This is a genomic window from Paracoccus versutus, from assembly GCF_000763885.1.
Taxonomy (GTDB): domain Bacteria; phylum Pseudomonadota; class Alphaproteobacteria; order Rhodobacterales; family Rhodobacteraceae; genus Paracoccus; species Paracoccus versutus.
The window spans coordinates 1-55,453 of record NZ_JRKO01000012.1; the positions used below are offsets into that span (position 1 = coordinate 1).

Annotated in this window: 54 protein-coding genes (1 of these 54 cut by a window edge); 19 read left to right on the forward strand and 35 right to left on the reverse strand. The window is 69.2% G+C overall.

Features of this window, described 5'->3' with window-relative positions:
* Positions 1-121 precede the first annotated feature (121 nt).
* Genes exbB through IT40_RS06725 form a run of 3 tightly spaced genes read left to right on the forward strand, consistent with a single transcriptional unit; the run spans position 122 to position 2,313 of the window.
* Positions 122-931: a tonB-system energizer ExbB gene (exbB, locus tag IT40_RS06715; RefSeq protein WP_244273998.1), complete on the forward strand. Its 810-nt coding sequence runs from the start codon at positions 122-124 to the stop codon at positions 929-931.
* Between the two features lie 3 nt (positions 932-934).
* Positions 935-1,480, forward strand: a complete 546-nt coding sequence (gene exbD / locus IT40_RS06720) for a TonB system transport protein ExbD (RefSeq protein WP_036752167.1) — start codon at positions 935-937, stop codon at positions 1,478-1,480.
* Positions 1,477-2,313 (forward strand): energy transducer TonB family protein, encoded by an 837-nt coding sequence (locus tag IT40_RS06725; RefSeq protein WP_036752170.1) that lies wholly within the window; start codon positions 1,477-1,479, stop codon positions 2,311-2,313. The genes exbD and IT40_RS06725 overlap by 4 nt, the downstream gene beginning before the upstream one ends.
* On the opposite strand, the gene IT40_RS06730 is transcribed toward IT40_RS06725, so the two are convergent.
* Entirely contained in the window at positions 2,294-3,277 is a 984-nt protein-coding gene (locus IT40_RS06730) for a hydrogen peroxide-inducible genes activator (protein WP_036752173.1), read from the reverse strand. The genes IT40_RS06725 and IT40_RS06730 overlap by 20 nt on opposite strands.
* A 69-nt stretch (positions 3,278-3,346) precedes the next feature.
* Positions 3,347-4,624 carry a hemolysin family protein gene (locus IT40_RS06735; RefSeq protein ID WP_036752176.1) on the reverse strand — a complete coding sequence of 426 codons (1,278 nt, stop codon included), beginning with the start codon at positions 4,622-4,624 and terminating at the stop codon, positions 3,347-3,349.
* Positions 4,625-4,926: 302 nt separating this feature from the next.
* Between IT40_RS06735 and IT40_RS06740 the strand changes: the two genes are divergently transcribed.
* Entirely contained in the window at positions 4,927-6,081 is a 1,155-nt protein-coding gene (locus IT40_RS06740; protein ID WP_036752178.1) for a DUF3734 domain-containing protein, read from the forward strand.
* A 36-nt stretch (positions 6,082-6,117) separates the two neighbouring features.
* On the opposite strand, the gene IT40_RS06745 is transcribed toward IT40_RS06740, so the two are convergent.
* The 11 genes from IT40_RS06745 to hutI form a co-directional block, all read right to left on the reverse strand.
* Positions 6,118-7,221: an NADH:flavin oxidoreductase/NADH oxidase gene (locus tag IT40_RS06745; RefSeq protein WP_036752181.1), complete on the reverse strand. Its 1,104-nt coding sequence runs from the start codon at positions 7,219-7,221 to the stop codon at positions 6,118-6,120.
* 158 nt (positions 7,222-7,379) lie between these two features.
* Positions 7,380-8,150: an amino acid ABC transporter ATP-binding protein gene (locus IT40_RS06750; protein ID WP_036752185.1), complete on the reverse strand. Its 771-nt coding sequence runs from the start codon at positions 8,148-8,150 to the stop codon at positions 7,380-7,382.
* A gap of 4 nt (positions 8,151-8,154) precedes the next feature.
* Positions 8,155-8,817 (reverse strand): amino acid ABC transporter permease, encoded by a 663-nt coding sequence (locus IT40_RS06755; RefSeq protein ID WP_036752188.1) that lies wholly within the window; start codon positions 8,815-8,817, stop codon positions 8,155-8,157.
* Complete coding sequence (locus IT40_RS06760) at positions 8,817-9,464, reverse strand: amino acid ABC transporter permease (RefSeq protein WP_036752191.1); 648 nt, start codon at positions 9,462-9,464, stop codon at positions 8,817-8,819. The genes IT40_RS06755 and IT40_RS06760 overlap by 1 nt, the downstream gene beginning before the upstream one ends.
* Positions 9,465-9,523: 59 nt before the next feature.
* The gene (locus tag IT40_RS06765; RefSeq protein WP_036752194.1) at positions 9,524-10,342 is read right to left on the reverse strand and encodes a transporter substrate-binding domain-containing protein; all 819 of its coding nucleotides are present in this window, start codon (positions 10,340-10,342) and stop codon (positions 9,524-9,526) included.
* A 63-nt stretch (positions 10,343-10,405) separates the two neighbouring features.
* Positions 10,406-12,070 carry a urocanate hydratase gene (hutU, locus tag IT40_RS06770; RefSeq protein WP_036752197.1) on the reverse strand — a complete coding sequence of 555 codons (1,665 nt, stop codon included), beginning with the start codon at positions 12,068-12,070 and terminating at the stop codon, positions 10,406-10,408.
* A gap of 12 nt (positions 12,071-12,082) precedes the next feature.
* Positions 12,083-13,237 carry an acyl-CoA dehydrogenase family protein gene (locus tag IT40_RS06775; protein ID WP_036752200.1) on the reverse strand — a complete coding sequence of 385 codons (1,155 nt, stop codon included), beginning with the start codon at positions 13,235-13,237 and terminating at the stop codon, positions 12,083-12,085.
* The gene (locus IT40_RS06780; protein ID WP_036752203.1) at positions 13,234-14,382 is read right to left on the reverse strand and encodes a CaiB/BaiF CoA transferase family protein; all 1,149 of its coding nucleotides are present in this window, start codon (positions 14,380-14,382) and stop codon (positions 13,234-13,236) included. The genes IT40_RS06775 and IT40_RS06780 overlap by 4 nt, the downstream gene beginning before the upstream one ends.
* Positions 14,379-15,170 (reverse strand): N-formylglutamate deformylase, encoded by a 792-nt coding sequence (gene hutG / locus IT40_RS06785; RefSeq protein WP_036752206.1) that lies wholly within the window; start codon positions 15,168-15,170, stop codon positions 14,379-14,381. The genes IT40_RS06780 and hutG overlap by 4 nt, the downstream gene beginning before the upstream one ends.
* Entirely contained in the window at positions 15,167-16,708 is a 1,542-nt protein-coding gene (gene hutH / locus IT40_RS06790) for a histidine ammonia-lyase (RefSeq protein ID WP_036752209.1), read from the reverse strand. Before hutH ends, hutG begins: the two co-directional genes overlap by 4 nt.
* Positions 16,701-17,903, reverse strand: a complete 1,203-nt coding sequence (gene hutI / locus IT40_RS06795) for an imidazolonepropionase (RefSeq protein ID WP_036752212.1) — start codon at positions 17,901-17,903, stop codon at positions 16,701-16,703. Before hutI ends, hutH begins: the two co-directional genes overlap by 8 nt.
* 96 nt (positions 17,904-17,999) lie before the next feature.
* Between hutI and IT40_RS06800 the strand changes: the two genes are divergently transcribed.
* The 4 genes from IT40_RS06800 (at position 18,000) to IT40_RS06815 (ending at position 21,938) form a co-directional block, all read left to right on the forward strand.
* Positions 18,000-19,361 (forward strand): formimidoylglutamate deiminase, encoded by a 1,362-nt coding sequence (locus tag IT40_RS06800; protein WP_036752215.1) that lies wholly within the window; start codon positions 18,000-18,002, stop codon positions 19,359-19,361.
* Positions 19,358-20,059, forward strand: coding sequence for a GntR family transcriptional regulator (locus IT40_RS06805; RefSeq protein ID WP_036752217.1), 702 nt, complete (start codon positions 19,358-19,360; stop codon positions 20,057-20,059). Before IT40_RS06800 ends, IT40_RS06805 begins: the two co-directional genes overlap by 4 nt.
* 68 nt (positions 20,060-20,127) lie before the next feature.
* A complete protein-coding gene (locus IT40_RS06810) occupies positions 20,128-20,916 on the forward strand; it encodes an inositol monophosphatase family protein (RefSeq protein WP_036752221.1) in 789 nt (262 codons plus the stop codon).
* 62 nt (positions 20,917-20,978) lie between these two features.
* On the forward strand, positions 20,979-21,938 hold the full coding sequence (locus tag IT40_RS06815; RefSeq protein ID WP_084196884.1) for a DMT family transporter: 960 nt from the start codon (positions 20,979-20,981) through the stop codon (positions 21,936-21,938).
* On the opposite strand, the gene IT40_RS06820 is transcribed toward IT40_RS06815, so the two are convergent.
* A complete protein-coding gene (locus IT40_RS06820; RefSeq protein WP_243700151.1) occupies positions 21,892-24,045 on the reverse strand; it encodes a lytic transglycosylase domain-containing protein in 2,154 nt (717 codons plus the stop codon). The genes IT40_RS06815 and IT40_RS06820 overlap by 47 nt on opposite strands.
* 103 nt (positions 24,046-24,148) lie before the next feature.
* On the opposite strand from IT40_RS06820, the gene dapA reads away from it, so the two are divergent.
* The gene (dapA, locus tag IT40_RS06825) at positions 24,149-25,024 is read left to right on the forward strand and encodes a 4-hydroxy-tetrahydrodipicolinate synthase (RefSeq protein ID WP_036752225.1); all 876 of its coding nucleotides are present in this window, start codon (positions 24,149-24,151) and stop codon (positions 25,022-25,024) included.
* A gap of 229 nt (positions 25,025-25,253) precedes the next feature.
* Here dapA and IT40_RS06830 read toward each other — a convergent pair whose 3' ends face one another.
* Genes IT40_RS06830 through IT40_RS06855 form a run of 6 tightly spaced genes read right to left on the reverse strand, consistent with a single transcriptional unit; the run spans position 25,254 to position 31,195 of the window.
* Entirely contained in the window at positions 25,254-25,637 is a 384-nt protein-coding gene (locus tag IT40_RS06830) for a Na+/H+ antiporter subunit G (protein ID WP_036752398.1), read from the reverse strand.
* A gap of 9 nt (positions 25,638-25,646) precedes the next feature.
* Positions 25,647-25,916 (reverse strand): K+/H+ antiporter subunit F, encoded by a 270-nt coding sequence (locus tag IT40_RS06835; RefSeq protein WP_036752227.1) that lies wholly within the window; start codon positions 25,914-25,916, stop codon positions 25,647-25,649.
* Positions 25,913-26,404 (reverse strand): Na+/H+ antiporter subunit E, encoded by a 492-nt coding sequence (locus IT40_RS06840; RefSeq protein WP_036752230.1) that lies wholly within the window; start codon positions 26,402-26,404, stop codon positions 25,913-25,915. The genes IT40_RS06835 and IT40_RS06840 overlap by 4 nt, the downstream gene beginning before the upstream one ends.
* On the reverse strand, positions 26,401-27,975 hold the full coding sequence (locus IT40_RS06845) for a monovalent cation/H+ antiporter subunit D (protein WP_036752232.1): 1,575 nt from the start codon (positions 27,973-27,975) through the stop codon (positions 26,401-26,403). Before IT40_RS06845 ends, IT40_RS06840 begins: the two co-directional genes overlap by 4 nt.
* Positions 27,972-28,355 carry a Na+/H+ antiporter subunit C gene (locus tag IT40_RS06850; RefSeq protein ID WP_036752235.1) on the reverse strand — a complete coding sequence of 128 codons (384 nt, stop codon included), beginning with the start codon at positions 28,353-28,355 and terminating at the stop codon, positions 27,972-27,974. Before IT40_RS06850 ends, IT40_RS06845 begins: the two co-directional genes overlap by 4 nt.
* On the reverse strand, positions 28,355-31,195 hold the full coding sequence (locus IT40_RS06855) for a monovalent cation/H+ antiporter subunit A (RefSeq protein WP_036752238.1): 2,841 nt from the start codon (positions 31,193-31,195) through the stop codon (positions 28,355-28,357). Before IT40_RS06855 ends, IT40_RS06850 begins: the two co-directional genes overlap by 1 nt.
* A gap of 125 nt (positions 31,196-31,320) precedes the next feature.
* Between IT40_RS06855 and ruvC the strand changes: the two genes are divergently transcribed.
* Genes ruvC through IT40_RS06880 form a run of 5 tightly spaced genes read left to right on the forward strand, consistent with a single transcriptional unit; the run spans position 31,321 to position 34,794 of the window.
* Positions 31,321-31,815 (forward strand): crossover junction endodeoxyribonuclease RuvC, encoded by a 495-nt coding sequence (gene ruvC / locus IT40_RS06860; RefSeq protein WP_036752241.1) that lies wholly within the window; start codon positions 31,321-31,323, stop codon positions 31,813-31,815.
* A 10-nt stretch (positions 31,816-31,825) separates the two neighbouring features.
* Positions 31,826-32,491: a Holliday junction branch migration protein RuvA gene (ruvA, locus tag IT40_RS06865; RefSeq protein WP_036752244.1), complete on the forward strand. Its 666-nt coding sequence runs from the start codon at positions 31,826-31,828 to the stop codon at positions 32,489-32,491.
* A 5-nt stretch (positions 32,492-32,496) separates the two neighbouring features.
* Positions 32,497-33,369 (forward strand): zinc metalloprotease HtpX, encoded by an 873-nt coding sequence (gene htpX, locus IT40_RS06870; protein WP_036752247.1) that lies wholly within the window; start codon positions 32,497-32,499, stop codon positions 33,367-33,369.
* The gene (gene ruvB, locus IT40_RS06875; RefSeq protein WP_036752249.1) at positions 33,366-34,391 is read left to right on the forward strand and encodes a Holliday junction branch migration DNA helicase RuvB; all 1,026 of its coding nucleotides are present in this window, start codon (positions 33,366-33,368) and stop codon (positions 34,389-34,391) included. Before htpX ends, ruvB begins: the two co-directional genes overlap by 4 nt.
* Entirely contained in the window at positions 34,384-34,794 is a 411-nt protein-coding gene (locus IT40_RS06880; protein ID WP_036752252.1) for a PaaI family thioesterase, read from the forward strand. The genes ruvB and IT40_RS06880 overlap by 8 nt, the downstream gene beginning before the upstream one ends.
* Positions 34,795-35,280: 486 nt before the next feature.
* Here the strand turns inward: IT40_RS06880 and IT40_RS06885 are convergent, their stop codons facing one another.
* From IT40_RS06885 to tolQ, 9 genes are all read right to left on the reverse strand, one after another.
* Complete coding sequence (locus IT40_RS06885; protein WP_036752255.1) at positions 35,281-35,598, reverse strand: chorismate mutase; 318 nt, start codon at positions 35,596-35,598, stop codon at positions 35,281-35,283.
* A 335-nt stretch (positions 35,599-35,933) separates the two neighbouring features.
* Entirely contained in the window at positions 35,934-37,832 is a 1,899-nt protein-coding gene (gene ftsH, locus IT40_RS06890) for an ATP-dependent zinc metalloprotease FtsH (RefSeq protein ID WP_036752405.1), read from the reverse strand.
* A gap of 60 nt (positions 37,833-37,892) precedes the next feature.
* On the reverse strand, positions 37,893-39,122 hold the full coding sequence (gene tilS, locus IT40_RS06895; RefSeq protein ID WP_036752258.1) for a tRNA lysidine(34) synthetase TilS: 1,230 nt from the start codon (positions 39,120-39,122) through the stop codon (positions 37,893-37,895).
* Positions 39,112-40,032: a tetratricopeptide repeat protein gene (locus tag IT40_RS06900; protein ID WP_036752261.1), complete on the reverse strand. Its 921-nt coding sequence runs from the start codon at positions 40,030-40,032 to the stop codon at positions 39,112-39,114. The genes tilS and IT40_RS06900 overlap by 11 nt, the downstream gene beginning before the upstream one ends.
* Positions 40,032-40,541 (reverse strand): peptidoglycan-associated lipoprotein Pal, encoded by a 510-nt coding sequence (pal, locus tag IT40_RS06905; RefSeq protein WP_036752264.1) that lies wholly within the window; start codon positions 40,539-40,541, stop codon positions 40,032-40,034. The genes IT40_RS06900 and pal overlap by 1 nt, the downstream gene beginning before the upstream one ends.
* 22 nt (positions 40,542-40,563) lie before the next feature.
* The gene (gene tolB, locus IT40_RS06910; protein ID WP_370362679.1) at positions 40,564-41,874 is read right to left on the reverse strand and encodes a Tol-Pal system beta propeller repeat protein TolB; all 1,311 of its coding nucleotides are present in this window, start codon (positions 41,872-41,874) and stop codon (positions 40,564-40,566) included.
* Positions 41,875-41,962: 88 nt separating this feature from the next.
* Positions 41,963-43,519, reverse strand: a complete 1,557-nt coding sequence (gene tolA / locus IT40_RS06915; protein ID WP_036752269.1) for a cell envelope integrity protein TolA — start codon at positions 43,517-43,519, stop codon at positions 41,963-41,965.
* 3 nt (positions 43,520-43,522) lie between these two features.
* Entirely contained in the window at positions 43,523-43,987 is a 465-nt protein-coding gene (locus IT40_RS06920; protein ID WP_036752272.1) for an ExbD/TolR family protein, read from the reverse strand.
* A gap of 1 nt (position 43,988) precedes the next feature.
* Positions 43,989-44,684 carry a protein TolQ gene (gene tolQ, locus IT40_RS06925; RefSeq protein WP_036752275.1) on the reverse strand — a complete coding sequence of 232 codons (696 nt, stop codon included), beginning with the start codon at positions 44,682-44,684 and terminating at the stop codon, positions 43,989-43,991.
* A gap of 510 nt (positions 44,685-45,194) precedes the next feature.
* On the opposite strand from tolQ, the gene IT40_RS06930 reads away from it, so the two are divergent.
* Both IT40_RS06930 and glmS read left to right on the forward strand, forming a co-directional pair.
* Positions 45,195-45,632 carry a YbgC/FadM family acyl-CoA thioesterase gene (locus IT40_RS06930; RefSeq protein WP_036752279.1) on the forward strand — a complete coding sequence of 146 codons (438 nt, stop codon included), beginning with the start codon at positions 45,195-45,197 and terminating at the stop codon, positions 45,630-45,632.
* A gap of 191 nt (positions 45,633-45,823) precedes the next feature.
* On the forward strand, positions 45,824-46,267 hold the full coding sequence (gene glmS, locus IT40_RS06935) for a methylaspartate mutase subunit S (protein ID WP_275600391.1): 444 nt from the start codon (positions 45,824-45,826) through the stop codon (positions 46,265-46,267).
* A 24-nt stretch (positions 46,268-46,291) separates the two neighbouring features.
* Here glmS and IT40_RS06940 read toward each other — a convergent pair whose 3' ends face one another.
* The 4 genes from IT40_RS06940 to uvrA form a co-directional block, all read right to left on the reverse strand.
* Positions 46,292-46,765: a LysR substrate-binding domain-containing protein gene (locus tag IT40_RS06940; protein ID WP_052095770.1), complete on the reverse strand. Its 474-nt coding sequence runs from the start codon at positions 46,763-46,765 to the stop codon at positions 46,292-46,294.
* 211 nt (positions 46,766-46,976) lie between these two features.
* Entirely contained in the window at positions 46,977-47,561 is a 585-nt protein-coding gene (locus tag IT40_RS06945; RefSeq protein WP_084196886.1) for a hypothetical protein, read from the reverse strand.
* A gap of 99 nt (positions 47,562-47,660) precedes the next feature.
* Entirely contained in the window at positions 47,661-48,821 is a 1,161-nt protein-coding gene (locus IT40_RS06950; RefSeq protein ID WP_243700149.1) for a Hint domain-containing protein, read from the reverse strand.
* 387 nt (positions 48,822-49,208) lie between these two features.
* Positions 49,209-52,067 (reverse strand): excinuclease ABC subunit UvrA, encoded by a 2,859-nt coding sequence (uvrA, locus tag IT40_RS06955; RefSeq protein ID WP_036752281.1) that lies wholly within the window; start codon positions 52,065-52,067, stop codon positions 49,209-49,211.
* A gap of 159 nt (positions 52,068-52,226) precedes the next feature.
* Between uvrA and IT40_RS06960 the strand changes: the two genes are divergently transcribed.
* Positions 52,227-52,580, forward strand: a complete 354-nt coding sequence (locus tag IT40_RS06960) for a GFA family protein (protein WP_036752283.1) — start codon at positions 52,227-52,229, stop codon at positions 52,578-52,580.
* Here IT40_RS06960 and moaA read toward each other — a convergent pair.
* Entirely contained in the window at positions 52,577-53,623 is a 1,047-nt protein-coding gene (gene moaA / locus IT40_RS06965) for a GTP 3',8-cyclase MoaA (protein WP_052095771.1), read from the reverse strand. The genes IT40_RS06960 and moaA overlap by 4 nt on opposite strands.
* Before the next feature lie 124 nt (positions 53,624-53,747).
* Between moaA and IT40_RS06970 the strand changes: the two genes are divergently transcribed.
* Entirely contained in the window at positions 53,748-54,257 is a 510-nt protein-coding gene (locus IT40_RS06970; RefSeq protein ID WP_036752421.1) for a hypothetical protein, read from the forward strand.
* On the opposite strand, the gene IT40_RS06975 is transcribed toward IT40_RS06970, so the two are convergent.
* Positions 54,245-54,964: a DNA alkylation repair protein gene (locus IT40_RS06975; RefSeq protein WP_036752287.1), complete on the reverse strand. Its 720-nt coding sequence runs from the start codon at positions 54,962-54,964 to the stop codon at positions 54,245-54,247. The genes IT40_RS06970 and IT40_RS06975 overlap by 13 nt on opposite strands.
* A 280-nt stretch (positions 54,965-55,244) precedes the next feature.
* Here IT40_RS06975 and IT40_RS06980 point away from each other — a divergent pair, with 280 nt between their 5' ends.
* A protein-coding gene (locus IT40_RS06980) for an NAD-dependent succinate-semialdehyde dehydrogenase (protein ID WP_036752289.1) crosses the window boundary here: on the forward strand, positions 55,245-55,453 show its 5' portion. The gene runs 1,264 nt beyond the window's last position; the window shows 209 of its 1,473 coding nt (coding positions 1-209); the start codon lies at positions 55,245-55,247; its stop codon lies off the right edge, out of view.

A 55,453-nucleotide genomic window follows, 5' to 3' on the forward strand; every position in this document is an offset into this window, starting at 1 on the left:
GCGCACCAGCTTGCCGGATTCCTTCAACTCGCCGGTCTCGCCGGCCTCCATCCTTTCCCGCAGCCGGGTCAGCTCCGCCCCATAGGACCCGAACAGCCCATCCGCCACCTCCAGCCCGCTCGTGTCCGCCCCCTCCGCGCCCGAAGCGGCCGAACCCGCCGGCTCCAGCATCCTGCCGCAGGCGGTGCAGGACGCGCTGTCGCCGATGCTGAACCCGCCGGAACGCGACCCGAACCTGCCGCACGACCTGTCGCCGATGGGCATGTTCGTTGCCGCCGACTGGGTGGTGAAGGCGGTGATGATCGGCCTGGCCTTCGCCTCGGTCGTGACCTGGACGGTGCTGGTCGCCAAGGTGCTGGAACTGCTGGGGGCCATGCAGCGCGCCCAATCCGGCATCCGCCGGGTCGAAGCGGCGGCGAACCTGCCCTCGGCGCTGGCTTCGGCCGGCAACCGCCGCGACCCGGTCTCGCGCATGATCCGCGCCGCGGCCGCCGAATACGACCGCTCGGCCCCGGCGCTGGACCAGGCCGGCGACTCGGGCGTCAAGGAGCGCGTCGATTCGCATCTGGACCGGATCGAGGCCATCGCCGGCCGCCGCATGAGCCGGGGCACCGGCGTTCTGGCCACCATCGGCTCGACCGCGCCCTTCGTCGGCCTGTTCGGCACCGTCTGGGGCATCATGAACAGCTTCATCGGCATCTCGCAGGCGCAGACCACCAACCTTGCCGTCGTGGCGCCGGGCATCGCCGAGGCGCTGCTGGCCACCGCCATCGGCCTGGTCGCGGCCATCCCGGCCGTGGTCATCTACAACGTCTTCGCCCGCGCCATCACCGGCTACCGCCTGCGGCTCGCCAATGCCGCGGCCGGGGTCAAGCGCCTGGTCAGCCGCGACCTCGACTTCCGCGGCACCGTCTCGCGCACGGAGGTCTGAGCCATGGCCGGCGGCATCCGCGAAACCCAAGGCGACGATCTGGTCGAGAACCACGAGATCAACGTCACGCCCTTCATCGACGTGATGCTGGTGCTGCTGATCATCTTCATGGTGGCGGCGCCGCTGGCGACGGTGGATGTGAACGTGGACCTGCCGGTCTCGAACGCGACCCCGGCGCAGCGCCCCGACCAGCCGGTCTATATCACCGTCAAGCCCGACCTGACGCTTGCCCTGGGCAACGAGGACGTGCCGGCCGGCGGGCTGGCCACGGCGCTGGCCGCCGCGACCCAGAACAACCGCGAGGAGCGCATCTTCCTGCGCGCCGACAGGGAGGTGTCCTATGGCGACCTGATGGGCGTCATGAACACCCTGCGCGAAACCGGCTATCTCAAGATCGCTCTGGTCGGGCTTGAAACCACCGGCGGGGGGGTGGCGCCCGCCGCCCAGCCCGCCGATGCCGAGCTTGATGCCCCCGCGGCAGCACCCGCCGCAGCGCCGGCCCAGCAAACCGCCTCGACCCCGTCAAGCGGAGGAGCCCCCACGCCATGAGTTGGAAGCCTTCCCCGGCCCTGCGCGACAGCGCGCTATGGGGCACCGCCGCAGCGGTGGCCCTGGCCGCGCATATGGGCGGCGCGCTGTGGATCCTGCAACGCGCCGAAGCCGCCGCGCCCCCCGGCCTGCCCGACCCGGTCTATGTCGAGCTGGCACCGATGCCCGAGGCGGCCGCCCCGCCGGACGAGGCCGAGACCCCGGAAATGACCGAGGCCGAACCGGAACCCGAGCCCGAACCGGAGCCGGAGCCCGAACCGGAACTCGCCATGCCGCCGCTTCAGGAACTGGAACCGCTGGCGGACATGAACTCGCTGTTCCCGCCGCCGCCCGATGCGGTGGTGCTGCAGAAATCCGAACGCCCGCCCGAGCGTCCCGACCCCGAGCCGGAGCCCGAGCGGAAGGTCGTCGAAAAGCAGCCCGAGCCCAAGAAGCGCGAGAAAAAGGAAAAGGCCCCGGAGGAGCAGCCGGCCCGCCAGGCCACGACCAGGGTCCGGGCGCCGCAATCCGACCGCACCGCCGCACCCCAGGCGCAGGCCGGCACGCCCAGCCCGCGGCAGGTGGCCAGCTGGCAGTCCAAGGTGCAGGCCGCGGTGGCGCGCCACATGCAGCGCACCCGCTTCAACGGGCGCGGCGACACCATGACCGTGACCGTGCGCTTCAGCGTCGATCCCAGCGGTCGCGTGGCCGGGGCGTCGCTGGCAAGCTCGACCGGGGATGCCAGGATCGATTCTGCGCTGAACCGCCAGGCCTCGCGGATGCCGCGCCTGCCGGCGCCGCCCTCGGGCAAGACCACCGCGCTGGTGCTGCCGGTCAAGATCGTGCTGCGCTGATCCTTTTGCGGGCCGGCGCATCGGGCGCCGGATCCGGCACCGGGCGGGGGATCGGCTCGACCCCCAGAACCGGGGCCAGATCGCGCACCACCTGGGCCAGGGCCCGGGCATCCGCTCCGGCCTCGGCATTGCGGCGCCAGACCACGGCCAGATCGCGCGAGGGCGCCGGCTCGGTAAAGGGCACGATGCGCAGCCGGCCGTCGCGGTTCTCGTCCGCCAGGGCCAGCCGCGGGATCAGCGTCATGCCCATGCCGCTGGCCACCATCCGCATCAGCGTCGTCATCGAGGCCGCTTCCAGGTTCAGCTTGCGCCGCGGGCTGCGCAGCCCGCAGACCTCCAGCGCCTGGTCGCGCAGGCAATGGCCGTCGGCCAGCAGCAGCAGGCGGTCCGCCTCGATGCTTTCGGGCCGGGCCGGGCCGGACAGCAGCGTGGTGTCGCTGCCCGACAGCGCGACCAGGAAGGCGTCGCGCAAGACCGTCTCGGCCTCGATCCCCGGCTCGTTGACCGGCAGGGCCATGATCCCGGCATCGAAACGGTGGCTCAGCACGCCCGAGACCACCTCGTCCGTCGCGATCTCGTGCAATTCCAGGTTCAGCATCGGATGGCTGGCACGCAACGCCGGCACCAGGTGCGGGATCAGATAGGGCGCGACCGTGGGAATGATCGCCAGCCGCAGCCGCCCCGACAAGGGCAGCCGCCCCGCCCGCGCCAGCGCCTCCAGCCGCTTGGCGGTATCCATCAGCTCCTGCGCCACCGGCAACAGCCGCTCACCCAATGCGGTCAGCCGCACCGGCCCCGCGCCGGCGCCGCGTTCGAACAGCGCCCCGCCCAGCCGCGCCTCGAGCTGGGCGATCTGGCTGGACAGGCCCGGCTGCGAGACATGCACCGTCTCGGCCGCGCGGCCGAAATGGCCCAGCCGGGCGACGGCAAGGAAATAGGTGATCTGGCGCAGGGTGAAGTTCATAACCAAGCGTTATCAAACCCGCGGGAAATCACAAGCGTTCTTTCCCGCCCGCCGGCGCGGCCCTGCGGATCAGCCCGGCAGGCGCTGGACCAGCAGCTTGTCGATGCGGCGATGGTCCATGTCCACCACCTCGATGCGCCAGCCCTGCCAATCCACGCGGTCGCCCGCCTGCGGCAGCCGGCCGGCCAGGTCCAGCACCAGCCCGGCGACGGTGGAATAGTCGCGATCCTCGTCCAGCGAGACCGAAAGCCGGTCGGCGAATTCGTCGACCGGCATCCAGCCTGCGACCAGCAGGCTGCCGTCGTCGCGCTCGACCAGCTTCGGCTCGTCGTCGTCGAGGCCGGCGAACTCGCCGGTGATCGCCTCCAGCACGTCCATCGGCGTCACCACGCCCTCGAAATGGCCGTATTCGTCATAGACCAGCAGCATCTGCCCCGGCGCGGCGCGCAGGCGCGCGATGACCTCGGGCGCGTCCATGGTCTCGGGGATGATCGGGGCGGGCTGCATCACCTGGCGCAGGTCCACCGCCTCGGCGCGACTTTGCGACATCAGGTCCACGCTGGCGATCACGCCGATCAGGTTGTTCGGGTCGCCGTCGCTGACCGGCAGGCGGGTGCGGCGGCCGTCGCGGAACTTGCGCGCCATCTCTTCCCAGCTGTCGCCGACATCGACCGCCTCGATCTCGCGCCGGGGCGTCATCAGCCCGCGCGCGCTGCGGTCGGCGATGCGCATGACGCCGGCGATCATCTCGGTCTCGGCGCGGTGCATGACGCCCGCGGTCTCGGCCTCCGAGATCACCAGCTTGATCTCTTCGTCGCTGATGGTCTGCCGGTCCTCGCCCGATTGCCCCAGCGCGGCCAGGACCAGCTTGCCCGAACGGTCCAGCAGCCAGACCAGCGGCGCCGCCCCGCGCGAGATGGCCAGCATCAGGGGCGCCATCCGAACGGCGACGCGCTCGGGCGCCTTCAGCGCCAGCTGCTTGGGCACCAGCTCGCCCACGATCAGCGACAGGTAGGTGATGGCCACGACCACGCCGCCCATGCCCAGGGGCTGCGCCAGCGAGGGCGGCACTCCCCAGCCCGGCAGCGCCGCCGCCAGCCGCGCGCCCAGCGTCGCGCCGGAAAAGGCGCCCGACAGGATGCCGACCAGCGTGATGCCGATCTGGACCGAGGACAGGAACCGCCCCGGCTCCTCCCCCAGCGCCAGCGCGGTGGCAGCGGCCCGGTCGCCGCGTTCGGCCAGGACTTTCAGCCGCGCCGGCCGGGCCGAGACGATGGCCAGTTCAGACATGGCCAGAAGCCCGTTGAGCAGGGTCAGGACAAGGACGACAAGGACTTCGATCCACATCAAAGGGGCTCGCTCGGGTCAGGGGGATGCCGGGAAGCAGCGGGGCGCAGCAGGCCGCGCCTGTCGGAAGGGTCGTCGATCATGCGCTTGTCGGCGGCTGGCTCCGGCTGTGTCATGCCCCAATATATCGGCTGGCGCGGCCGTGACAATCACCCAGGCGGAAATTGCGCAAGACGCAACGTCACTCGCGCTTTTTTACGCGATTTTTTGCGTTTTTTTCTTTCGTTTCCCGCGGCATTATGGAAATTTTCCATCCCCGGCCATGGCGCGACGGGACCGAACCACAGGATTCGAGGGGGCAGATGAAGGACAGAACCGGGGAAGTTACCGAGAAGATCGTCTTCGTCCTCCAGGGCGGCGGCGCGCTGGGGGCGTTCCAGGCCGGCGCATATGAGGCACTTTGCCGCGCCGGGCAGGAACCGGAATGGCTGGCGGGCATCTCGATCGGATCGATCAACGCGGCGCTGATCGCCGGCAACCGCCCCGGCCAGCGGCTGGAGGCGCTGCGCCGCTTCTGGGAAGAGGTGACGGGCGCGCCCTGGCTGCTGGGCTCGTGCTTCGAGGGCGGGCCGCTGCACGAACAGATGCGCGCCGTCTGCAACGAAAGCCGCGCCACCATGTCCACCATGCTGGGCGCGCCCGGCTTTTTCCGCCCGCGCATCCCGGACCTGTTTTCCTTCCTGCCCGGCCTGATGCGGCAGACCAGCTGGTATGACACCTCGCCCCTGCGCGATACGCTGCTGGCCCTGGTGGATTTCGACTATCTCAACGCCCAGGGCCCGCGCCTGTCCATCGGCGCGGTGGATGTCGAGACCGGCAACTTCACCTGTTTCGACAGCCGCGAGACGCGGATCACCGTCGATCACGTCATGGCCTCGGGCGCGCTGCCGCCGGGCTTTCCCGCGGTCGAGATCGAGGGGCGGCACTACTGGGACGGCGGGCTGGTCTCGAACTCGCCGCTGCAATTCGTGCTGGCCAAGCCCTGCGACCGGCCGCTGTGCATCTACCAGGTGGACCTCTACCCGTCGCGCGACATCCTGCCCCGCACCATGGCCCAGGTCGAGCAGCGCGAGCGCGAGATCCGCTTTTCCAGCCGCACCCGGCTGAACACCGACGAATTCCGCATCCGCCATGCGCTGGCCAGCGCGGCGCGGCGGCTGCACGCGCGGCTGCCGGCCCCGTTCCGCGACGACCCGGACCTGGCCATGCTGATCGAATCCGGCCCGGCCCATCCGGTCAGCCTGATGCACCTGATCTATCGCCATGCCGATTACGAAAGCGCGTCCAAGGACTACGAATTCTCGCGCCTGTCTATGCTGGACCATTGGCGAGACGGGCTGCAGGACGCGGAACGCTCGCTTGCCGATCCGCGCTGGACCCAGCGGCAGGTGCCCGAGGACGGGCTGATGATCTTCGACCTCCACGACCCGCACCGGCAAGAGGCGAAGGCGGTCTGAGCCCCCGCCGCCATGCCGGCGCCCGGCGCGGGCCGGCTATTTGCGGAACAGATCCCGCAGCCCCGAGGGCTGGCTGCGCCAGAACTGCGGCGGCGCCGAGACGCTGGCGCCCAGCCTGGCCGCCGCATGCCAGGGCCAGCGCGGATCGTAAAGCACCGTGCGGGCCAGCGCGACCATGTCGGCATCGCCGGTGGCGACGATGGCCTCGGCCTGCTCGGGCTCGGTGATCAGGCCGACGGCGATGACCGGGATGCCGACCGCCTGCCTGACCGCCCGCGCCAGGGGCACTTGGTAGCCGGGACCGACGGGGATCTGCTGGCGCCGGTCCAGCCCGCCGCTGCTGACATGGATCGCCGCGCAGCCCCGCGCCTCGAGCGCCTGGGAAAAGGCGATGCTGCCCTGGATGTCCCAGCCGCCCTCGACCCAATCGGTGCCCGAGATGCGGACCGTGACCGGATAGCCCGCCGGCACCGCGTCCCGCACCGCCTCGAAGACCTCCAGCGGAAAGCGCATGCGGTTTTCCAGGCTGCCGCCATAGTCGTCCTCGCGCCGGTTCGACAGCGGCGACAGGAACTGGTGCAGCAGATAGCCATGCGCGGCATGGATCTGGATCGCGTCGATCCCCAGGCGCAGGGCGCGGCGCGCGGCCTGGGCAAAGGCGTCGCGCACCCGCGCCAGCCCGGCGCGGTCCAGCGCCAGCGGCGGGTTCTCGCCCTCGGCAAAGGCCAGGTCCGAGGCCGAGACGGTCTGCCAGCCATGCGCCGCATCCGGCGCGATCTGCGCCCCGCCCTCCCAGGGCTTCGCGGTCGAGGCCTTGCGCCCGGCATGGGCCAGCTGGATGGCGATGGGCATGTCCGACCAGGCGCGCACGCCCTTCAGCACCCGGTCCATCGCCGCCTCGGTCGCATCGTCCCACAGGCCGACGTCGGCATAAGAGATGCGGCCCTCGGGCAGGACGGCGGTGGCCTCGATGGTCAGGATGGCCGCGCCGGAATGCGACAGCGCGCCCAGGTGGATCAGGTGCCAGTCGGTCATCCGCCCGTCCTCGGCCGAATACATGCACATGGGCGCGACGACGATCCGGTTGGCAAGGGTCCGGCCGCCGATGGCGATCGGCTCGAAAAGCTTGGGTTGGGGCATGAGGGGCATCCTTGCTGCTACCCGTCTCAGATAAACCGCAGCCGCCCGGCCGCAAGCCCCGGCCCGCGCGCTTCTTTCGTGTGCAAATATCCTGGGGGAACGCCGGGCCGGCCCCGTCGAGGGGCCGGCCCGGCGTGGGGGCAAAGCCCCCCTCCCGCTCAGAAGCTGTTGCGTTCGTGATAGGTGCGCAGAAAGCCCTGGATGCGCGGATCCTCGGGGTGGTGCAGGATGCGGCCGGGGCTGTCCACGCCGACAAGCTCGCCCTTTTCCATGAAGGCGACCTGGTCGGCGACATGGGCGGCAAAGCCCATCTCATGCGTGACCACCACCATGGTCATGCCCTCGCCGGCCAGCGTCTTCATCACGTTCAGCACCTCGCCCACCAGTTCGGGGTCGAGCGCCGAGGTCGGCTCGTCGAAAAGCATCAGCCGCGGCTCCATGGCGATGGCGCGGGCAATGGCCACGCGCTGCTGCTGGCCGCCCGACAGGCGCGCGGGGTGGTTGCCCATCTTGTCGGCCAGCCCGACCTTGGCCAGCGCCTCGGCGGCGCGGGCCTGGGCCTCGGCTTTCGACAGGCCGCGCACCCGGACCAGCCCCTCGGCCACGTTGCCCAGCGCCGTCATGTGCGGCCACAGGTTGAACTGCTGGAACACCATGCCGATCGAGCGCCGCATCTCGCGCAGCTTGCGCCCCGACATCTTTCGTCCCGGCGCCTCGTAGCCGATCAGCTGCCCGTCGATGCGGATCTCGCCCGAATCGTATTCCTCGAGGAAGTTGATGCAGCGCAGCAGCGTGGACTTGCCCGAGCCCGAGGGCCCGATCAGGCAGGTCACCTTGCCAGGCGGGATCGCCAGGTCCACGTCCTTCAGCGCATGGAAGGGGCCGTAATACTTGTTGACCTTGCGAATATCGACGGCAGAAGCCTGCATCGGCTCAGGTCCTTTCGATCAGGTGTTTGGTGATGCGCGCCTCGAACCGGCGGCCGACGCGCGAGATGGTCTCGACCAGCGCCCAGAAGAACAGCGCCAGCACCAGGTTCGCCTCGAGATAGCGGAAGGTCTCGGTGGACATGCGGCTGACCTGGTACATCAGCTCGGGCACGGTGATGATGGACAGGATCACCGTCTCCTTGGTCAGGATGATCGAGAAATTGACCAGCGCCGGCAGCGCCGAGACCAGGCCCAGCGGCAGCAGGACGCGGCGCACGATGGTCGGCTCGGCCATGCCGATGGCGCGGGCGGCCTCGATCTGGCCATGCGGCACGGCGCGAAAGCCCGAGCGGAAGATTTCGGCGAAATAGGGGCTGCCATAGATGGTCAGGCCCAGAAGCCCCGCCGGCAGCGCGTCCAGCCGCAGCCCGACCAGCGGCCCGCCGTAATACAGCACGAACAGCTGCACCAGGAAGGGCGTGCCGCGGATCACCTCGATATAGGCCTGGATGATCCAGCCCAGCCAGCGCGGCCCGTAGCGCTGCATCAGCGCGATCACCAGACCCAGCGCCATGCCGAAGATGGTGCCCAGGATCCAGCACAGCACGGTGACGCCGAAGCCCCTCAGCAGGGCGGGGCCGTATTGTTCAAGGATGCTCCATTCCATCAGACGGCCGTCCTGTGTTCAAGGTAACGTCCCAGCGCCGCAAGGCACAGGTTGATCGCCAGGTAGATGCAGGCGGCGGCGATATAGACCTCCAGCGGGCGGAAGGTGGTCGCGGCCTGCGCCTGGCTGGCGCGGGTCAGTTCCAGGATGCCGACGACCGAGACCAGCGAGCTGGCCTTGACCAGCAGGATCAGCTCGTTGACCAGCGCCGGCAGCGACAGGGTGAAGGCCTGCGGCAGGATCACCCGCATCCAGACGTCGCGCGGGGTCATGCCGATGGCCACGGCGGCCTCGGCCTGGCCCCTGGGCAGCGCCGCGATGGCGCCGCGCCAGATCTCCGAGATATAGGCGCTGGCGCAGATGCCCACGGTAACGACCGCCGCGAAGATCGCCGGCACGTCGATGCCGATCACCGGCAGCGTGTAGTAGAACACCAGCAGCTGCACCAGCAGCGGCACCCCGCGCAGGAAGCTGACCCAGATCCCGCCAAAGCCGCGCAGGACCGGATAGGGCGACAGCCGCGCCGCGCAGACCAGCGTGCCGATCACCAGCCCCAGCGCGATGCCGAGCCCCGAGATCAGCAGCGTATAGCGGGCCGCCCAGAACAGCGGCTCGAAACTTTGAAGAAAGACCGGGATCGAAAACATGCGCGCCTCGCCTTGGCCCTTGGGGGAACGGGCGGGACCAGGCCCCGCCCGCCAGCGACTTAGTTCGCGGGGACTTCACGGGGCAGTTCGGTATAGCTGCCCAGCCATTTCTCCTGGATCGCCTTGACGCGGCCGTCATCGGTCATCTTCAGCAGCGCGTCGTTGATGGCCTTGGCAAAGCTTTCGCTGCCTTCCTCCTTGCGCAGCACCCAGGCGAAATAGGTGGGCTGGCCGAACTGGGCCGGCTCGAACAGCGCGAAGGTCTCGGGGCGGTTCTTCACCAGATAGGTCAGGTTCGGCAGCGAACCCGCCACCGCGTCCAGACGGCCCGCGGCCAGGTCGGCATAGGCTTCGTCCGTGGTGCCGTATTCCTTGACGTTCACGCCGCCCAGGCTTTCGCCATAGGCTTGCAGCTGGCGGAACTGCGCGGTCCCCTGCTGGACGCCGACGGTCTTGCCCTTGATGTCCTCGGGCTTGGCCAGCTCGGTGTTCGAGGCGGCGCGGACCAGCGAGACGGTGGCATCGGCGATCGGCAGGGTGAAGGTATAGCGCTCCAGCCGCTCGGGGGTGATCGTGACCGGCGCGATCACGATGTCGAACTTGCCGACCTCGAGGCCCGGCAGCTCGGCGGTCCAGGGGATGTCCTGATAGACCGGCTCGACGCCGATTTCCTTGCTGACCTCGTCGAACAGGTCCTTGGTCATCCCCTCGTAGGTGCCGTTGTTCAGCATGTCGAAGGGGGCATAGTGCATGTCGGTCGCGGTGACGATCTTGCCGGCGGCCTTGATGTCGTCAAGCTGGTCGGCCGAGGCCGCCGAGCCGAGCGCAAGCGCGGAAAGCCCGAAGAGCGCGGCCTTGAGGCTGGTGTGGAAGGTCATGTCTGTCTCCTTGTTGGACGGTAGGGGGCGCGGCCCGGTGCGTTGCGGCGCCGCGCCTATGGATCAGAGAATGGCGGGCAGATTCAACCCGTGCTCCCGCGCGCAGTCCAGCGCGATCTGATAGCCAGCGTCGGCATGACGCATGACGCCGGTGGCCGGGTCGTTCCACAGCACGCGGGCCAGGCGCGCATCGGCGTCCTCGGTCCCGTCGCAGCAGATCACCATGCCGGAATGCTGCGAAAAGCCCATGCCCACGCCGCCGCCATGGTGCAGCGACACCCAGGTCGCCCCCGAGGCGGTGTTCAGCAGCGCATTCAGCAGCGGCCAGTCGGAAACCGCGTCCGAGCCGTCCTGCATCGCCTCGGTCTCGCGGTTGGGCGAGGCGACCGAGCCCGAGTCGAGATGGTCGCGGCCGATGACGATGGGCGCCTTCAGCTCGCCGTTGCGGACCATCTCGTTGAAGGCCAGGCCCAGCTTGTGGCGGATGCCGAGGCCGACCCAGCAGATCCGCGCCGGCAGGCCCTGGAAGCTGATGCGCTCGCGCGCCATGTCCAGCCAGTTGTGCAGATGCGGGTCGTCCACCAGTTCCTTGACCTTCTGGTCGGTCTTGTAGATGTCCTCGGGATCGCCCGACAGCGCCGCCCAGCGGAACGGGCCGATGCCCTTGCAGAACAGCGGCCGGATATAGGCCGGCACGAAGCCGGGGAAGGCGAAGGCGCGCTCGAAACCCTCTTCCAGCGCCATCTGGCGGATGTTGTTGCCGTAATCGACGGTCGGGATGCCCTGGTCGTGGAAGGCCACCATCGCCTCGACCTGCTTGCGCATGGATGCGCGGGCGGCGCGTTCGACGGCCTTGGGGTCGGTTTCCTGGCGCGCGCGCCATTCGGCCACGGTCCAGCCCAGCGGCAGATAGCCATGAACCGGGTCATGCGCGCTGGTCTGGTCGGTCACGATGTCGGGGCGCACGCCGCGCTTGACCAGTTCCGGGAACACATCGGCGGCATTGCCGATCAGCGCCACGGATTTCGCCTCGCCGGCCTTGGTCCAGCGGTCGATCATCTCCAGCGCTTCATCGAGCGAATGGGTCTTTTCGTCGACATAGCGGGTGCGCAGGCGGAAATCGGCGCGGGTCTCGTCGCATTCGACGGCCAGGCAGCAGGCCCCGGCCATGACGGCGGCCAGCGGCTGGGCGCCGCCCATGCCGCCAAGCCCGGCGGTCAGGATCCACTTGCCCTTGAGGTTGCCGCCGTAATGCTGGCGCCCGGCCTCGACGAAGGTCTCGTAGGTGCCCTGCACGATGCCCTGCGACCCGATATAGATCCAGGAACCTGCGGTCATCTGGCCATACATGGCCAGGCCCTTCTTATCCAGCTCGTTGAAATGGTCCCAGTTCGCCCAATGGGGAACAAGGTTCGAGTTGGCGATCAGCACGCGGGGCGCGTCCTTGTGGGTCTTGAACACGCCCACGGGCTTGCCGGACTGCACCAGCAGGGTCTCGTCGGTTTCCAGCTTGCGCAGCGCGTCGACGATCAGGTCGAAATCCTTCCAGGTGCGGGCGGCGCGGCCGATGCCGCCATAGACCACCAGCTCATGCGGGTTCTCGGCCACGTCGGGATGCAGGTTGTTCATCAGCATCCGCATCGGCGCCTCGGTCAGCCAGCTTTTCGCGGTGATCTCGGTTCCGGTGGGCGGGAAGATGTCGCGGGTGTTGTGACGGGGATTGTCCATGTCTCTCTCCGTTCAGGCCAGCATGTTGCCGGAAATGATGATGCGTTGGATTTCCGAGGAGCCCTCGTAGATGCGCATGATGCGCAGGTCGCGGGCGATCCTCTCGATGGGGAAGTCGCGGGTGTAGCCATAGCCGCCATGCAGCTGCAGCGCGGTGTCGGCGATCCGGCCCGCCGCCTCGCTGGCGGCAAGCTTGGCCATGCTGGAGGCCAGCGAGAAGCGCCCGCCGTGGTCATGGGCGTGCTGGCGCTGCCGCGCCGCGTCCTGCGACAGCAGCAGGGCCGAGCGATAGGCCAAGCCCATGTCGGCGATCATCCAGCGGATGCCCTGCCGGTCGGAAAGCCGCTCACCGCCGATCATGCGGTCCTTGGCATAGGCGATGGCGGCGTCCATCGCCGCTTTCGCCAGCCCCAGGCATTGCGCGGCGACCTCGATGCGGCCGTTGTCCAGGACCTGCATGGCGGTGCGGAAGCCCCTGCCCTCTTCGCCCAAGAGCGCGCCCTCGGGCAGGTGGCAGTCGAGGTTCAGGGTGAACACATGCCCGCCCTTCAGCCCCATCGTGCGCTCGGCCGCGCCCGGCTCCAGCCCCGGCGTGCCCTTGGGCAGGATGAAGGCCGAGATGCCCCTATGCGCCTTCTCGGGATCGGTCACGGCATAGACGACGATGAAATCCGCCACGCCGCCGTTCGAGATGAAGCATTTCGTGCCCTTCAGGTGCCAGCCGCTCTCGGTCCGGCGGGCGCGGGTCTTCATGTCGGCGGGGTCGGAACCGGCGGTGGGCTCGGTCAGGGCGAAGGCCCCCAGCGCCTCGCCCGCCGCGGCTTTCGGCAGCCATTCCTGTTTCTGCGCCTCGGTCCCGCCCAGCAGGATCGAATCGGTCGCCAGGTAATGCGCCGTGAGCGCCGAGGCGGTCGAGCCGCAGGCCCCCGCCACGATGGCGACCGCGCGCAAAAGCGCCGGGGCCGAAATGCCGCTGCCGCCATGTTCCTCGGGCAGGTTCGCGCCCATCATCCCGGCCTCGCCCAGCACGGCAAGCTGGTCGTGGACGAAAGCCGAGGTCTCGTCGGTTTCCGCCGCCTTGGGCGCGATCCGCTCGGCGCAGATACGCTCCAGCACGTCGCAGAACAGCCGTTCCTCCTCGGCCAGCATGCGCCAGTCGTCGCTCATGCGGTCTCCTCCAATCCGAATGCGCGCAGGATGGCGGCGCGGTCGCCGCCAAGGCGCGGGGCCGAGGTCTCGGCCACGGGTTTCTCTGCATCGAAGCGCACCGGCTGGCCGACGGTCGGCGCCAGCCCCAGCACCGGATGCGGCAGGCGGCTGACCAGCCCGCGCGTCAGCGCATGCTCGTTGCCCGCCGCCTGGGCGATGTCCCAGATCGGCGCGGCAGGCAGCCCGGCGCCGGCCAGCGCGGCGACGGCTTCCTCGGTGGTCAGCCGGCGCGACCAGCTCTCGATCAGGCGCTTGAGGTCCGGCTCATGCGCGGTGCGGCTTTCGTCGCTGGCAAAGCGCGGGTCGCCGGCGGCCTCGGGCGCGCCGATCAGCGTGGCGAGCGTGGCGAACTGGCGCGGGTTCAGGACCGCGATCACCACCTGCCCGTCCTGCGTCGCAAAGCAACCGAAGGGGGTGGACAGGGGATGGCGGTTGCCCACCCGCTGCGGCAACTGGCCGGCATAGAGATGCAGCGCATGGCTGGTGGTCAGCATGGAAAACAGCGCGTCATACATGGCCACGTCCAGCGTGGCGCCCTGCCCGGTGGCGTTGCGGTTGACCAGCGCCGCCATGACCGCCCAGCTGCCGAACAGGCCGGCGATCAGGTCGGCCATGCTTTCGCCGGTCTTCAGCGGCGCGCCGCCTTCCTCGCCGGTGCCGGCCATCAGCCCGGACATGGCCTGCACCACTAGGTCATAGGCCGGCAGGTCGCGGAACGGCCCCTGCTGGCCGAAGCCCGAGATCGAGCAATAGACCAGCCGCGGATTTTCCGCCCGCAGCGCCTCGGCCCCCAGGCCCAGGCGGGCGGCGACGCCGGGGCGGAAGTTCTCGACCACCACGTCGACGCGCGCGGCGATGGCCTTGGCCAGCGCCAGGTCGGCGGGATCCTTCAGGTCCAGGACCAGGCTCTGCTTGCCGCGGTTGTTCAGCGTGAAAAGCGCGCTTTCGCCGTCCTTGAACGGGCCGATATGGCGGTAGTCGTCGCCAGCGGGAGGCTCCAGCTTGATGACCTCGGCCCCCAGGTCGGCCAGAAGCGCGGTGCAATAGGGCCCCGCCAGCACGCGGGACAGGTCCAGCACCCTGATGCCTTGCAGCGGCTTCATGCCCGCAACTCCGGCGCCAGCGCGGCAAGGCGCTCCAGGATCGCCTTCAGCGTCGCGCGCAGGGTTTCGGCCTTGGCCTCGTCATAGGCAAAGGGCGGGGCCTCGGTCTCCAGATGCGTCGCCTGCGCCAGTTCCATCTGGATCGCGTGGACGCCCTGTCCGGGCTGGCCGTAATGCCGCGTCGTCCAGCCGCCCTTGAAGCGCCCGTTCAGAACATGGGTCCGGCCCGTCGCGGCTGCGACCTCCTGCGTGGCGGCCTCGATGGCCGGCGCGCAGGAGCGCCCGCCGTTGGTGCCGATGTTGAAATCCGGCAGCACGCCGTCGAACAGGAACGGGATCACCGAGCGGATCGAGTGGCAGTCGTAAAGGATCGCCACCCCGTGACGCGCCCGCACCCGTTCGATCTCGGCGGCCAGCGCCGCGTGATAGGGGGCGTGGAAACGCGCCTTGCGCTCGGCGATGTCCTCGGCCGCGGGTTCGGTTTCCCAGATCGGCTCGCCGTCGAAATCGGTCAGCGGCACCAGTCCGGTGGTGTTCTGGCCGGGATAGAGGCTCGCGTCGTCCGGCCCGCGATTGGCGTCGATGACATAGCGGTGGAAGGTCGCGCGCACCGTGGTCGCGCCGGGCAGAAGCCCGTCATAGAGCCGATGAATATGCCAGTCGGTATCGGCCAGCACCTGCCCGCGCGGGTTCAGCCGGGCGCGGATGTCGTCGGGCAGCCAGGTTCCGGTATGCGGCAGGCCCAGGATGACCGGGCTGTCGCCCTGCGCGACTTCGACGGGGTTCACGGCCGCACCTCGTCCAGCAGGCTGGCGGGGACGGCGCCGACCAGCACGCCCTCGCGCACCAGCCGGGCGGATTCGGCCAGGTCGGGGGCAAGGTAGCGGTCCTGTTCCAGCGCCGGCACCGTCTGGCGCAGCGCGGCGATCACCGCCTGCAACGGGGCCGAGGTCGCCAGCGGCGCGCGGAACTCGACGCCCGCGCTGGCGCAAAGCGCCTCGATGCCCAGGATCTGCGCCAGGTTCGCGTTCATCCGCTTCAGCCGCCGCGCGCCATGCGCGGCCATGGAGACGTGATCCTCCTGGTTGGCCGAGGTCGGCGTCGAATCGGTGCTGCACGGCGTCGCCAGGTGCTTGTTCTCGCTCATCAGCGCCGCGCTGGTCACTTCCGCGATCATCAGCCCCGAGTTCAGCCCCGGATCGGGGGTCAGGAAGGGCGGCAGGTCATGGCTCAGCGCCGGATCGACCATCAGCGCGATGCGGCGCTGGGAAATGGCGCCGATCTCGGCGATGGCCAGCGCGATCTGGTCGGCGGCGAAGGCCACCGGCTCGGCATGGAAATTCCCGCCCGAGACGATGCGGTCGGCCCCGACCAGCACCAGCGGGTTGTCGGTCGCGGCGTTCGATTCGATCTCCAGCGTGCGCGCGGCCTGCCACAGCAGGTCGATGCAGGCCCCCGTCACTTGCGGCTGGCAGCGGATGCAATAGGGATCCTGGACGCGGGTATCGCCGATCCGGTGGCTTTCGCGGATCTCGGACCCCTCCATCAGCGCCCGGATGGCACGGGCGGCGGCGATCTGGCCGCGATGGCCGCGCAGGGTATGGATCTCGTCCAGGAAGGGCGCGGTCGAGCCCATGATGGCATCGGTCGAAAGCGAAGACGTGACCAGCGCCGCGCGGGCACTGGCAAAAGCCTCGAAAAGCCCCGCCAAGGCGAAGGCGGTCGAGACCTGGGTGCCGTTGATCAGCGCCAGCCCCTCCTTGGCGGCCAGCACCACGGGCGAAAGCCCCGCGGCCGCCAGCGCCTCGGCCGAGGGCATCTCGCGGCCGTCATAAACCGCCCGACCCTCGCCCAGCATGGCGGCGGCCATATGCGCCAAGGGCGCCAGGTCGCCCGAGGCGCCGACCGATCCCTGCGCCGGGATCACCGGCAACACGCCGCGCGCCAGCATGTCCTCGATCAGCTGGGTCACCTCGGGACGCACGCCCGAGGCGCCGCGGCCCAGCGACAGAAGCTTCAGCACCATGATCAGGCGCACGGTTTCCGGCTCGACCGACTCGCCCACGCCGCAGCAATGCGACAGGATCAGGTTGCGTTGCAGCGTGGCGGTATCCCGCGCCGCGATCTTGATCGAGGCAAGCTTGCCGAAGCCGGTGTTCACGCCATAGACCGGCGCCTCGCCATTGGCGGCGGCGGCGATGCGGGCGGCGGATTCGGCGATGCCGGGACGGGCGCTGTCGGCCAGGCGCACGGCCAGGCCCTTGCGCCAGACCTGCTCAAGCTCGGCCAGGGTGGTTTCACCGGGGGTAAGGATCAGTTCAGACAAATTCGCCTCCGACGATGCGGGCATGAAGGGGGTTGAAGCCGATGCGATAGGTCAGCTCGGCCGGGTGGCGGATGTCCCAGACCGCCAGATCGGCGCGCATGCCGGGTGCCAGCCGGCCGCGATCCGCCAGGCCCAGCGCGCGGGCGGCGTGGCGCGTGACGCCGGCCAGGCATTCCGAGGGCGTCATGCGAAACAGCGTCGCGCCCATGTTCATGGTCAGCAGAAGCGAGGTCAGCGGCGAGGTGCCGGGGTTGCAATCCGTGGCCAGCGCGATCGGCACGCCGGCCTCGCGCAAGGCACCCATCGGCGGATATTGCGTCTCGCGCAGCGTATAGAAGGCGCCGGGCAGCAGCACCGCCACGGTGCCCGCGGCCGCCATGGCCTCGATCCCGTCCTGGCCCAGATATTCCAGGTGATCCGCCGAGAGCGCCCCGTGCCGCGCCGCCATGGCCGCGCCGCCCAGGTCGGAAAGCTGCTCGGCATGCAGCTTGACCGGCAGGCCCAGCCCGGCCGCATGGTCGAAGATGCCGGCCATTTCCTCGCGCGTGAACGCGATGCCCTCGCAGAACCCGTCCACCGCGTCGATCAGCCCCTCGGCATGGCCGCGCCGCATCCCGGCGACCACCACCTCGCGGATATAGCCCGCGCGGTCGTCCTTATATTCCGGCGGCAAGGCATGGGCGGCCAGCCAGGTCGTGCGAACCGTCACGGGACGCGCCTGCCCGATGCGGCGGGCGACGCGCAGCATCTTCAGCTCGCTGTCCACGTCCAGCCCGTAGCCCGACTTGATCTCCAGCGTGGTCACGCCCTCGGCCAGCAGCGTATCGACGCGCGGCAGGGCGGATGCCAGCAGCGCCTCTTCATCCGCCTCGCGGGTGGCGCGGACGCTCGACAGGATGCCGCCGCCGGCGCGGGCGATTTCCTCATACGAGGCGCCTTCCAGCCGCATCTCGAACTCGCGGGCGCGGTCGCCGCCGAAGACGATATGGGTGTGGCAGTCGATCAGCCCCGGCGTCACCAGCCGCCCGCCCAGGTCATGCCGCGTCGCATCGGCATAATGCGCGGGCAGATCCGATTCGGCGCCGATCCAAGCGATTCGCCCGGCCTCGATCACCAGCGCCCCCTGCTCGATCAGGCCGTAACCACCTGATTCTTCGTCCATCGTGACAAGCTGGGCGTGGTGGAGAAGCTGCATCGGATCGCATCCCGGATTGATTTCTCGGTCGTTCTATGTCTAAACTTATTTCATCTCTATGTCTAAACTTATTTTGGCACAAAGAAGGGCGACGGGATGACGGTTATCTGGGCGGAACGGGCCTTGTTGCCCGATGGATGGGCAGAAAATGTCCGGGTGACGGTCGAACAGGACCGAATCGCGGCGGTGGAAAAGGACGCCGCCCCGCAGGGCCATCGCACGGGCCTGCTGCTGCCGGCGCTTGCCAACCTGCACAGCCACGCCTTCCAGCGCGCCATGGCCGGCCTCAGCGAAGCGAAGGGCCCCGAGCCGCGCGACACCTTCTGGACCTGGCGCCAGATCATGTATCGCTTCCTCGACCACCTGACGCCCGAGGATGTCGAGGCAATCGCCGCGCTGGTGCAGATGGAGATGCTGGAGGCCGGCTATGCCACCAATGTCGAGTTCCATTACCTGCACCACCGCCCCGGCGGCGCGCATTACGACAATATCGCCGAGATGGGCGAACGCATCGCCGCCGCCGCCGGGCGCACCGGCATCGGCCTGACGCTCTTGCCGGTGCATTACCAGTTCGGCGGCGTGGACCGCCGGCCGCTCGCCCCCGGCCAGAACCGTTTCGGCACCACGCCCGAGGAATTCCAGCGCCTGCTGGACGGTTGCGAGGCCGCGCTGCGCGCCCTGCCCGCCGATTCGGGCATCGGCGTCGCCCCGCATTCGCTGCGCGCGGTCAGCCCCGAGGGCCTGCAAGCCTGCGTCGCGCTGCGCCCCGGCCGGCCGCTGCACATGCACCTGGCCGAGCAGTTGCCCGAGATCGAGGAAATCAGCGCCGCCTATGGCCGCCGCCCGGTCGAATGGCTGCTGGACAACCACCAGCCCGACCGGCGCTGGACGCTGATCCACCTGACCCACATGACCGAGGACGAGACCCGCCGCCTGGCCGCCACCGGCGCCGTGGCGGGGCTGTGCCCGATCACCGAATCGTCCTTGGGCGACGGCATCTTCAACGGCACCATCTGGGCCGAGGCGCAGGGCCGCGTCGGCTTCGGCTCGGACAGCAACATCCGCATCTCGCTGGTCGAGGAACTGCGGACGCTGGAATACAGCCAGCGCCTGCGCGACCGCGGCCGGGCGATCCTGGCCCAGCCGGAACGCTCGACCGGGCGGGTGATCTACGAGGCCGGGCTCGACGGCGGCGCCACGGCGGCGGGGCGCGAGACGGGGGCGATCCGGCCCGGCCTCTGGGCCGACCTGATCGCGGTCGGGCTGGACAATCCGGTCATGGCCGGGCGCAAGGGCGACCAGCTGCTCGACAGCCTGGTCTTTGCCGGCCATGACGGGCTGGTGCGCGACGTCTGGTCGGCGGGCCGCCATGTCGTGCGGGACGGCCGGCATATGGACCGCGACCGCATCATCGCCGATTATCTGGCGACCATAGCCCGGCTTCAGGATCGCATGTGACCGAAAGAAACGCCTCCAAGGCGCAAGCCATCACCAGCGAGGTGCGCCGCCGCATCGTGGACCGCGAATGGCGGCAGGGCGACCGCATCCCGGACGAGGCCGAACTGGCCGTCGAGTTCGGCGTCGCCCGCGCCACGGTGAACAAGGCGCTGCAGATGCTGGCCGAAGAGGGGCTTCTGGACCGCAAGCGCCGCGCCGGCACCCATGTGACGGTGAACCCGGCGCGCAAGGCCACGCTGACCATCCCCATCGTGCGCGAGCAGATCGAGCAGGCGGGGATGGAATACAGCCACCGCGTCGTCGCGCAGCGCCGCAGCCCGCTGCCGGCCGATGTCGCCGCCCGCATGGCCCTGCCCGAGGGGCGCGAGCTGATCCACCTGCGCACCGTGCATTACGGCGACGACAAGCCCTTCCAGGCCGAGGACCGCTGGATCAACCCCGCCGCCGCGCCGGGGGCCGAGGCGGTGGATTTCCAGCGCATCACCGCCAACGAATGGCTGGTCAGGAACTTTCCCTGGCTGCATGCCGACATGGCGTTCTCGGCCGAGAACGCCAGCGCCCGCGACGCCCGGCTGCTGGAGACGCGGCAGGGCACCGCGCTTCTGATCCTGCAGCGCACCACCTTCAACGACCTGGGCGCCATCACCTCGGTCCGGGTGGCCTTTCATCCCGGCTATGCCATGATCGCAACGCACTGACCGCCGCGCCGGCTTCACTTTGCGCGGCCCTTCGCCTAATAGGCTGGCAATCCCAAAAAGGAAAAGCCATGGCCAGCGCCAATCTCAACATCATGATCAAGGCCGCGCGCAAGGCGGGCCGCAGCCTCGTCAAGGACTTCCGCGAGGTCGAGAACCTCCAGGTCTCGGTCAAGGGCGCGGGCGATTTCGTCAGCCGCGCCGACCGCGAGGCCGAGCGCATCATCAAGGAAGAGCTGCGCACCGCCCGCCCGAACTACGGCTGGATCGGCGAGGAAACCGGCGAGGAAGCCGGCGAAGACCCGACCCGGCGCTGGATCGTCGACCCGCTGGACGGCACCACCAACTTCCTGCACGGCCTGCCGCATTGGGCGGTCTCGATCGCGCTGGAGCATAAGGGCGAGATCGTCGCATCCGTGGTCTTCGACGCCGCCAAGGACGAGCTGTTCACCGCCGAGCGAGGCGACGGCGCCTTCCTGAACGACCGCCGCATCCGCGTCTCGGGCCGCCGGCAGATGATCGAATCGATCTTTGCCACCGGCGTGCCCTTTGCCGGGCGCGGCACCCTGCCCGCGACGCTGCGCGACCTGTCGCGGCTGATGCCGCTGACCGCGGGCGTCCGGCGCTGGGGCGCGGCCTCGCTGGACCTCGCCTATGTCGCGGCCGGCCGCTACGAGGGCTATTGGGAACGCGGCATCAAGTCCTGGGACGTGGCCGCCGGCATCCTGCTGGTGAAAGAGGCCGGCGGCTTCGTCGAATCGATCCGGCCCGAGCAGAGCGCGATCGAATCGGGCTCGATCGTCGCCGCCAACCCGCAGCTTTTCGACGAGTTCGCAGGATTGGTGCGTCAGCGCGACTGAGCCCGGCTTGACCTTTGCCGCGTGCAAGGGCATGGGCGAAACTCAAGACTGGGATATCCGCAATGCCCAACAACCGCCAGACGGGGCCGCTGATGGCCCCGGCAGCCAGCCCGCCTGCCGTCCCGCCGCCGCTTGCCGTGCCGCGCGCCGAACGGCAGGGCGCGGCGATCCTGATGATCTGTGCCTCGGCGCTGATCTTCGCGGCGCAGGACGGCATCTCGCGCTATCTGGGCGCCGCCTATTCGCCGATCTTCGTCATCATGCTGCGCTTCTGGTTCTTCGCGGCCTTCGTGATCCTGCTTTGCGCACGGGCACCGGGCGGACTGGCCCGCGCCGTCCGCTCGAAACGGCCCTGGACGCAGATATTCCGCGGCGTGCTGCTGGTGGCGGAGGTCGTGGTCACGGTCGAGGCCTTCGTGCGGCTGGGCCTGATCAACACCCATGCGATCTTTGCCTGCTACCCGCTGCTGATCTCGGCGCTGTCCGGGCCGGTCCTGGGCGAAAAGGTCGGCTGGCGCCGCTGGGCGGCAGTCGCCGTGGGCTTCGTCGGCATCCTGATCGTGCTGAAACCGGGCAGCGGCGTCTTCAGCGCCGATGCGGTGCTGCCCTTCGTCGGCGCGGCCATGTTCGCGGTCTATGGCCTGCTGACCCGGATGGTCGGGCGCGACGATCCGGCCATGGTCAGCTTTTTCTGGACCGGCATCGCCGGGGCCGTCGCCATCACCCTGGTAGGCATCTGGCATTGGGAGCCCATCGCCGGGCGCGACATCCCCTGGCTCCTGCTGCTCTGCTTTGCGGCGGTGGTGGCGCATTTCATGCTCATCAAGGCCTATGAGCTGGCCGAGGCCTCGGCCTTGCAGCCGTTCTCCTATACCCAGCTCGTCTGGGTCAGCCTCTTTGGCGTGGTGATCTTTGGCGAGACGCTGGCGCCGAACGTCGCCCTCGGCGGCCTCATCGTCGTCGGCGCCGGCCTGTTCACCTGGTGGCGCGCTCGCCAGCGCGAGCGGGCCGGGCAGCGCTAAGCGGGGCGGCGCTGGCCTCCTCGACCGGCGCCGGGCCCAGCACCTCGGCCAGCACGCCGCCCGCGGCATAGGCCGCCAGCCGGCGCGCCGGCATCGACGGCCGGGACGAGGCGACCAGCCGGATCGGCGGCGGCGCCGGCGCGGGCTTCATGCCGCCCCCGGTCAGATCCCATGTCGGCACCAGCGGCACCGGCTGGCCCTTGATGCGGGCGCGATAGACCGGCAGCGCCTCGGCCACGCGCATGACGTAGTTGCGCGTCTCGTCGAAGGGGATCATCTCGACCCAATCGACCGGGTCCACCTGCCCGCGCAGGTCGCCGAACTCGTCCAGCCAGCGGGCCGAGCGCCCCGGCCCGGCATTGTAGCCCGCCGCGACCAGCGCGATCGAGGGACCGAAGCGGTCGCGCAGCCCCGCCAGATAGGCAGCGCCCAGCCGGGCGTTATAGGCGGCGTCGCGGGTCAGCCGCGCCTGTTCGAAGGGCTCGCCGACCTTGCGCGCCATGGAACGCGCGGTGTCGGGCATGACCTGCATCAGCCCCAGCGCCCCGGCATGCGACGAGACGGTGTGGTTGAACTCGCTTTCGCGCCGGGCGATGGCCATGACCAGCTCGGGCGGCAGGCCCAGCTCGCTGTTCTCAAGGCCCGTCAGCGGGAAATAGGCGGCCGGATAGACCGCGCCCTTGGCGGCGGCGGCCTTGGCCAGGCGCAGCGCGTGCCAGGGCTGCCGCATCTCCAGCATCATCCGCGCCATGCGGCCGATGTCCTCGGGCGCGGCGGTCTCGGCCAGGTGCAGGAAGAAGCGCGCGCCCTGGTCGGGCTCGCCCGCCGCGACCAGCCAAGTGCCGGCCTGCCAGACCGGGTTAGTGCGCAGCGGGCTGCCGCGCCAGTCGGGCAGGCTGGCCGCGCTGCGCCCGGCGACGGCCAGCGCGGGCTGCATCGGCAGGCCCAGCCTTTCGGCGGCCAGCTGGCCATACCAGGCGGATTGGTATGCGGCGGCGCGGGCATAGGCCGCCGCGGCGCCGGCCTCGTCGCCCCCGGCCTCCAGCGCCCGGCCCTGCCAGTAATGCGCGCGCGACAGCGAGATCGGGCTCGCCACCGCCTGCTCGAGCGTGCGGAAATGCTGGAGCGCCCGGTCCGCCGCGCCGCCGCGCAGCGCGGCATAGCCCGCCAGCCACTCCAGGTCGGAAAAGGCATCGCTGCCCGGCGGCAGGAAATGCCCGGCGGCCAGCCTTTCGGCCAGGGTCCAGTCGCCCTGCCGCAGCGCAAGGCGCGCGTAATCGGCGCGCTTGCCGGCCCAGGCCGCGGGATCGCGCAGCGCCTCGGCGCTGGTCGAGCGCTCCAGCATCAGGTCGCGCGCCAGTTCGGGCATCTTGGCCCAGACCCGCCAGCGGAAACGGTCGAGCGCCAGGCCCGCATCGTCCCGCTGCGCCTCGGGCAGGGCCAGGATCAGCGCATCCACTCCGGCCTGCCCCGATTGCAGCGCCAGCCGGGCGCGGCCCAGGGCTTGCGCCGGGGCCGAGGCCATGGGCAGCACCACCTGCGCCGCCTGCCATTCGCCCAGATCCAGAAGCCGCATCAGCCGCGCATCGTGCAGCCCGGCAACCTCGGCGCCATGGGCGGCCAGAAAGGCGTCGGCCTCGGGCTTGGTCAGCGCCTGCTCGGTCCAGAACCGCGCGATCTCGGCCCTGGCGGCCGCGGGGTCGGTCGCCTGCAGGGCCACGATCAGGGCCGTGGCACCGTTCAGCGTGTCGGGCCGGCGGGTGCCGAACCACGCGATCACCTCCGTCGGCGGCAGGTCGGGGCGCAGCACCGCGTCGCCGCGCTTCCAGAACAGCGCCATGCCGGGCCAATCCGCATGGCGGCGGGCAAAGTCGCGATATTCCGGCCAGCCGCCCTGCCCGGCCCGCAGCCGCTGCCAGGCAATCAGGTCGCGGGCGATGGGCCCCGAGGCTTCGGCCGCGGCCGCGGCGGTGGTCCAGTCGCGCATCGCCGCCGCCGCCAGGGCGCGGGACAGATGCCCGGCATCCTCGGCCCCGGCCGGCAGGGCGAAGCTCAGCGCAAGGGCCAGTGCCGGCCCCAGGATCCTGTCGCGGAAAGGATACATCATGGCCCCATTTCTGCGAGGTTCCGCCGCGCGGCGCAACTCACATCCTTGGCAATCCGCGCATCCGCATGTAAGCCGCCATCAGAGGCAAATTCAGGATACCCACATGTTCAGAGGCTCGCTGCCCGCGCTGGTCACGCCCTTCACCCCGGACGGGGAGCTGGATCTCCCCGCGCTGGAAAAGCTTGTCGAGTGGCATGTCGACCAGGGCAGCCACGGGCTGGTGCCCGTCGGCACCACCGGCGAAAGCCCGACGCTGAGCCATGAGGAACACCGCAAGGTGATCGAAGAGGTCGTGCGCATGGCCGCCGGCCGCATCCCGGTCATCGCCGGCGCCGGCTCGAACTCGACGCGCGAGGGGATCGGGCTGGTGCAGTACGCGCAGGCGGCGGGCGCCGATGCGGCACTGGTGGTGACGCCCTATTACAACAAGCCGACCCAGGCCGGGCTGGTCGCGCATTACACCGCGCTGCACGACGCAAGCGACCTGCCGATCATCATCTACAACATCCCCGGCCGTTCGGTCATCGACATGGCGCCCGAGACCATGGGCGAACTGGCCCGGCTGCCGCGCATCATCGGCGTCAAGGACGCGACCGGCAAGCTCGAGCGCGTCTCGATGCAGCGCGCGGCCTGCGGCAAGGATTTCGTCCAGCTTTCTGGCGAGGACGCGACGGCGCTGGGGTTCAACGCCCATGGCGGCGTCGGCTGCATCTCGGTCACGGCGAACGTGGCGCCCCGGCTCTGCGCCGCGTTCCAGGAAGCGACGTTGGCGGGCGATTACGCCCGCGCGCTGGACTACCAGGACAAGCTGATGCCGCTGCATGTGGCGATCTTCCTGGAGCCGGGGGTGGCGGGCGCGAAATACGCCATGTCGCGGCTGGGCCTTTGCAGCGACGCCGTGCGCCTGCCGCTGGTCGGGCTGACCGATGCGACCAAGGCCCGCGTCGACGCGGCGCTGGCCCACGCCGGGCTGATCTGAACCGCGCATCAGGCCGGAACGAGAGGGGGCGGGCTTTCCGCCCTTTTTTCATGGCCGGACCGGCGGGACCGGCGCAGCCGGGGGCTTTGCGCCCCCGGACCCCCGCAGGATATTTAAGCACAAAAGAAGCGGCCACACCGGCTTTCTCGCCTGGCTTCTTTCGTGGATAAATATCCTGGGGGAGCGCGGAACGCGCGGGGGCAAAGCCCCCAGCAAGCGTGCCGCCTGGCTAGTCCCCCGGCTGCCGGTCGACCAGGCTTTCCTTGTCCGGGTCGCAGAAGGTCGCCCAGTCCTTGCCGGGCGCCGGGCGGGGCAGGTCGTCGCGGCTCCAGCCCAGGTGCATATGCGCCTTGGCGATGAAATAGCCGGTGACCGGCGCGGTCAGGAACAGGAACAGCGTGATCAGCAGTTCGTGCCAGGTCAGCACCCCGTGCCGCGCCGGGAACCAGATCAGCGAGGCGACCAGCACCGCCCCGACGCCCAGCGTCGCCGATTTCGTCGGCGCGTGCAGCCGGGTCATCGGGTCGGGCAGCTTGACCAGCCCGTAGGAGCCGACGAGGCCAAAGAACCCGCCCAGCACCAGCAGGACCGAGACGATGATTTCCGCGATCATGCCCATCCCCTATTCGATGATGTCGCCGCGCAGGACGAATTTCGCATAGGCCACGGTCGAGATGAAGCCGACCATGGCGAACATCAGCGAGGCCTCGAAATACATCGTCGTGCCCTTGTCGATGCCGAACAGCGTCAGGAGCGCGATCATGTTGATCGCCATTGTGTCCAGCGCCAGCACCCGGTCCGACAGGCCCGGCGCAAAGACCACCCGGTAAAGGCAGAACAGCAGCGCCAGCGAAAAGCAGCCATAGGCGAAGAGCAGCGCGTGTCCGATCATTCGAAGATCTCCTTCAGCCGGGCCTCGTAGCGGGTCTTGATCTCGTCCAGCACCGCATCCGGGTCGGGGGCGTGCATGGCATGGACCAGCAGGGCGCGCCCGTCCTCGGACAGGTCGCAGCTGACCGTGCCGGGGGTCAGGGTGATGGTCGCGGCCAGCGCCGTGATCGCCTCGGGGTGGCGCAGCTCCAGCGGCACGGCGATCCAGGCCGGCCGAAGCGCGCGGCGCGGCATGAACAGCACGATCCGCGCCACGGTGAAATTCGCCTTGGCGATGTCCCACAGCACCATGGCCAGATAGGCGGGGATCCTGGAGGGCGCGCGATAGCCGTTCGTGCCGGGCCAATAGGGCGCGGTGACCAGCGGCACCACCACGCCGATCATCGCGGCAAAGACCAGCGAGCCCACGGCCCAGCGGTTGACCAGGGCCATCCAGACCAGCGCCAGCGTGAAGGACAGCCAGGGATGCGGGAACAGCCGGCGGATCATTTCGTGCCCTCCTGCCCTTCCAGCACGGCCGAGACATAGGCGTCGGGGTCGTGAAGCTGCGCCGCCGTCGCCTCGGCCAGGCGCATGGCGGGGCCGGCGAATGCGGTCAGCGCGACGATGCCCGACAGGAGCAGCACCACCGAGGCCACCGCCAGCCAGTTCGCCGGCGCATCGCCGAGATCCTGGACCGGCTCGTCCGGCTCCAGCTTGGGGCCAGCCGCGGCTGCCGCAGGCGGAGCGGGGGCCAAGCCAAGCTCGAAGCTTTTCCAGAACAGGATGGTGCCGGCCCGCGACAGGGCATAGATCGCGACCAGCGAGGTGATCAGGATGATCGCCCAGATCCAGACCATCGCCGGCGCCCCCCCGGTCGCCTGCATCACCAAGAGCTTGCCGACGAAGCCCGAGAAGGGCGGCATCCCCACCACGGCGATGGCGGCGACGAAATACAGCGCCGCGACGAGCCCGTTGCCCGGCATCACCCGGTCCAGCCGCAGCCACAGGTCGCCCCGGCGCGCGCCGATCATGTCCATGACCAGGAACAGCGCGCCGGCCGCCAGCGTCGAATGGACCAGGTAATAGACCGCGGCCGAGGTGCCTTGCGGCGTGAATTGCGCCACCGCGATCATCAGCGTGCCGATCGAGCCGATGGCGGCGAAGGCGGCCAGCCGGCCCAGGTGGCGGGTGCCGAGGATGCCGACCTGGCCGATGGCCAGGGTGAACAGCGCCGCGGGCAGCAGCAGGTCCGCCACCACGCTTTGCGTGACCGCATCCTGCGGAAAGACCAGGGTGAAGAAGCGGATGATGCCATAGACCCCCACCTTGGTCATGATGGCGAACAGCGCCGCCACCGGCCCCGGCGCATTGGCATAGGTCGAGGGCAGCCAGAAATGCAGCGGCACCAGCGCCGCCTTGATCGCAAAGACCAGCATCAAGAGCACCGCGCCGACGCGCAAGAGCGCCGTGTCCTCGGCCGGCATCGCCGCCACGCGCAGCGCCATGTCGGCCATGTTCAGCGTGCCGGTGACGGAATAGAGCACCCCCAGCGCCGCCAGGAACAGGGTCGAGCCGGCGAGGTTGTAGGCGATGTATTGCACGCCGGCGCGCAGCCGCATCTCGCCCCCGCCGTGGATCATCAGCCCGTAGCTGGCGATCAGCAGGATCTCGAAGAACACGAACAGGTTGAAGGCGTCGCCGGTCAGGAAGGCGCCGCAGACCCCCATCAGCTGGAACTGCCAGAGCGCATGGAAATGCCGGCCCTTGCGGTCCCAGCCCGAGCCCATGGCGTAAAGCTGCACCGCCAGCGCCAGAAGCGCGGTCAGAAGCAGCATCAGCGCCGCCAGCCGGTCCAGCATCAAGACGATGCCGAAGGGCGCGGCCCAGTTGCCCAGGCGATAAACCTGCACCTCTCCGCCCGCCGCCAGCAGGTTGAGGTAAAGCGCAACCCCGGCCAGCGCCGCGGTCGCGGCGACCGAGAACACCCGCTGCAGCAGCAGGTCGTGGCGCATCCACAGGATGATGAGCGGCCCGATGACCGCGGGCAGGACGACGGGGGCGATGATCAGGTGGCTCATGCGTCACCATCCCCGGACATGCGATCGGCAGAAAGGGAATCGGCCGGCAGGCGGTCGGCGCGCGGCATGTCCACGCGGTCGTCTCCCCCTTCCAGGAAGGCACCCAGCGCCATCATCACCACCACCGCGGTCATGCCGAAGGAAATCACGATGGCGGTCAGCACCAGCGCCTGCGGCAGCGGGTCGGTATAGCTCGCCGCCCCGTCCCGCAGCACCGGCGGCGCGTTCACCACCAGCCGCCCGGTCGAGAACAGGAACAGGTTGATGGCATAGCTGAGCATGGTCATGCCCAGCACCACGGCAAAGCTGCGCCGGCGCAGGATCAGATAGACCCCCGCCGCGGTCAGCATGCCGATCGCGCTTGACAGCAGCAGTTCCATCAGCGCCGCGCCTCCTTGCTGGGGTCGATGTCCATCGGGTGCAGGTTCACCGTCTCGCCCGCCGTCCGCGCGATGCGCGACAGCGAGTTCAGCGCCAGCATCACCGCCCCCACCACGCACAGGAACACGCCCAGGTCGAAGCCCATGGCCGAGGCCAGCTCGAACTCCTCGAGCCCCGGCAGCTTCACATAGCCATAGGTCGAGGTCAGGAAGGGCAGCCCCGCGAACCAGGCGCCGATGCCGGTCAGCCCGGCGGCGATGACGCCGGCGCCGATCAGCGCGTGATAGTTGATCTTTTGCCGCTCCTGCGCCCAGGCAAAGCCCGAGGCCATGTATTGCGACACCAGCGCCACCGAAACCACCAGCCCGGCGACGAAGCCGCCGCCCGGCATGTTGTGGCCGCGCAGGAAGATATAAAGCCCCACCACCAGCGCGATGGGCAGGACCAGCCGCGTCACCACCACCAGCATCAGCGGATGGCGGTCGCCGGCGCGGCGGCTGTCATGGACCCAGTTGCGCAGCCGCCGGCCGGTGGCGCCGGCCAGCAGCGTCTCGGTCAGGGCAAAGATGGTCAGCGCGGCGATGCCCAGCACGGTGATCTCGCCGAAGGTATCGTAGCCGCGGAAGTCCACCAGGATCACGTTGACCACGTTGTCGCCGCCGCCCAGCTTGTAGCTGTTGGCCAGCATGTATTCCGAGATCGGGGAAAAGGCGAAGTCGCTGCGCATGATGACATAGGCCAGCGCGCCAAAGCCCAGCCCGGTCAGCGTGGCGATGAAGGCGTCCAGGCCGCGCTTGCGGTCGGGGCTTTCGATCACGGTGAACTTGGGCAGGAAGTTCAGCGCCAGCAGCAGCAGGACCACCGTGACCACCTCGACCGAGATCTGCGTCAGCGCAAGGTCCGGGGCCGACAGGTAGATGAAGCTGACCGAGACCATCAGCCCGATGATGCCGACCAGCACCAGCGCCAGGATGCGGCGGCGGTGAAAGGCGACCATGCAGCAGGTCGCCACCATCAGCAGCACCCAGCCGACCAGCGGCACCGGCTGGATGGGCAGCATCGGCCGCGTCGCGCCCTGCCAGCCTCCGGTCGAGAAGGCCCAGAGCCCGCAAAGCACCACGGTCAGCGAAAAGGCGGCAAAGGCCCGCGCCATGGACCCGTTCGTCAGCCGGTCGGTCAGGAAGCCCGCCGCGCAGGTGACTGCGCGGGTGATGGCGTCGAAGATCGCCTTGGCCTCGGGCCATGCCATTGCCGCGCGCAGGGCCAGCAGCCGGCGGTTCAGCGCCAGCAATGCCACCCCGCCCGCCAGCGCGACGGCCGACAGCATCAGCGCCGGCGTCACGCCATGCCACAGCGCCAGATGCGGATGCTGCGCCGTGCCGGTGACGGCGCTGGCCGAGGCCGCGACCAGCCAGCCGGCCATGGAGTCGGGAAACAGTCCGATCAGCACCACCAGTACCGCCAGCAACGCCGGGGCGGACCACAGGCCGAAGCCCGGATCATGCGGGCGGTGCGGGTAATCCTGGCGCTCGGGGCCCAGGAACACCTGCCAGACGAAGCGCAGCGAATAGCAGACCGAGAACAGCGCCCCCAGCGTGGCCGTCGCCGCGACCAGGCCCGGATGGCCCTGCCACGCGGCATGGGTGGCCTGTTCCAGCATCAGCTCTTTCGACAGGAAACCGTTGAGCGGCGGGATGCCGGCCATGGACAGCGCCGCCAGGGTGCCGATGACGAAGGTGATCGGCATCAGCCGGCGCAACCCGCCCAGCCGGGCGATGGAGCGGGTGCCGGCCTCGTGGTCGATGATGCCGGCGGTCATGAACAGCGCCGCCTTGAAGGTGGCGTGGTTGACGATATGGAACACGGCCGCCACCGCCGCCGCCTCGGTGCCGAAGCCCAGGAGCATGGTGATGAGGCCCAGGTGCGAGACGGTGGAAAAGGCCAGCAGCGATTTCAGGTCGTCGCGGAAGATGGCGATCCAGGCCGCCAGCACCATGGTCGCAAGCCCGGTGGTGGCGACGATATAGAACCATTCGGGCGTGCCCGACAGCACCGGCCACAGCCGCGCCATCAGGAACAGCCCAGCCTTCACCATGGTCGCCGAATGCAGATAGGCCGAAACCGGCGTCGGCGCCGCCATCGCATGCGGCAGCCAGAAATGGAACGGGAACTGCGCCGATTTGGTGAATGCCCCCAGCAGGATCAGCAGCAGCGCGGGCAGGTAATAGGGACTGGCCTGGATCGCCTCGCGCGCCTGCAGGATGTCGGTGATGTCGAAGCTGCCGGCGATATTGCCCAGGATCAGCATCCCCGCGATCATGGCCAGCCCGCCCATGCCGGTCACGGTCAGCGCCATGCGCGCGCCCTGCCGCCCCTCGGGCAGGTGCTTCCAGTAGCCGATCAGCAGGAAGGACGACAGCGAGGTCAGCTCCCAGAACACCAGCAGCAGCAGGATGTTGTCGGACAGCACGATGCCCAGCATCGCGCCCTGGAACAGCATCAGGTAGGTGTAGAACACCCCCGCCGGATCCTGGCGCGACAGGTAATGGCGCGCATAGGCGATGATCAGCAGGCCGATGCCCAGGATCAGGATGCCGAACAGAAGGCCCAGCCCGTCGATGCGGAAATTCGCGTTCAGCCCCAGCGAGGGCAGCCATTCGAAACGCGCCGTGACGACCTCGCCCGCCATGACCGCCGGGATATGCAGGCAAAGCCCCAGAAGCGCGATGAACGTCGCCGTCGCGCAAGAGATGGCCGCGACGTCGCGTCCCGAACGGATCAGCAATCCGGGCAGCAGCGCCCCGATGAACGGAAGCGCGGCGATCAGTGCTGGCGACATTGTCCCTCGTCCCCTTTTCGTGCCCCTCTGTTCGCGGCGGGGGGCCGGGATGTCAAGCGAATGACAAAGCAACTAGGCGATGTTCGCCTTTCGTGCTAACGCTGGATCAAAACAAGGGAACAGGCATGAAGATCATCGGCATAGACCCCGGCCTGCGCAACATGGGCTGGGGGGTGATCGCGGTCGAGGGGCCGCGCCTGCGGCACCTGGACAACGGCATCGTCCATTCCGAGGCGGGCGATCTGGGGCCGCGCCTCGCCGCGCTTTACCGCGGGCTTTGCGCGGTGATCGCCCGGCACGCCCCCGATGCCGCCGCCGTCGAGCAGACCTTCGTGAACAAGGACGCCTTGGGCACGCTGAAGCTGGGCCAGGCGCGCGGCATCGCCCTCTTGGCCCCGGCCGAGGCGGGGCTGGAGATCGGCGAATACGCCCCGAACGCGGTCAAGAAGACCGTGGTCGGCGTCGGCCATGCCGCCAAGGAACAGATCCAGCACATGGTCCGCTTCATGCTGCCCGGCGTCGAATTCGCCGGGCCGGACGCGGCGGACGCGCTGGCCGTGGCGATCTGCCACGCCCATCACCTGCAGGGCCGCGCCCTGCGCATCAAGGCCAGCGCATGAGGGACGGGGAATGATCGGACGCATCGCCGGAGTGATCCTGCACCGGGCGCAGGACCATGTGCTGATCGACGTGCGCGGCGTGGGCTATATCGTCCATGTCAGCGAACGCACCGCCGCCAGCCTGCCCCCCGCCGGGCAGGCGACGGCGCTTTATACCGAATTGCTGGTGCGCGAGGATCTGCTGCAGCTTTTCGGCTTTCCGACGCTTCTGGAAAAGGAATGGCACCGGCTCCTGACCTTGGTGCAGGGGGTGGGGGCCAAGGTGGCACTGGCGATCCTGGGCACGCTGGGGCCCGACGGGCTGTCGCGGGCGCTGGCGCTTGGCGACTGGTCGGCGCTGCGCAAGGCCCCCGGCGTCGGCCCGAAACTGGCGCAGCGCGTGGTGATGGAGCTGAAGGACAAGGCCCCGGCGGTGATGGCGCTTGGCGGCGCGCTGACCGTCGATCCCGGCCCCCTGCCCGAGGTCGAGCTGGTCGAAACCGCCGCGCCCGCCCCCGCGCATTCGGCACCCTCCTCGGCGCAGGCGACGGCGGATGCGCTCTCGGCGCTCGGCAATCTGGGCTATGCTCCGTCCGAGGCCGCCTCGGCGGTGGCCGAGGCCGCGGCACGGGAACCCGCCGCGCCGACCGCCGCGTTGATCCGCGCGGCCCTGCGGCTGCTGGCGCCCAAGGAGTAAGGACGATGACCGGAAACCTGCGCACCTTCATCCTGATGGCCGCCCTGACGGCGCTGGTCATGGGCATGGGCTGGCTGATCGGCGGCCAGGGCGGCGCGGTGATCGCGCTGCTGGTCGCCGGGGCGGGCAATGTCTTCGCCTGGTGGAACAGCGACAAGATGGTGCTGCGCCAGCAGGGCGCGCACCCGGTCACGCGCCAGCAGGCGCCCGAGCTGGTGGACATGGTGGCGGCGCTGGCGCAGCGGGCCGGCCTGCCCATGCCCAAGGTCTATGTGCTGGAAACCGAACAGCCCAATGCCTTCGCCACCGGCCGCAACCCGGAAAACGCCGCCGTCGCGGTGACGCAGGGCATCATGCGGGTTCTGAACCGCGACGAACTGGCCGGGGTGATCGCGCATGAGCTGGCGCATATCAAGCATCGCGACACGCTGGTCATGACGGTGACGGCCACCATGGCCGGCGCCATCGCCATGCTGGGCAACATGCTGATGTTTTCCAGCATGTTCGGCGGGCGCGACGACAATCGCGGCGGCGGGCTGGCGGCGATCCTGGCGATGATCTTCGCGCCCCTGGCGGCGGCGCTGGTGCAGATGGCGATCTCGCGCACCCGCGAATACGAGGCCGACCGCATCGGCGCCGAGATCTGCGGCCGGCCGATGGCGCTGGCCGGCGCGCTGGCCAAGATCTCGCGCGCCGCAGGCCAGGTGATGAACATCCCGGCCGAGCGCAACCCGGCCGCGGCCAGCCTGTTCATCGTGAACCCGCTGCATGCGCTGCGCATGGACCGGCTCTTCGCCACCCATCCCCCGACCGAGGAACGCATCGCCCGGCTGCAAGCCATGGCCGCGGGCGCGGGCGGCCCCTGGGGCGCAAGATGAGCCAGCCCGACCCGATGCTGCGCCCCGAACCGCTGGAAAGCGACGGCGAGGACCGTGCGCTGCGCCCGCAGCGGCTCGAGGATTTCGTCGGCCAGGCCGAGGCGCGGGCGAATCTGCGCGTCTTCATCGAAAGCGCGCGGATGCGCGGCAAGGCCATGGACCACACGCTGTTCCACGGCCCCCCCGGCCTCGGCAAGACCACGCTGGCGCAGATCATGGCGCGCGAGCTGGGGGTGAACTTCAAGATGACCTCCGGCCCGGTGCTGGCGCGGGCAGGCGACCTGGCCGCGATCCTGACCAACCTGGAAGCCCGCGACGTGCTGTTCATCGACGAGATCCACCGCATGAACCCCGCTGTCGAGGAGATCCTCTATCCGGCGATGGAGGATTTCGAGCTGGACCTGGTGATCGGCGAAGGCCCAGCGGCGCGAACGGTGCGGATCGAGCTGCAACCCTTCACCCTGGTCGGGGCCACCACCCGGCTGGGCCTGCTGACCACGCCCCTGCGCGACCGCTTCGGCATCCCGACCCGGCTGCAATTCTACACCATCGAGGAACTGGACCTGATCGTGACCCGCGGCGCCCGGCTGATGGGCATCCCCTCGGAACCCGAGGGCACGCGCGAGATCGCCCGCCGCGCCCGCGGCACGCCCCGCATCGCCGGCCGGCTCTTGCGCCGCGTGGTGGACTTCGCGCTGGTCGAGGGCGACGGCAGGCTGACCCGCCAGATCGCCGATTCCGCCCTGACCCGGCTTGGCGTCGATCACCTGGGCCTCGACATGGCCGACCGGCGCTACCTGACGCTGATGGCCGAACATTACGGCGGCGGCCCGGTCGGGGTCGAGACGCTTTCGGCCGCGCTGTCGGAAAGCCGCGATTCCATCGAAGAGGTGATCGAGCCCTACCTGATGCAGCAGGGCCTGGTCGCCCGCACGCCGCGCGGCCGCATGCTGGCGCGGCTGGGCTGGCGCCACCTGGGCCTCGACGCCCCCCGCACGCAGGAGAGCCTGTTCGATGAATGACCTGGAAAGTCGCATCCGCGCCAGTTTCGACCGCCAGAGCATGATGCGCACCCTGGGCGCGCGGCTGGAAAGCGTCGGGCCCGGCCAGGTCGCCATCGCCGCGCCGATCCTGCCCGGCTCGCTGCAGCAGCATGGCGCAGGCCATGCCGGCCTCGCCTTCTCGATCGGCGATTCGGCGGCAGGCTATGCCGCGCTGACGCTGATGCCCGCGGAGGCCGAGGTGATGACGGTCGAGATGAAGATCAACCTGATGTCCCCCGCGACCGGGGACCGGCTGGTGGCCGAGGGAAGGGTGATCCGCCCCGGCCGCCGCATCCTGGTGGTCGCCGCCAATGTCTGGGCCGAAACCGGGGACAGGCGCAAGCATGTCGCCATGCTCCAGGGCACGATGATTCCGGTCTGAGAATGCCCCCTTGTCCAGCCTGGGCAATGTCGCAGCCGGGGGCTTTGCGCCCCCGGACCCCCGCAGGATATTTTTCCACGAAAGAACGGGCCAATCGTCCCCCGGCTTCTTTCGTGGACAAATATCCTGGGGGAGCGCGGAACGCGCGGGGGCAAAGCCCCCGGCAAGCTTCATCACCGGCATAATGGGCATTCCCCGGACCCTTACGGCCCCGGTGAGTGTTGGCCGACGGCCCCGGCGGCCGTTTGGCGCGAAGTGGCAGAGGTGCTTGCGGCGGTTTTTGGGGGTTGGTCGTGACATCGCAAAGACCCTGCCGCGCCACGATGGAATGCAAGGGACAGCGGAGTTCTATCGGCGGCTACGCAGATCTCGGGACTGATCCGCCTTCGCAGCGCACCGGCTTGGCCCTTGGGTGCCCCTCCGCTGGCGACCTGCTACCGCCCTGAGGCACCAGCATCATCGGCTAAATCCGGTTCAGGCGGCAGCCTAGTCGCGGCGGGGATCGGAAAGCACCCGGTCCTCCTGGGCGATGAAATGCTCCATCATCACCCGCCACAGCCGTTCCGCCAGGTCGGGATCCAGCCCCTGGCGCAGGGCAAGCCGGCGGGCATTGGCGGCGACCTCCTCGACGCGGCTGTCGATGCGGGCGGGCAGGTTCTCGCGCAGCTTGATCCGCGCCGCCTCGTCGATCAGCGCCGAGCGTTCCGCCAGCAGCGCCACCAGCCGCGCATCCAGCGCGTCGATGCGCGCGCGCAGTTCGGGCATGGCAGAGTTCGGGGGCAGTTCGGGTTCGGGGCGGCTCATATCCCGTCCCATGCCCTGCCCCGCCGTCCGGTGCAAGCCCCGGCTGTGTCGAAATTGCCGCAGGCAATAGGCGGATTTCCGCCGAATAGGGAACGCCTTGGTCCGAATCGGCGTTTTGCCGTCAACTGGGGAAAGGAGCCGCCCCGCTTTGGAAAGGATACCGGATGAAACCAGCAAGCCTTGTCATCAACCTGGGTTTCGGCCTGGGCCTCGCGCTGGGCGCGGTCGCGCTTTTGCTGTTCTGACCCGCCGCATCTTTCCCGGCCCTCGCAGGCTCCGCCAATGAAAAAGCCCCCGGAGCCGATCCGGGGGCTTTCCTGTTTCCGACCGGGGCGTCAGCCCTGCGGCTGGGGCGCGGCGTCCGGCGCGGGCTTGGCGGCGCCCGCCCGCGGAATCGCGCTGACCGAGGGGATCGAGGAGCCGGGCGCATCGTCGTCGCCGCCCAGCGGCTCGCCCCGGATCACCCGGCCGATGTCCTCGCCGGTCAGGGTTTCGTATTCCAGGAGCCCCTTGGCCAGGCGCTCGAACTCTTCCTGCTTCTCGTTCAGGATGCGATAGGCCTCGCGATAGCCTTCCTCGATCAGGTCATGGACCTCTTGCTCGATCAGCTCCTTGGTCGCGGCCGAGACCGAGAAGCCGCCGGTATTGCCGGAATAGCCCTCATGCGCCTCGGCATAGTCGATGTTGCCGACCTTGTCGGACATGCCCCAGCGCATCACCATGGCGCGGGCCAGCGCGCTCGCCTGCTGGATGTCGCCGGCCGGGCCGTTCGACACCCCTTCCTCGCCGTATTTGATGATCTCGGCGGCCTTGCCGGCCATGGTCATGGCCAGTTTCTGCTTGGCCTCGTCCTTGTGATAGTTCAGCCGGTCCATTTCCGGCAGGCTGACCACCATGCCGAGCGCGCCGCCGCGCGGGATGATCGTCGCCTTGTAGACCGGGTCGCATTTCGGCAGCGACAGGCCGACGATGGCGTGGCCGGCCTCGTGATAGGCGGTCTTTTCCTTCTGCTCGGGGGTCAGGACCATGCTGCGGCGCTCGACGCCCAGCATGACCTTGTCCTTGGCGTTCTCGAAATCCTCCATGGTCACGAAACGGCGGCCGATGCGCGCGGCCATCAGCGCGGCCTCGTTGACCAGGTTCATCAGGTCGGCGCCGGAAAAGCCCGGCGTGCCGCGGGCGATGATGCGCAGATCCACGTCGGGGCCGACCGGCACCTTGCGCGAATGCACGCCGAGAATCTTTTCGCGGCCCTTGATGTCGGGGTTCGGCACATAGATCTGGCGGTCGAAGCGGCCTGGGCGCAGAAGCGCCGGGTCCAGCACGTCCTTGCGGTTGGTGGCGGCGATGATGATGACGCCTTCGTTGGCGTCGAAGCCGTCCATCTCGACCAGCAGCTGGTTCAGGGTCTGCTCGCGCTCATCGTTGCCGCCGCCGATGCCGACGCCGCGGGCACGGCCGACCGCGTCGATCTCGTCGATGAAGACGATGCAGGGGGCGGATTTCTTGGCCTGCTCGAACATGTCGCGGACGCGGCTGGCGCCGACGCCGACGAACATCTCGACGAAATCCGAACCCGAGATGGTGAAGAAGGGCACGCCAGCCTCGCCGGCGATGGCGCGGGCCAGCAGCGTCTTACCCGTGCCGGGCGGGCCGACCAGCAGCGCACCTTTCGGGATCTTGCCGCCGAGGCGGCTGAATTTCTGCGGGTTGCGCAGGAATTCGACGATCTCTTCCAGCTCTTCCTTGGCCTCGTCGATGCCGGCCACGTCGTCGAAGGTCACGCGGCCGTGCTTTTCGGTCAGGAGCTTGGCGCGCGACTTGCCGAAGCCCATGGCCCCGCCCTTGCCGCCGCCCTGCATGCGGTTCATGAAGAAGATCCAGACGCCGATCAGCAGGATGAAGGGCAGCCAGACGCCCAGGAGCGACATGAAGCCCGATTGCTGCTGGCGCTCGACCTTGACCTCGACGCCCTTGCCGATCAGCCGGTCCGCGATTTCTTCGCCCTGCGGCCGCACGGTGGCATATTGCTTACCGTCCTTGGCGATGATGCCGACGTTTTCGCCGTCGATGGTGACGGCCGTGATCTCATCCTTTTCCACCCGCTGGATGAAATCGGAATAGCTGATCTGGCGGCTGTTCATCTGGGCCGATCCGTCGCTGAACAGGTTGAACAGGGCCAGGATCATCAGAAACAGCACCACCCAGAAGGCGATATTGCGCGCGTTGCCCAAAGGCATGTCCTCCGCGGGTAAACAGGCTTCCGCCTGAAAATAGGGATTCCGGCGTCAGGTTCAATGCGTATAGAGCAGCGCGCCGAATTCCTCCATCCCGCGCAGCGGCTTTGCGCCGCAATCCGGCACCGGCCGCAGCACGGGCGCCGCGATCAGCCCCCCGCCCGCCCAGATGCCGGGGCTGGAGGCCGCCTCGTCCCGGGTCAGGCCGGCGCCGCGCCAGTCCAGCCCCGGCAGCGGGTCATGGCCAAGCGCGCGCACCTGCTGGCCCGCGCGCAGGCCGTCCACGCGCCAGCGCCGGTCCCAGACCGCATCGGCACCGTCGGCGGCGGGGCTGCGGGCGGCGGCGGCCGGTTCGCGGACCAGCCGCAGGAACCCGTCCCGCGGCTCGGCGATGACGCCCTCCAGCGTCAGGCGCGTGCCGGTTTCCAGCGCCGCCAGCGCGTGCAGCACCGCCTCGCGCCGGGGGGGATAGGCGGCACCAGAGACGAAGCGCAGCCCTGCGACAAGAAGCCGCCGCCGGATCTCCAGCGGCGCGGCGCGAAAGGGGTCGAGCGGCAATGCCAGCGAGCCGGCGCGGCTTTGCGCGCCTTGGGCCACCTGCGCGGCGAAGGCGCAAAGCGCATCGCGCGCCATGGCCAGATTCGCCGCCGATTGCGCCAGCTGCCGCATCGGCAGGTCCAGCGCGGCGATGGTCTTGCGCACCCGCACCCGCTCGAAGCCCTCGTTCTCGTTCGAGGGATCGTCGGCCCAGCCCAGCCCGCGCGCCGCAAGCCATTGCCGCAGTTCGGCGCGGCCGACGTCGAGCAGGGGTCGCAGCCAGGTCACGCCGAAAGCCTCGCGCGCGGGGGCCATGGCGGAAAGCCCGTCCACGCCTGCACCCCGGTTCAGGCGCATCAGCACGGTCTCGGCCTGGTCGTCCAGCGTATGGCCCAGAAGCACGGCGGACAGGCCGTGCCGCCCGGCCCAATCGGCCAGAAGGCCCAGCCGCGCCTCGCGCGCGGCGGCCATCAGGTTGCCGCCGTCCCGGCGGGTCCAGCGCAGGGTTTCATGGGGAATGCCCAGGGCCGCGGCCGCCCGCCCGGCCTCTTGCGCCTCGGCGGCCGAGCCGGGGCGCAGCCCGTGATCGACGGTCGCCGCCAGCAGGCGCGCGCGGCCCCAGCCATGGGCCAGGTGCAGCAAGGCGGTGGAATCGCCGCCCCCCGACAGGGCGATGCCCAACGCGGGGCGGGTGCCGGCCAGATGGTCCAGCGCGGCATGGACCCGCGCCGCGACCGGCTCAGCCGTCATCCGCCATGTCCGCGGCGGCCTCGGGGTCCAGATCCTCATCCAGCGGCTCGGCCGGCGCGTCGCAGCCGGTCTCGGCGATGCGCCGCTCGGCCTCGGCCGCCTGCGGGGCGGCGGGGAAGCGGGCGATGATTTCCTGAAGATAGAAGCAGCCTTCCTGCGGGCCGGCCTTGGCGGACATGGCCCGCGACAGGCCCAGAAGCGCATCCGCCGCCTGCGGCCCGTTCGGGTTGGCGGCAAAGCTTTCCAGCCAGGCCACGCCCGCGCCTTCCAGGTCGCCGGCGGAATCCAGCGCCGCCCCGCGCAGGAACAGCGCCTCGGCGGTCAGCGGGCCGCCAGCATGGGTTTCGGCAATGGCCGCGAAGAGTTCCGCAGCACGGTGAAAGTCACCTTGACCGAGCACCTCCCGAGCCCGGTCGAAATCGGCCTTTTCCGCCGCGGTCGCGGCAGCCCCGGCCGAGGGGGTCGTGGGTTGCGCCAGCGCGCCCTGCTGGTCCGAGGGCGACAGGGGCGCCGATCCGCCCTGTTCGCCCAGCGTCGGCGTGGTCAGGCTGCCCAGGTCGCAGCCCTCCTCCATCTCGCACAGGCGGAACTCGATGTCGCCGATGCGGGTGGTGCCGTCTCGGACGATGCGGTCGATGCGGTTCTGCAATTGCTCGGTCTGGCCGGTCAGCTGCGCCAGCCGCGCCTCCATCGCGTTCATGCGGTCGATGGCGCTGTCGCCGCCCGCCGCCGCGAAACCGGCCGGCCCCGAGGCGACAAGCTGCGCGCGCAGGCTTTGCAGGTCGGACGAAAGCTGGGACAGCTCGGCCCGGATGTCGGCCAGGGTCCGCGCATCCTGCGCCGCCGCGGGCCAGGCCGCCAGCGCGAAACCGGCGGCCAGCAGCAGCCCCCTGAAACCCCAGGCCGCCATCACATGCCCGCCCCTGGGCTGACCACGGTCACCGCGCGGCGGTTCTTGGTAAAGCATTCCTCGGTCGAGCAGATCGCCAGCGGGCGCTCCTTGCCATAGCTGACGGTGCGCAGCCGGCCCGGCGCGATGCCTTGCGAAATCAGGTATTCCTGCACCGAATTGGCGCGGCGGGCACCCAGGGCGAGGTTGTATTCGCGGGTGCCCTGCTCATCGGCATGGCCCTCGATCACGGCCGAGAAGCCCTGGTTCTGGTTCAGCCAGCCGGCCTGGTTGGCCAGGGTCATCCGCGCCTCGGCGGTCAGGGTGGACTGGTCCAGCGGAAACAGGACGGTATCGCCGACGCTGGCCTTGAAATATTCGGCCGTGCCCGGCAGCGCGGTCGCGCCCACCCCGCCCAGGCCGCCCGCCCCGGCATAGGGATCCTGGACCTGCATGTCCTGCGCCGGCCGGGCGCAGGCCGCCAGCGCGAGAACGGCGCCGATCGCGGCAATTTTCATGAAAGTTTTCATAATCCTGTCCATCTTACGCGCTTCAGGGCAGCAGCGGGCCCCAATCGGGGTCCGAGGCTGCGCCGTTGATCTTGACCGGGCGCATGTTGCGCCCCGTGATGTCCACCGAATGCAGGCGCGGCTGGCCGTCGCCGCCCGGCGTCACCCGCGTGAACATCACGACGCGCCCATTGGGGGCCCAAGTCGGGCCCTCGTCAAGGAACGATTCCGTCAGCATTTTCTCTTCCGAACCATCGGTGCGCATGACGCCGATGTGGAACTTGCCGCCGACCTGCCGGGTAAAGGCGATCATGTCGCCGCGCGGCGACCAGACCGGGGTGCCATAGCGCCCCTCGCCAAAGCTGATCCGCCTGGGCTCGCCGCCGTTCGCGCCCATGACGTAAAGCTGCGGCGTCCCCGAGCGGTCGCTTTCGAAGACGATCTGCTTGCCGTCCGGGCTGTAGCTGGGCGAGGTCTCGATCGAGGGCGCATTGGTCAGCGCCCGCTGCGCCCCGGTCGCGGCATCCATCTGGTAGATGTCGGTATTGCCGCTTTTCTCCAGCGAATAGACGATCCAGCGCCCGTCGGGCGAGAAGCGGGGCGAAAAGCTCATCGTGCCCTGCTGGCTCGCGCCCAGCTGGCGCACGCCCAGCGAGTTCACGTCCATCATCATCGCCTGCGGGAAGCCGGTGGCATAGCTGGTGTAAAGCAGCCGCGAGCCGTCGGGCGAAAAGCGCGGCTTCAGCACCAGCGTGGCATCGTCGGTCAGCCATTTCACGTTGGCGCCGTCGTAATCCATGATGCCGATACGCTTGCGGCGCGCGTCCTTCGGGCCGGTTTCCTGCACGAAGGCGACGCGGCTGTCGAAATAGGGCCCCTCGCCCGTCAGCCGCGAATAGACCTGGTCGGCCGCCTTGTGCGCGGCCCGGCGCCAGTTGCCGGTCGCCGCGTCGAACTGCATGCCGTCGCCCAGCGGCTGGCCGGCGAAGACGTCGAACAGGCGGAACTTGACCACGACCTTGCCGCCCTCGACCTTGACCGATCCGGTGATCAGCGCCTGGGCGTTGATCGCCTTCCAGTCCTCGTAGGAGACCGGCGCGTCGAAGCTTTCGGGCCGCGCGATATGGGCGCTGGCCGGGATCTCGCGGAACAGGCCGGTGCCGGTCAGGTCGGCGGCGATCAGGTTCTGCACCTGCGCCAGGTATTCGCCCGCGCCGCCCTCGTCGTGGAAGCGGGCGATGGCGAAGGGCATCGGCTCGATCACGCCGTCGGTGATCTCGATCCGCAAGGGCCCGTCCTGCGCCAGGACCGGCGCGGCAAGCCCAAGACCCGCAAGGGCCATGACGGAGGTCAGCAGGAATTTACGCAACATGTTTCGCCCTCTGGAGGTCTTGGTTGCAGGATAGAGTGTCGCACCGAGAGATGCCATGCGGGATGCCATGTCACTTGACCCGCGCGCCGCCGCTGGCGTTGAAGTCGATGATGACGTCCTTCCAGCGGTTGTATTTTTCCGGCGGCAGCTTGTAGCCGCCCTTTTCGCACATCAGGATCGCCCGGCGCGCGGCCTCGTAGGCCTGTTTCGCTGCCGCATCCGAGCCGCCATCATGGCCGATCATGCGCAGCGAGCCCTTTTCCACCGTCCCGTCCGGCGCCATCGAGAACTGCACCGAAACCGTGGTCCGGCTGGCCTCGGTCGACAGCGAGCCGCGGTTCCAGCATTGCTCGACCGCCACGCGGAAGCCGTCCTTCTCGCCCTGGCTCAGCGGCGGCCCGTTCGCGGCGGCGCCACCGCCGCCCGAACCGCCCGAGCCCTGGTCCTGCATCGCCTCGGCCAGCGCGGCCTGCTTGGCGGCCTCGGCGGCCTTGCGCTCGGCCTCGGCCTGCTCGCGGGCCTTGGCTTCGGCGGCAGCCTTCTCGGCCGCCTTCTTCTCGGCTGCGGCGCGTTCGGCGGCGGCCTGTTCCTCGGCCTCCTTGCGGGCCTTCGCCTCGGCGGCCTTTCTCTCGGCCTCGGCCTTTTCAGCGGCAGCCTTTTCAGCCGCAGCTTTCTCGGCAGCGACTTTCTCGGCTGCCGCTTTTTCGGCGGCGGCCTTCTCGGCGGCGGCGCGGCGCTCGGCCTCGGCCTTGCGCTCGGCGGCGCGTTTTTCGGCGGCGGCTTCCTCGGCGGCGGCCTTATCGGCCGCTTCGGCCGCGGCCAGGCGGCGGGCGCGGGCCTCGGCTTCCTCGGCCTTGCGGGCGGCTTCCGCATCGGCCTGGGCCTGGGCTTCGCGGCGCTCTTCCCTGGCGCGTTCCTCGGCCGCGCGGCGGGCGGCGGCCTCCTCGGCCTTGGCGGCGGCGGTGCGTTCGGCAGCCGCCTCGGCTTCCTGCCGGGCCAGCAATTCCTCGCGCTGGCGCGCGGCCTCCGCGGCGGCGCGGCGGGCCTGCACGGCCTCGGCCAGCCCTTCGGGGCGGCCGCGAGGGCGCGAGGATTCGACCAGGGCCAGCGCCGAACGCTGCGGGATCGGCGCCGGCGATTGCGGCTGGGCGGGATTGCGCGCCGGATCGGGGCGGTCCGACGCCTGTGGCAGCGCCGCCAGGTCCACGGTATTCTGCGGCTCGGCGGGGCGCGGCGCATCGGTCGCCACGGCGACAGGCCGGTTCGGGGTCTGGAAATCCGACAGGTCCGGCCGCGCCTCGGGCCGCGAGGGGGGCGTGGACAGCTCTGCCGCCTGCGCATCGGGGGCGGGCGGGCTGACCGCCTCGACCTCGCCCAGCCGGTTCTCGTCGGCGGGCGGACGCGGCTGCGCCGGGGTGGTCGCGGCGGCATCGGATACCGGGCCGCGCCCGGCGGCCGCGGCGGCCAGCGACTGGAACTCGGCCTCGGACATGGTCGCGACCTCGGCCATGCGCACGGCCTCCAGCGGCTGCGGCCGGAACAGCGCGCCGCCGACCAGCGCCGCGCCCAACAGCCCGGCATGGGCGACGCCCGAAACCCAGAAGCCGATGCGTTCCGCCCGGTCCATGGCTCAGCCGTCCGATCCCGCGTCCATGCGCGGCCCACCCGCCTCGGTCACGAGGACGATGTTGTTGAAGCCGGCCGCGTTCAGCGCCCCCATGACCTCCATGATCCGGGCATAGGGGATGGCGCCGTCGGCACGCAGGTAGATCTTGTCGCTCTGCCGCTCAGCGGCGACGGCGCGCAGCCGGGTGACAAGCTCGTTTTCGGGGACTTCGGTGGTCATGACCAGGATCGGCCCCTCGGGCGTGACCGAGACGCTCAGCGGCTCCTCGGGCTCGGCGGGCACGGCCTGGGCGGCGGTCTTGGGCAGTTCCAGGGGCACGCCCACGGTCAGAAGCGGCGCCGCCACCATGAAGATGATCAGCAGCACCAGCATCACGTCCACGAAGGGCGTGACGTTGATTTCCGCCATCGGCTGGCTGCGGGCGCGGCCCTTGCCGTTGCGGCCCCGCTTGACGATCCCCGCGCCCATCTTATTCGTCGTCCAGCTGGCGCGAGAGGATGGTCGAGAACTCGTCGGCGAAGGTCTCGTATCCCCCGGTGATGCGGTCGGCATCCGAGCTGAGCTTGTTGTAGAAGATCACCGCCGGAATCGCCGCAAGCAGGCCAAGCGCGGTCGCCACCAGCGCCTCGGCGATGCCCGGCGCCACCACGGCAAGCGAGGTGTTCTGCGAGATCGCGATCTCCTCGAAGGCGGTCTTGATGCCCCAGACCGTGCCGAACAGGCCGATGAAGGGCGCGGTCGAGCCCACCGTGGCCAGGAAGGGCAGGCCGCGGGTCAGGCGGTCGTTCTCGCGGTTGATGGTGACGTTCATGGCGCGATCGATGCGCGCGGTGACGCCGGCGATCAGGTTGCCGTCGTCGCGATGGCTGCGGCGCCATTCGGCCATGCCCGCGGAAAAGATGCGCTCGGCCGGGCCCGAGGGCGTCTCGCCGATGCGGTCGTAGAGGTCGTCCAGCGGCTGGCCCGACCAGAAGGCGCGGTCGAAGCGGTCCGCCTCGCGCCGGGCGGCGTTGAAGGCGACGAACTTCTGGATGATGATCGCCCAGGCCCAGAACGAGGCCAGGATCAGGATCACCATGACGATCTGCACCGTCAGCGAGGCGCGCGCGAACAGCGCGATAAGCGAGAAATCGACCGGCTGCCCGGCTCCGGCGAGTTGTTCCATGAAATTCGGCCTGTCCTTTGGGCCGCTGGGATGCGGCTTCTGCTGGGCCGGAGTTAGCAGAACCGCCCAGCGGAGCAACCCCGTGGCGCGTCAATTCTGCGTCAATTGCCCGCGAGATCGGGCCTGCCGCCGCACCCCCGCCTGGCGGAGGGGCGCGGGGTCCGCGCCGGGCGGGCGGCAAGGACGGCGATTCGGCCGCGGCGCATCGGAATGCAGGGCAAGGACCGGCGCGCCGCCGTTGCGGGAAGGGGTCGCGGCCCCGAATATCGGCCGCAGGCCAAGGGCGATAACCGGCCTGCATGGGTGAATCTCCCGCCAAGGCCCCGGCCGATGACCGGGAACGCGATCCCCTTCATGCGCTCTTGATCGACTGTTCATGGCGGGCGCAGAAGCCGGGCGCGACCCCCATGCGAAAGGGGCGAGGGCTTGATAGGGTTGCGAAGCAATGGAACAGTTCCGGCCGGGGCGTCACGGCCGCGACCAAGGCCGGCAGAAGCGAGGAAGCCTGGGATGCAGCTGAACCCACCCTTTCAAGATGGCCCTGCATTCACGCAGGCTTATCGCGTTTACTATGCGGATACGGATGCCGGCGGCATCGTCTATCATTCCAGATACCTTGAATTTGCCGAGCGAAGCCGCTCCGAATTGCTGAGGCATGTCGGATACCCCCTCGTCAGCCCGGACGGAGAGCAGTTCGTGGCACGAAATGCCGATATTGCCTGGCAAAGGCCGGCATGCCTCGACGACCTGATCGTTTGCGCGACGTCGGTGATTTCCATCAGGGGCGCAGGCGTGCGCATCCGGCATGTCTTTCGCAGGGAAAGCCAGGTGCTGGCGCGGATCGAGATTGAATTGGTACATATCAACAAGTCCATGAAACCGGCGAGAATACCGCCCGCGCTGGTCGAGGCCTTCTTGCCCTATCTGGAACCCGGCGACCCGGCCTGACGCCCCCGGTCAAGGTCCGGCCGGCGGCCACCCCCTGCCGGAAACAGATAAGGGGTATTTATCTATTAATCACATCACTTCACAAAACTTGACCGGAGGGGAGCGATTCCCCTGCCCCTTTTCGCAGGTTCATTGCGAAGGAGAGGAACCATGCTGGAGGCGGTCTCGGAATACCGGGTCATCCTGGGGTCATCGGCGCCGATTGCCACGCGGTCGACAACAAGATCATCGCGGCGGTGCTGGGCCGAAACGGCATCGAGGTGGTGAACCTGGGCGCCATGGTCAGCCAGGACGAGTTCATCCAGGCCGCCATCGAGGAAAAGGCCGACGCCATCCTGGTCTCGTCGATCTATGGCCATGGCGAGATCGACTGCCAGGGCCTGCGCGCCCGCTGCGCGGAGCGCGGGCTGGGCGAGATCCTGCTTTACGTCGGCGGCAACCTGGTGATCGGCAAGCGCGCCTTCGCCGAGGTCGAGCAGCGCTTCCTCGAGATGGGCTATGACCGGGTCTTCCCGCCGACCGTGCGGCTCGAGGACGTGGTGGACCTGCTGAGGACCGACATCCGCATCCGCCGCCCGCGGGCCTATGGTCACAACTCGGCCGCTTTCGGCATCACCGAACGCCTGTCCGCCTGACCAAGCCCATGTCCGAAACTCGGGCTAGGCGCGGCCGGCATCGCTTTTGGCCGCCAACTCCTCCGTTATCGCCGCTGCGACGCAGTCGCGCACCCGCCTGACCCGCTGGAGAGCGCCGGACTGGCCATGGGTCAGCAGCCAGAGTTCGGACTCCGGGCGGAACACGCACGGCAATGCCGGCACCAAACCGGCGCGGCGGGCGGCGAAGTCGGGCAGCACCGCCCAGCCGGCGCCCTTGCGCACCGCCTGGAACTGGGCGGCGAAGGGGGCCAGCCGCAAGCATGGGCGAAGCCCCGGACAATAGCTCTCCAACCAGTTCGCCATGGCCAGATAGGCCAGATCCTCGGTCCAGCCGATGACCGGGTGCCGGTGCAGATCCTCGGGCCTCTCGGGGGCGCCGTGCCGCCGCACATGGTCCGGCGCGGCATAAAGCCCGAAGCGGATCGCACCCAGCCTTCTCAGGCGATAGTTGCCCTGGCCCTCGATCGCGCATTGCACGGCGGATCGGGCGGAATACGAGGCGGCGGCCGGGCGGCTGTTCGCGGCCCTGCAGGAGGGGCATCCCCGGGCCGCGGAGCCCCGGACCTATCGGCTGGCGCAAGCCGCCCTGGCCCAGGCCGATGCCGAGGCCCGCAGGCCCGCAGGACCACAGGACCACAGGACCACAGGACCACAGGATCCGTCGTCCTGATCCCGTGACCCAGGGCCGTCACTGCGGCAGACGCGCCGCCAGCCGCAGCGCATGCGAGGGATCGGTCGCCGCGGGCGGCATCACCGGGTCATAGGCGGCCCGGATCAGCGCCGCCAGCTCCGGCGAGGGCGTGACGTCGCGGGCAAAGCTCAGCATGGCCCGCACGGCGACGGTTTCGGCAAGCTGGCCCGGATGGGCCCCGGCCAGCCGTCCGCCCATGTTCACGAAACCGATGCAGGCGCGGATGGCGCCGTCGGCGTCAAAGCGGAACAGCCGATACTGGTCGGCATCGCTGCCCTGCAACCGCGCCGCCAGACCGGGCTGGCCGGTCAGCCGGTCGAGATCCGGCAGATCCCGCAATTCCTGCCAGCCGCGCAGGAAAAAGGTCATCATGTTCGCCCCCATCTCGGGGTCGGTCTCGGCGATGGGATGGCGGGCATGGGCCAGGACGGCGCGGGTGGCGTCGCGAAACACCGCCAGGCTTTCATCGGCCAGGCCGAAGATGACCGGCGCCACCGGCCGGCCCCAGCGCGCACAAAGATAGCGCCCGTCGCGGGTGAACAGGCCGGCTATGGTTTCGGGTGTCAGGGCATTCTGCGTCATGGCGCGACCTTAGCCCGCGCCAGGGGCGGAAGAAAGCACCCCCGGCGCAAGGCGGGCGATGCAGGCGGGCGGGACGGCCTGCATCGCGGTTTCGCGGCGTCAATGCAGCCCGGCAGCCTCGGCGACCAGCGGGCGGCCGTTGCGCAGATGGCGCAGCGCCAGCCTGCGGCCCTGCCGGCCCGAGACGATCTCGCGCGCGGCGACCGGCGGGGCGACCGGCTCGCGCAGGGCGGGGAAAAGCGCAAACAGCTCTTCGCGGGCGCTGCGGCCGATGGCTTTCAGCGCCTGCGCGCCGGGGTAAAGCGATTCCGCCTCGGCCCCGTTGGCAAAGACGACCTCGTGCCGGTCGAAGGCGAAGTGGAAATATTCCACCACCTCCAGATCCTGGGCGATGTCCACCCCGTCCAGCATCAGCAGCTGCTTGGCCGCGACCAGCACTTCGGCACAGCCGAACAGCCGCATCGCCACCCTGGAGCGCACCAGGATGCGATGCTGCGGCGAGACCAGCAGGTCGGCCGAAGGCACGCCCTGCCCCAACGCCCCGGCGCGGATACGAATCGGGCGCAGCTTGGGCGTGGCCGCCAGTTCCCGGCCCAGCCGGCGCGAGGCGATCCAGCGCAGCGGTTTCAGCCCGTTGTCCAGCGTCCGCACCAGGTCGCCGATGCGCAGGCTTTCGACCGGCCGCAGCCCCCCGGCGCATTCGATCAGCGTGCCGCGGGTGAAGCAGACGATCTCGGCCTCGAAGATCTCGGCGCTGAAGCCGATGGTGGCGACGCCCGTGTCGCCCGACAAGCGGGTCACGCCCAAGATCTCGATCTTGGAGATGCGGGCATGGGCGCTCCAGGCAGCCGCCGTGTCCGTCGATGGACGGACGAACAGATCGCCATTGCTCATCTGCATGAGGATGCCGTTCAGTTCCACCACGCTGGCACCGCCATCCTCATCATGCACGGTAACAGCAAAGCGAGCGCTGAGAAAGGTGTTGAGGGTGACGGCGCTTTGCGGGCTGCCATCCGGGTCGGTATAGGAAAACCGGCTGGCAGGTTGCAGAAAACCCGACTGATAGCTGGTTCTGAAGGTTCTGTTGCCGCCTGAGCCGAAGTAATCGCCGGTCAAGGCGAGGGGCGCGATTTCCTCGCGGCCCTCGACCTCCCAGCCGACGATCGCATTGGCCTGGTCCTGGTTGATGTTGCTGGAGGGGGTGGGATCGAGCAGGGACCGGTTGCCGATCCACATGAGGTTAACAGTCGTAACAGGCAATTCGCGCTCCTTTTGCGTTCGTTACCGGGTTCATCCGGTGCGCTGCGCCGGATGAAAACACTGGAGAAACCCTGCATCCGCCCCGCTTGATCGAAATCAAGCCTAAAGACAGATGCAGGCAAAATAGAGATAACGCGAAAATCGAACGCCTGACCAGATCGAAAAAGCGGCAGCAGCCAGGGGAACGCATTTTGCCCGGCCGGGCCGGCCGGCGATCATCGCCGCAAGGCGGCGTGCCGGCCGACGGCAGGGGGGCAGGATCGTGCCATATTCGGTCAAGCCGCACCGGGTCGCGCCGAGGTCGCATAGCCCCTTTGGCCGCGGCCCGCGCCGCCAGCCGGTGTCGAGCCCGCAGATACGATGTAGCCCCTTGGCCTGCGGCCGCGCCTATTCCGCGGCGCGGCTGCGCGCCGCAGCCAGCATGGGCGCCAGATAGCGGCCGGTATGGCTGGCCTCGACCTCGGCCACGGCCTCGGGCGTGCCGGTGGCGACGATGCGGCCGCCGCCGTCGCCGCCCTCGGGGCCGATGTCGATGATCCAGTCGGCGGTCTTGATGACGTCCAGGTTATGTTCGATCACCACCACCGTATTGCCCTGCTCGACCAGGGAATGCAGCACTTCCAGCAGCTTGCGCACATCCTCGAAATGCAGCCCCGTGGTCGGCTCGTCCAGGATATACAGTGTCTTGCCGGTGGCGCGGCGCGACAGTTCCTTGGACAGCTTGACCCGCTGCGCCTCGCCGCCCGACAGCGTCGTGGCCTGCTGGCCGACCTTGATATAGCCCAGGCCAACCTCGACCAGCGCGTCCATCTTTTCGCGAATCGAGGGCACGGCCTTGAAGAATTCCTGCGCATCCTCGACCGTCATGTCCAGCACGTCGGCGATGGACTTGCCCTTGAAGGTCACTTCCAGCGTCTCGCGGTTGTAGCGCTTGCCCTTGCAGGTTTCGCAGGTGACATAGACGTCGGGCAGGAAATGCATCTCGATCTTGATGACGCCGTCGCCCTGGCAGGCCTCGCAGCGGCCGCCCTTGACGTTGAAGCTGAAGCGGCCGGGCTTGTAGCCGCGCGCCTTGGCCTCGGGCAGGCCGGCGAACCAGTCGCGGATCGGGGTGAAGGCGCCGGTATAGGTCGCCGGGTTCGACCGCGGCGTGCGCCCGATGGGGCGCTGGTCGATGTCGATCACCTTGTCCAGATGCTCGAGCCCCTTGATGGTCTCGCAGGGGGCCGGGGTCTGGCGCGCGCCGTTCAGCCGCAGGCTGGCGGTCTTGAACAGGGTCTCGATGGTCAGGGTGGACTTGCCGCCGCCCGAGACGCCGGTGACGCAGACGAACTTGCCCAGGGGGAACTCGGCGGTGACGTTCTTGAGGTTGTTGCCGGTGGCGCCGACCACCTTGATCGCCTTGCCATTGCCCTTGCGGCGTTCCGACGGCACAGCGATCTCGCGCGCGCCGGACAGGTATTGCCCGGTCAGGCTGCAGGGATCGGCGGCGATCTCGGCCGGGGTGCCGCGGGCGACCACCTGGCCGCCATGCACCCCCGCGCCCGGCCCCATGTCGAAGACATAGTCGGCATGGCGGATCGCATCCTCGTCATGTTCGACCACCACCACCGAATTGCCCTGGTCGCGCAGCCCCTTGAGCGTCGAGAGCAGCCGGTCGTTGTCACGCTGGTGCAAGCCGATGCTGGGCTCGTCCAGCACGTAAAGCACCCCGGTCAGGCCCGAGCCGATCTGGCTGGCCAGGCGGATGCGCTGGCTTTCGCCGCCCGACAGCGTGCCGGCCGCGCGCGACAGCGTCAGGTAATCCAGGCCGACATTGACCAGGAAACCCAGCCGCTCGCGGATTTCCTTGAGGATGGCGGCGGCGATCTCGTTCTTCTGCTTCGTCAGGTGTTTGGGCGCCGCCTCGATCCAGGCCAGCGCCTCGCGGATCGACAGTTCGGTGACATTGCCGATATGGCTGCCGGCGATCCTGACCGCCAGCGCCTCGGGCTTCAGCCGATAGCCGTCGCAGGCGCCGCAGGGGCGGTTGTTCTGGTATTTCTCGAACTCCTCGCGCACCCAGGCGCTGTCGCTTTCGCGCAGCCGCCGCTCCATGTTGGGGATCACGCCCTCGAACTGGCGCGTCACCTCGTAGATGCGGCCGGCATCGTCGAAGCGGAACGGGATCTCGTCCTGCCCCGAGCCGCGCAGGAACATCTGGCGCACCGATTCCGGCAGATCCTTCCAGGGGGTCTTCTTGTCGAAGCCGTAATGCCGGGCCAGCGCGTTGACGGTCTGGGTCAGATAGGCCGATTTCGACTTGGCCCAGGGCGCGATGGCCCCCTGCGCCACCGACAGCGCCGAATCGGGCACGATCAGCCGCTCGTCGAAGAACAGCTCGACCCCCAGCCCGTCGCAGACCGGGCAGGCGCCGAAGGGCGCGTTGAAGGAAAACAGCCGCGGCTCGATCTCGGGGATGGTGAAGCCGCTGACCGGGCAGGCGAAATTCTCGGAGAAGGTGATGCGCTCGGGCTCGCCTTCGGACGGCGCGGTCTCCAGCACGGCGATGCCGTCGGCCAGGTCCAGCGCGGTGCGGAAACTGTCGGCCAGCCGCGTCTCCATGCCTTCGCGCACGACGATGCGGTCCACCACCACGTCGATATTGTGGCGAAACTTCTTGTCCAAGGTCGGCGGCTCGTCCAGCTCGTGGAACTGGCCGTTCACCTTGACGCGCTGGAAGCCCTGCTTGCGCAGTTCCAGGAATTCCTTGCGATATTCGCCCTTGCGGTCGCGGACGATGGGCGCCAGCAGATAGGCGCGCGTGCCCTCGGGCAGTTCCATCACCCGGTCCACCATGTCCTGGACCTGCTGCGCCTCGATCGGCAGGCCGGTCGCCGGGGAATAGGGCGTCCCGGCGCGGGCAAAGAGCAGCCGCAGGTAGTCGTAGATTTCCGTCACCGTGCCGACGGTCGAGCGCGGGTTCTTGCTGGTCGTCTTCTGTTCGATCGAGATCGCCGGCGACAGGCCCGAGATATGGTCCACGTCCGGCTTGCCCATCATGTCCAGGAACTGCCGGGCATAGGCCGACAGGCTTTCGACATAGCGCCGCTGCCCCTCGGCATAGATGGTGTCGAAGGCAAGGCTGGACTTGCCCGAACCCGACAGCCCGGTGATGACCACCAGCTGGTCGCGCGGAATGTCCATGTCCACGTTCTTCAGATTATGCTCGCGCGCGCCGCGAACCTCGATGAACTTCTGTTCCATCGCGCCAGTCCTGATCACGTCCTGATTCCGCCAAGCGCATGAGATAGGCATCCGCAGCGAAATGGCAACCCGAAACGGAACAACTCGGGAACATTTCCGCTTGCGATGCCCGCCGCCCTGCCCCACCATGCACCCGAGTCGCAAAACGGGAGGCAAACCATGACCCGACAGCACTACCAAGGCAGCTGCCAATGCGGCAGCATCGCCTATGAGGTGGATGCCGATCTGGACCAGACCTTCACCTGCAACTGCTCGCGCTGCCAGCGGCTGGGCTTCGTGCTGACCTTCGTGCCCAGGGCGGATTTCCGCCTGACCAGCGACGGGCCGGTGACGGAATACCTGTTCAACCGCAAGCAGATCCATCACCGCTTCTGCCCGACCTGCGGCGTCGAATCCTATGCCTTCGGCACGGGACCGGACGGGGCCGAGATGGTGGCGGTGAACGTGAACTGCCTCGCGGGGGTCAACCCGCGCGCACTGGCCAGCCAGGCGGTGGACGGCGCCAGCTACTAGCCGCCGGTATGGCTCATGAAGCGGCTGACCTGCCCGGCGACATGCCGGCGGGAATAGTCGAAGTCATGGCCCTTGGGCTTGCGGGCGATGGCCTCGCGGATGGCATCGCGCAGCGGGGCGTCGTCCTGGCTGGCGCGCAGCGGCGCGCGCAGGTCGGCGCGATCCTCCTGCCCCAGGCACATGAACAGCTCGCCCGTGCAGGTGATGCGGACGCGGTTGCAGCTTTCGCAGAAATTATGCGTCAGCGGCGTGATGAAGCCGATCTTCTGCCCGGTCTCCTCAAGGCGGACATAGCGCGCCGGCCCGCCGGTGCGCTCGGCTAGCGGCGTGAGGGTGAAGCGCTCGCCCAGGCGCGCGCGCAGGTCGGACAGCGCCCAATACTGGTCCAGCCGCTCTTCCTCGCCCATCTCGCCCATGGGCATGACCTCGATGAAGGTCAGGTCGTGGCCCTGGTCCGCGCACCAGTCGGCCAGGCGAAACAGCTCGTCCTCGTTGAAACCCTTCAGCGCGACGGTGTTGATCTTGACCCGCATGCCGGCCGCCTTCGCCGCCTCGATCCCCTGCAGCACCTGCGGCAATCTGCCCCAGCGGGTGATGCGGGCGAAACGGTCGGGATCGAGCGTATCCAGCGAGACATTGACCCGCCGCACGCCGCAATCGGCCAGTTCGTCGGCGAATCGCGCCAGCTGGCTGCCGTTGGTGGTCAGCGTCAATTCGTCCAGCCCACCATTCGGACCGGCGCCCAGATGGCGCGACATGGCGCGGAAGAATTCCATGATGTTGCGCCGCACCAGCGGTTCGCCGCCGGTGACGCGCAGCTTGCGCACGCCCAGGCCCACGAAGGCGGAACACAGCCGGTCCAGCTCTTCCAGCGTCAGCAGGTCGCGCTTGGGCAGGAACTGCATGTGCTCGGCCATGCAATAGGTGCAGCGGAAATCGCAACGGTCCGTCACCGACACCCGAAGGTAGGTGATCGGCCTGGCAAAGGGGTCTATCAGCGGGGCCTGGACATCCATGGCGCAAAGATAAGCACGGGCCGGCATCGGCACAAGCCGGCCGATCCGTTGATGGTCTCGTAACCATGAATGGAAGCTCGGCTGGACAGCAGGGGCCGGCCGGGTCTAGCCTCGCCCCGACCTGAAAAGGATGAAGGACAAGCGCATGCCGATGACCAAGCCGATCCTGCGCCTGCTGGGCGCGCTGGCGCTGCTGGCACTGGCCGCCTGCACCCCTGCAACGCAGACCACCCCCCGCACGCCCGGCACCACCGCCGGCAGCGGCGGCGCGACGGCCGGCACCGGAACCGCGGCGGGCTCGGTGCTGACCGCGGCCGCGCGCCCCTCGCCCGCGGCGCGCACGGCGGCGCAGTTCGACACCACCACCCGCGAGCAGAAGGCCGCCGCCGCCGCCCCGCCCGCCACGGGCGAGCGTCGGATCGGCACCACCATCGCCTCGCTGGGCGATCCCTCGCAGCCCGGCTTCTGGATCAAGACCCCGCTGGTGAAATCCGAAGCCGACGGCCGCATCGTGAACCCGGCGAACGGCAAATCCGCCAAGGTGCGGCTGATCCCTCTGGACGGCCCGGCCAGCGGCGGCAGCCAGGTCTCGTTGCCGGCATTGCAGCTGATCGGCGTCAGCCTGACCGACCTGCCCACGATCGAGGTCTATGGCAGCTGATCGCCGCCCGGCCGATCCTGCCCCGTCCCGCCGCGGTTTTCCGGCAGCCACCGCCCCGCCTCGCGCCGGGCAAAGGGCTTCAGCCGCGCGCCATGCGCGGCCAGCCAGTCGCGCACGCGGCCGGGGTCGTGCTTGGACAGTTCGCGCAGCCACCAGCCGATGGCTTTTTGCACGAACCACTCCCGGTCGTCGGCCAGCCGGTCCAGCCAGGACAGCACACGCTCGCGCCGCTCCAGGTCCTGCGGCTTGGGATTGCGGATATGCGTCCAGGGCAGCGTGCCGACCAGCGCGGCGCGGCGCACCCAGAAGCCGGGATGGTCCAGCCAGGCCTCGACCTCGTCCAGCCGCTCGGGCCGGGCCAGCAGCCGCCGCTCGCCCGCCTTCATGGCGTGATCGGCAATCGCCCAGCCGTCGAATTGCGGTACCCAGCCGGCGATCAGATCCCAGGCCGCGTCGTCGGGCCGGATCCGCGCCTGGGTCAGCAGCTTGGCCGCCGCGATGCGCGCCTCGTGCAGGTCGCTGTCCCAAAGCCGCCGCGCCAGATCGACCCGCCCCGGCACGTCCAGCCCCGCCCGCCAGCTGCGGGCAAGCGCGTCGATCACCGGAACCGCCACGCCCAGGTATTCGCGCGGCGCCTTGTGATAGGCCGCCATCTCGGCCGCCTTGCCGGGATCGCCCAGCGCCTTCAGCTCATCCAGCTCCCGCATTTCACCGTTTTCCAAATACCCTGAATCCGGCCCATCACCGGGTTTGCCCAGGGAATAATCCCTGCCGCGGCGAAACAGAAGCGACGAAAAAGGGCGGCGCCAGAGAGAGACGCCGCCCAGTCGAATACGCCAAGAGGGAAAACCTGACGATGGCAAGGCAACGCCGCAGCCCGCCATCCGGTTCATCACGATTGCTCGATCCCGGCACGCGGCAGCTGCGGCTTGCGTTGGCCCGGCAAAAGCGCAAGCCTGCACCCGACCCGAACGGAAGGAGCCCGCCATGACCAGACATGCGACCGACCTGAAGATGCTGCTGAAAGACCCCTCGCTCTTGCAGACCCGCGCCTATGTCGCCGGCGAATGGATCGACGCCGATGACGGCAAGACCTTTCCGGTGGTGAACCCGGCGCGCGGCGACGTGATCGCCGAGGTGGCGGACCTGTCCCGCGCCGAGGTGGCCCGCGCCATCGCCGCCGCGGCCGAGGCGAT

What these genes read in the sequence shown, in the direction of transcription:
- IT40_RS06800 (WP_036752215.1), top strand. Translation starts at nt 18,000, where the DNA reads ATGACGGTTATCTGGGCGGAACGGGCCTTGTTGCCCGATGGATGGGCA.
- IT40_RS06755 (WP_036752188.1), bottom strand. Translation starts at nt 8,817, where the DNA reads ATGGAATGGAGCATCCTTGAACAATACGGCCCCGCCCTGCTGAGGGGC.
- pal (WP_036752264.1), bottom strand. Translation starts at nt 40,541, where the DNA reads ATGAAAACTTTCATGAAAATTGCCGCGATCGGCGCCGTTCTCGCGCTG.
- IT40_RS06765 (WP_036752194.1), bottom strand. Translation starts at nt 10,342, where the DNA reads ATGACCTTCCACACCAGCCTCAAGGCCGCGCTCTTCGGGCTTTCCGCG.
- exbD (WP_036752167.1), top strand. Translation starts at nt 935, where the DNA reads ATGGCCGGCGGCATCCGCGAAACCCAAGGCGACGATCTGGTCGAGAAC.
- IT40_RS06760 (WP_036752191.1), bottom strand. Translation starts at nt 9,464, where the DNA reads ATGTTTTCGATCCCGGTCTTTCTTCAAAGTTTCGAGCCGCTGTTCTGG.
- IT40_RS06845 (WP_036752232.1), bottom strand. Translation starts at nt 27,975, where the DNA reads ATGAGCCACCTGATCATCGCCCCCGTCGTCCTGCCCGCGGTCATCGGG.
- IT40_RS06740 (WP_036752178.1), top strand. Translation starts at nt 4,927, where the DNA reads ATGAAGGACAGAACCGGGGAAGTTACCGAGAAGATCGTCTTCGTCCTC.
- uvrA (WP_036752281.1), bottom strand. Translation starts at nt 52,067, where the DNA reads ATGGAACAGAAGTTCATCGAGGTTCGCGGCGCGCGCGAGCATAATCTG.
- dapA (WP_036752225.1), top strand. Translation starts at nt 24,149, where the DNA reads ATGTTCAGAGGCTCGCTGCCCGCGCTGGTCACGCCCTTCACCCCGGAC.
- IT40_RS06820 (WP_243700151.1), bottom strand. Translation starts at nt 24,045, where the DNA reads ATGATGTATCCTTTCCGCGACAGGATCCTGGGGCCGGCACTGGCCCTT.
- IT40_RS06745 (WP_036752181.1), bottom strand. Translation starts at nt 7,221, where the DNA reads ATGCCCCAACCCAAGCTTTTCGAGCCGATCGCCATCGGCGGCCGGACC.
- IT40_RS06830 (WP_036752398.1), bottom strand. Translation starts at nt 25,637, where the DNA reads ATGATCGCGGAAATCATCGTCTCGGTCCTGCTGGTGCTGGGCGGGTTC.
- IT40_RS06855 (WP_036752238.1), bottom strand. Translation starts at nt 31,195, where the DNA reads ATGTCGCCAGCACTGATCGCCGCGCTTCCGTTCATCGGGGCGCTGCTG.
- IT40_RS06920 (WP_036752272.1), bottom strand. Translation starts at nt 43,987, where the DNA reads ATGGGCGCGGGGATCGTCAAGCGGGGCCGCAACGGCAAGGGCCGCGCC.
- IT40_RS06780 (WP_036752203.1), bottom strand. Translation starts at nt 14,382, where the DNA reads ATGAAGCCGCTGCAAGGCATCAGGGTGCTGGACCTGTCCCGCGTGCTG.
- IT40_RS06810 (WP_036752221.1), top strand. Translation starts at nt 20,128, where the DNA reads ATGGCCAGCGCCAATCTCAACATCATGATCAAGGCCGCGCGCAAGGCG.
- IT40_RS06750 (WP_036752185.1), bottom strand. Translation starts at nt 8,150, where the DNA reads ATGCAGGCTTCTGCCGTCGATATTCGCAAGGTCAACAAGTATTACGGC.
- moaA (WP_052095771.1), bottom strand. Translation starts at nt 53,623, where the DNA reads ATGCCGGCCCGTGCTTATCTTTGCGCCATGGATGTCCAGGCCCCGCTG.
- IT40_RS06975 (WP_036752287.1), bottom strand. Translation starts at nt 54,964, where the DNA reads ATGCGGGAGCTGGATGAGCTGAAGGCGCTGGGCGATCCCGGCAAGGCG.
- IT40_RS06930 (WP_036752279.1), top strand. Translation starts at nt 45,195, where the DNA reads ATGCAGCTGAACCCACCCTTTCAAGATGGCCCTGCATTCACGCAGGCT.
- IT40_RS06735 (WP_036752176.1), bottom strand. Translation starts at nt 4,624, where the DNA reads ATGTGGATCGAAGTCCTTGTCGTCCTTGTCCTGACCCTGCTCAACGGG.
- IT40_RS06725 (WP_036752170.1), top strand. Translation starts at nt 1,477, where the DNA reads ATGAGTTGGAAGCCTTCCCCGGCCCTGCGCGACAGCGCGCTATGGGGC.
- IT40_RS06900 (WP_036752261.1), bottom strand. Translation starts at nt 40,032, where the DNA reads ATGGCGGCCTGGGGTTTCAGGGGGCTGCTGCTGGCCGCCGGTTTCGCG.
- IT40_RS06815 (WP_084196884.1), top strand. Translation starts at nt 20,979, where the DNA reads ATGCCCAACAACCGCCAGACGGGGCCGCTGATGGCCCCGGCAGCCAGC.
- IT40_RS06880 (WP_036752252.1), top strand. Translation starts at nt 34,384, where the DNA reads ATGAATGACCTGGAAAGTCGCATCCGCGCCAGTTTCGACCGCCAGAGC.
- hutI (WP_036752212.1), bottom strand. Translation starts at nt 17,903, where the DNA reads ATGCAGCTTCTCCACCACGCCCAGCTTGTCACGATGGACGAAGAATCA.
- tolQ (WP_036752275.1), bottom strand. Translation starts at nt 44,684, where the DNA reads ATGGAACAACTCGCCGGAGCCGGGCAGCCGGTCGATTTCTCGCTTATC.
- IT40_RS06970 (WP_036752421.1), top strand. Translation starts at nt 53,748, where the DNA reads ATGACCAAGCCGATCCTGCGCCTGCTGGGCGCGCTGGCGCTGCTGGCA.
- IT40_RS06775 (WP_036752200.1), bottom strand. Translation starts at nt 13,237, where the DNA reads ATGAGCGACGACTGGCGCATGCTGGCCGAGGAGGAACGGCTGTTCTGC.
- ruvC (WP_036752241.1), top strand. Translation starts at nt 31,321, where the DNA reads ATGAAGATCATCGGCATAGACCCCGGCCTGCGCAACATGGGCTGGGGG.
- IT40_RS06945 (WP_084196886.1), bottom strand. Translation starts at nt 47,561, where the DNA reads ATGACGCAGAATGCCCTGACACCCGAAACCATAGCCGGCCTGTTCACC.
- IT40_RS06835 (WP_036752227.1), bottom strand. Translation starts at nt 25,916, where the DNA reads ATGATCGGACACGCGCTGCTCTTCGCCTATGGCTGCTTTTCGCTGGCG.
- tilS (WP_036752258.1), bottom strand. Translation starts at nt 39,122, where the DNA reads ATGACGGCTGAGCCGGTCGCGGCGCGGGTCCATGCCGCGCTGGACCAT.
- tolA (WP_036752269.1), bottom strand. Translation starts at nt 43,519, where the DNA reads ATGGACCGGGCGGAACGCATCGGCTTCTGGGTTTCGGGCGTCGCCCAT.
- IT40_RS06840 (WP_036752230.1), bottom strand. Translation starts at nt 26,404, where the DNA reads ATGATCCGCCGGCTGTTCCCGCATCCCTGGCTGTCCTTCACGCTGGCG.
- hutU (WP_036752197.1), bottom strand. Translation starts at nt 12,070, where the DNA reads ATGGACAATCCCCGTCACAACACCCGCGACATCTTCCCGCCCACCGGA.
- ruvB (WP_036752249.1), top strand. Translation starts at nt 33,366, where the DNA reads ATGAGCCAGCCCGACCCGATGCTGCGCCCCGAACCGCTGGAAAGCGAC.
- IT40_RS06730 (WP_036752173.1), bottom strand. Translation starts at nt 3,277, where the DNA reads ATGAACTTCACCCTGCGCCAGATCACCTATTTCCTTGCCGTCGCCCGG.
- IT40_RS06850 (WP_036752235.1), bottom strand. Translation starts at nt 28,355, where the DNA reads ATGGAACTGCTGCTGTCAAGCGCGATCGGCATGCTGACCGCGGCGGGG.
- IT40_RS06960 (WP_036752283.1), top strand. Translation starts at nt 52,227, where the DNA reads ATGACCCGACAGCACTACCAAGGCAGCTGCCAATGCGGCAGCATCGCC.
- htpX (WP_036752247.1), top strand. Translation starts at nt 32,497, where the DNA reads ATGACCGGAAACCTGCGCACCTTCATCCTGATGGCCGCCCTGACGGCG.
- ruvA (WP_036752244.1), top strand. Translation starts at nt 31,826, where the DNA reads ATGATCGGACGCATCGCCGGAGTGATCCTGCACCGGGCGCAGGACCAT.
- IT40_RS06885 (WP_036752255.1), bottom strand. Translation starts at nt 35,598, where the DNA reads ATGAGCCGCCCCGAACCCGAACTGCCCCCGAACTCTGCCATGCCCGAA.